Origin of the sequence: Bradyrhizobium genosp. SA-3 (assembly GCF_004212635.1) — a bacterium.
In the GTDB taxonomy this organism is placed as follows: domain Bacteria; phylum Pseudomonadota; class Alphaproteobacteria; order Rhizobiales; family Xanthobacteraceae; genus Bradyrhizobium.
Genome location: NZ_PSRT01000045.1, coordinates 1 through 56,379, shown reverse-complemented (window position 1 = coordinate 56,379; position 56,379 = coordinate 1). Strand labels below are relative to the sequence as shown.

The 56,379-nt window shown below is 64.2% G+C and carries 52 protein-coding genes and 1 pseudogene (1 of these 53 only partly in view); 32 read left to right on the top strand and 21 right to left on the bottom strand.

All coding sequences use genetic code 11. The features are described from left to right. Positions 1-438 carry the beginning of a cytochrome P450 gene (locus CWO91_RS17690; RefSeq protein ID WP_130214820.1) on the bottom strand. 795 nt of this gene lie to the left of the window's left edge, so the window shows 438 of its 1,233 coding nt (coding positions 1-438); its start codon is at positions 436-438; its stop codon lies beyond the left edge, outside the window. Between the two features lie 106 nt (positions 439-544). Between CWO91_RS17690 and CWO91_RS17685 the strand changes: the two are divergent. The 9 genes and pseudogenes from CWO91_RS17685 to cnbZ all read left to right on the top strand — a co-directional run bounded on the left by CWO91_RS17685 (position 545) and on the right by cnbZ (position 11,966). Next, positions 545-1,086, top strand: a pseudogene (locus CWO91_RS17685) (phosphonopyruvate decarboxylase). Beyond that, on the top strand, positions 1,083-1,673 hold the full coding sequence (locus CWO91_RS17680; RefSeq protein ID WP_130214818.1) for a thiamine pyrophosphate-dependent enzyme: 591 nt from the start codon (positions 1,083-1,085) through the stop codon (positions 1,671-1,673). The pseudogene CWO91_RS17685 and the gene CWO91_RS17680 overlap by 4 nt, the downstream one beginning before the upstream one ends. A 141-nt stretch (positions 1,674-1,814) precedes the next feature. Further along, positions 1,815-2,501 carry a TetR/AcrR family transcriptional regulator gene (locus tag CWO91_RS17675; protein ID WP_165405519.1) on the top strand — a complete coding sequence of 229 codons (687 nt, stop codon included), beginning with the start codon at positions 1,815-1,817 and terminating at the stop codon, positions 2,499-2,501. Position 2,502: 1 nt separating this feature from the next. Continuing rightward, on the top strand, positions 2,503-3,693 hold the full coding sequence (locus CWO91_RS17670) for an efflux RND transporter periplasmic adaptor subunit (RefSeq protein WP_130214814.1): 1,191 nt from the start codon (positions 2,503-2,505) through the stop codon (positions 3,691-3,693). A gap of 69 nt (positions 3,694-3,762) precedes the next feature. After that, positions 3,763-6,858 (top strand): MexW/MexI family multidrug efflux RND transporter permease subunit, encoded by a 3,096-nt coding sequence (locus CWO91_RS17665; protein WP_130214812.1) that lies wholly within the window; start codon positions 3,763-3,765, stop codon positions 6,856-6,858. A gap of 136 nt (positions 6,859-6,994) precedes the next feature. Next, positions 6,995-9,577: a sensor histidine kinase gene (locus tag CWO91_RS17660; RefSeq protein WP_130214810.1), complete on the top strand. Its 2,583-nt coding sequence runs from the start codon at positions 6,995-6,997 to the stop codon at positions 9,575-9,577. Beyond that, entirely contained in the window at positions 9,574-9,963 is a 390-nt protein-coding gene (locus tag CWO91_RS17655) for a response regulator (RefSeq protein WP_018315558.1), read from the top strand. Before CWO91_RS17660 ends, CWO91_RS17655 begins: the two co-directional genes overlap by 4 nt. After that, positions 9,960-11,210 (top strand): adenylate/guanylate cyclase domain-containing protein, encoded by a 1,251-nt coding sequence (locus tag CWO91_RS17650; protein WP_130214808.1) that lies wholly within the window; start codon positions 9,960-9,962, stop codon positions 11,208-11,210. The genes CWO91_RS17655 and CWO91_RS17650 overlap by 4 nt, the downstream gene beginning before the upstream one ends. 9 nt (positions 11,211-11,219) lie before the next feature. Continuing rightward, positions 11,220-11,966, top strand: a complete 747-nt coding sequence (cnbZ, locus tag CWO91_RS17645) for a 2-amino-5-chloromuconate deaminase CnbZ (protein ID WP_130214806.1) — start codon at positions 11,220-11,222, stop codon at positions 11,964-11,966. Between the two features lie 172 nt (positions 11,967-12,138). On the opposite strand, the gene CWO91_RS17640 is transcribed toward cnbZ, so the two are convergent. The 12 genes from CWO91_RS17640 to CWO91_RS17585 form a co-directional block, all read right to left on the bottom strand. Next, positions 12,139-13,023, bottom strand: coding sequence for an ABC transporter permease (locus CWO91_RS17640; protein WP_130214804.1), 885 nt, complete (start codon positions 13,021-13,023; stop codon positions 12,139-12,141). A 4-nt stretch (positions 13,024-13,027) separates the two neighbouring features. Continuing rightward, positions 13,028-13,969 (bottom strand): ABC transporter permease, encoded by a 942-nt coding sequence (locus CWO91_RS17635; protein WP_130214801.1) that lies wholly within the window; start codon positions 13,967-13,969, stop codon positions 13,028-13,030. A 10-nt stretch (positions 13,970-13,979) separates the two neighbouring features. After that, positions 13,980-15,488: an ABC transporter substrate-binding protein gene (locus CWO91_RS17630; protein WP_130214799.1), complete on the bottom strand. Its 1,509-nt coding sequence runs from the start codon at positions 15,486-15,488 to the stop codon at positions 13,980-13,982. A 22-nt stretch (positions 15,489-15,510) separates the two neighbouring features. Further along, the gene (locus tag CWO91_RS17625; RefSeq protein WP_130214797.1) at positions 15,511-16,620 is read right to left on the bottom strand and encodes an ABC transporter ATP-binding protein; all 1,110 of its coding nucleotides are present in this window, start codon (positions 16,618-16,620) and stop codon (positions 15,511-15,513) included. Between the two features lie 178 nt (positions 16,621-16,798). After that, positions 16,799-17,785 (bottom strand): ABC transporter ATP-binding protein, encoded by a 987-nt coding sequence (locus tag CWO91_RS17620; RefSeq protein WP_130214795.1) that lies wholly within the window; start codon positions 17,783-17,785, stop codon positions 16,799-16,801. Further along, positions 17,782-18,492: a DUF1028 domain-containing protein gene (locus CWO91_RS17615; RefSeq protein ID WP_130214793.1), complete on the bottom strand. Its 711-nt coding sequence runs from the start codon at positions 18,490-18,492 to the stop codon at positions 17,782-17,784. Before CWO91_RS17615 ends, CWO91_RS17620 begins: the two co-directional genes overlap by 4 nt. A 10-nt stretch (positions 18,493-18,502) precedes the next feature. Then, positions 18,503-20,308: a gamma-glutamyltransferase family protein gene (locus CWO91_RS17610; protein ID WP_130214791.1), complete on the bottom strand. Its 1,806-nt coding sequence runs from the start codon at positions 20,306-20,308 to the stop codon at positions 18,503-18,505. A 79-nt stretch (positions 20,309-20,387) separates the two neighbouring features. Continuing rightward, on the bottom strand, positions 20,388-21,377 hold the full coding sequence (locus CWO91_RS17605; protein WP_130214789.1) for an ABC transporter ATP-binding protein: 990 nt from the start codon (positions 21,375-21,377) through the stop codon (positions 20,388-20,390). Beyond that, positions 21,374-22,360, bottom strand: coding sequence for an ABC transporter ATP-binding protein (locus CWO91_RS17600; RefSeq protein ID WP_130214787.1), 987 nt, complete (start codon positions 22,358-22,360; stop codon positions 21,374-21,376). Before CWO91_RS17600 ends, CWO91_RS17605 begins: the two co-directional genes overlap by 4 nt. 13 nt (positions 22,361-22,373) lie before the next feature. Further along, positions 22,374-23,345: an ABC transporter permease gene (locus tag CWO91_RS17595; protein ID WP_130214785.1), complete on the bottom strand. Its 972-nt coding sequence runs from the start codon at positions 23,343-23,345 to the stop codon at positions 22,374-22,376. A 10-nt stretch (positions 23,346-23,355) separates the two neighbouring features. Further along, positions 23,356-24,336: an ABC transporter permease gene (locus CWO91_RS17590; RefSeq protein ID WP_130214783.1), complete on the bottom strand. Its 981-nt coding sequence runs from the start codon at positions 24,334-24,336 to the stop codon at positions 23,356-23,358. 104 nt (positions 24,337-24,440) lie between these two features. After that, complete coding sequence (locus CWO91_RS17585) at positions 24,441-26,036, bottom strand: ABC transporter substrate-binding protein (RefSeq protein ID WP_130214781.1); 1,596 nt, start codon at positions 26,034-26,036, stop codon at positions 24,441-24,443. A gap of 307 nt (positions 26,037-26,343) precedes the next feature. On the opposite strand from CWO91_RS17585, the gene CWO91_RS17580 reads away from it, so the two are divergent. From CWO91_RS17580 to CWO91_RS17555, 6 genes are all read left to right on the top strand, one after another. Then, positions 26,344-26,601: a DUF6489 family protein gene (locus tag CWO91_RS17580; RefSeq protein WP_091891548.1), complete on the top strand. Its 258-nt coding sequence runs from the start codon at positions 26,344-26,346 to the stop codon at positions 26,599-26,601. Next, positions 26,601-27,401 (top strand): alpha/beta fold hydrolase, encoded by an 801-nt coding sequence (locus tag CWO91_RS17575; RefSeq protein ID WP_130214779.1) that lies wholly within the window; start codon positions 26,601-26,603, stop codon positions 27,399-27,401. Before CWO91_RS17580 ends, CWO91_RS17575 begins: the two co-directional genes overlap by 1 nt. Positions 27,402-27,449: 48 nt before the next feature. Beyond that, positions 27,450-29,000, top strand: a complete 1,551-nt coding sequence (locus CWO91_RS17570) for a WS/DGAT/MGAT family O-acyltransferase (RefSeq protein ID WP_130214777.1) — start codon at positions 27,450-27,452, stop codon at positions 28,998-29,000. 10 nt (positions 29,001-29,010) lie between these two features. Further along, entirely contained in the window at positions 29,011-30,006 is a 996-nt protein-coding gene (locus tag CWO91_RS17565) for an alpha/beta fold hydrolase (protein ID WP_165405518.1), read from the top strand. Positions 30,007-30,123: 117 nt separating this feature from the next. After that, positions 30,124-33,360, top strand: coding sequence for a bifunctional cytochrome P450/NADPH--P450 reductase (locus CWO91_RS17560; protein ID WP_130214773.1), 3,237 nt, complete (start codon positions 30,124-30,126; stop codon positions 33,358-33,360). A 152-nt stretch (positions 33,361-33,512) separates the two neighbouring features. Further along, positions 33,513-34,187, top strand: coding sequence for a spermidine synthase (locus CWO91_RS17555; RefSeq protein ID WP_130214771.1), 675 nt, complete (start codon positions 33,513-33,515; stop codon positions 34,185-34,187). 26 nt (positions 34,188-34,213) lie between these two features. On the opposite strand, the gene CWO91_RS17550 is transcribed toward CWO91_RS17555, so the two are convergent. Next, positions 34,214-34,678, bottom strand: coding sequence for a nuclear transport factor 2 family protein (locus CWO91_RS17550; RefSeq protein ID WP_130214769.1), 465 nt, complete (start codon positions 34,676-34,678; stop codon positions 34,214-34,216). 125 nt (positions 34,679-34,803) lie between these two features. Next, positions 34,804-35,718 carry an alpha/beta fold hydrolase gene (locus tag CWO91_RS17545; RefSeq protein ID WP_130214767.1) on the bottom strand — a complete coding sequence of 305 codons (915 nt, stop codon included), beginning with the start codon at positions 35,716-35,718 and terminating at the stop codon, positions 34,804-34,806. Positions 35,719-35,883: 165 nt separating this feature from the next. On the opposite strand from CWO91_RS17545, the gene CWO91_RS17540 reads away from it, so the two are divergent. From CWO91_RS17540 to CWO91_RS17460, 16 genes are all read left to right on the top strand, one after another. Beyond that, a complete protein-coding gene (locus CWO91_RS17540; protein WP_130214765.1) occupies positions 35,884-36,267 on the top strand; it encodes a hypothetical protein in 384 nt (127 codons plus the stop codon). Beyond that, a complete protein-coding gene (locus CWO91_RS17535) occupies positions 36,264-37,346 on the top strand; it encodes a PHA/PHB synthase family protein (protein WP_130214763.1) in 1,083 nt (360 codons plus the stop codon). The genes CWO91_RS17540 and CWO91_RS17535 overlap by 4 nt, the downstream gene beginning before the upstream one ends. Then, positions 37,343-37,936 (top strand): GNAT family N-acetyltransferase, encoded by a 594-nt coding sequence (locus CWO91_RS17530; RefSeq protein ID WP_165405517.1) that lies wholly within the window; start codon positions 37,343-37,345, stop codon positions 37,934-37,936. Before CWO91_RS17535 ends, CWO91_RS17530 begins: the two co-directional genes overlap by 4 nt. A gap of 216 nt (positions 37,937-38,152) precedes the next feature. Continuing rightward, positions 38,153-38,608, top strand: a complete 456-nt coding sequence (locus CWO91_RS17525; RefSeq protein ID WP_130214759.1) for a phasin — start codon at positions 38,153-38,155, stop codon at positions 38,606-38,608. 168 nt (positions 38,609-38,776) lie between these two features. Next, positions 38,777-40,063, top strand: coding sequence for a DUF445 domain-containing protein (locus tag CWO91_RS17515; protein ID WP_130214755.1), 1,287 nt, complete (start codon positions 38,777-38,779; stop codon positions 40,061-40,063). A gap of 200 nt (positions 40,064-40,263) precedes the next feature. After that, positions 40,264-41,034, top strand: coding sequence for a lipase family alpha/beta hydrolase (locus CWO91_RS17510; RefSeq protein WP_165405516.1), 771 nt, complete (start codon positions 40,264-40,266; stop codon positions 41,032-41,034). A gap of 209 nt (positions 41,035-41,243) precedes the next feature. Continuing rightward, entirely contained in the window at positions 41,244-42,110 is an 867-nt protein-coding gene (gene paaX / locus CWO91_RS17505; protein WP_130214751.1) for a phenylacetic acid degradation operon negative regulatory protein PaaX, read from the top strand. Between the two features lie 76 nt (positions 42,111-42,186). Then, positions 42,187-43,179, top strand: coding sequence for a 1,2-phenylacetyl-CoA epoxidase subunit PaaA (gene paaA / locus CWO91_RS17500; RefSeq protein WP_165405515.1), 993 nt, complete (start codon positions 42,187-42,189; stop codon positions 43,177-43,179). 10 nt (positions 43,180-43,189) lie between these two features. Beyond that, positions 43,190-43,477 (top strand): 1,2-phenylacetyl-CoA epoxidase subunit PaaB, encoded by a 288-nt coding sequence (gene paaB, locus CWO91_RS17495; RefSeq protein WP_130214747.1) that lies wholly within the window; start codon positions 43,190-43,192, stop codon positions 43,475-43,477. Further along, entirely contained in the window at positions 43,477-44,253 is a 777-nt protein-coding gene (paaC, locus tag CWO91_RS17490) for a 1,2-phenylacetyl-CoA epoxidase subunit PaaC (protein ID WP_165405514.1), read from the top strand. The genes paaB and paaC overlap by 1 nt, the downstream gene beginning before the upstream one ends. After that, positions 44,247-44,750: a 1,2-phenylacetyl-CoA epoxidase subunit PaaD gene (gene paaD / locus CWO91_RS17485; RefSeq protein WP_130214744.1), complete on the top strand. Its 504-nt coding sequence runs from the start codon at positions 44,247-44,249 to the stop codon at positions 44,748-44,750. Before paaC ends, paaD begins: the two co-directional genes overlap by 7 nt. A gap of 168 nt (positions 44,751-44,918) precedes the next feature. Beyond that, positions 44,919-46,001: a 1,2-phenylacetyl-CoA epoxidase subunit PaaE gene (paaE, locus tag CWO91_RS17480; protein WP_130214742.1), complete on the top strand. Its 1,083-nt coding sequence runs from the start codon at positions 44,919-44,921 to the stop codon at positions 45,999-46,001. Positions 46,002-46,056: 55 nt separating this feature from the next. Then, complete coding sequence (gene paaI, locus CWO91_RS17475; RefSeq protein ID WP_130214740.1) at positions 46,057-46,506, top strand: hydroxyphenylacetyl-CoA thioesterase PaaI; 450 nt, start codon at positions 46,057-46,059, stop codon at positions 46,504-46,506. 42 nt (positions 46,507-46,548) lie between these two features. Next, the gene (gene paaK, locus CWO91_RS17470) at positions 46,549-47,880 is read left to right on the top strand and encodes a phenylacetate--CoA ligase PaaK (RefSeq protein ID WP_130214738.1); all 1,332 of its coding nucleotides are present in this window, start codon (positions 46,549-46,551) and stop codon (positions 47,878-47,880) included. A 64-nt stretch (positions 47,881-47,944) separates the two neighbouring features. Beyond that, positions 47,945-48,949: a quinone oxidoreductase family protein gene (locus CWO91_RS17465; protein WP_130214736.1), complete on the top strand. Its 1,005-nt coding sequence runs from the start codon at positions 47,945-47,947 to the stop codon at positions 48,947-48,949. A gap of 115 nt (positions 48,950-49,064) precedes the next feature. Beyond that, a complete protein-coding gene (locus tag CWO91_RS17460) occupies positions 49,065-50,144 on the top strand; it encodes a YeeE/YedE family protein (RefSeq protein ID WP_130214735.1) in 1,080 nt (359 codons plus the stop codon). Between the two features lies 1 nt (position 50,145). Here CWO91_RS17460 and CWO91_RS17455 read toward each other — a convergent pair whose 3' ends face one another. Genes CWO91_RS17455 through CWO91_RS17435 form a run of 5 tightly spaced genes read right to left on the bottom strand, consistent with a single transcriptional unit; the run spans position 50,146 to position 54,906 of the window. Further along, entirely contained in the window at positions 50,146-51,369 is a 1,224-nt protein-coding gene (locus CWO91_RS17455; protein WP_130214733.1) for a bifunctional alpha/beta hydrolase/OsmC family protein, read from the bottom strand. Between the two features lie 26 nt (positions 51,370-51,395). Next, complete coding sequence (locus CWO91_RS17450) at positions 51,396-52,058, bottom strand: sulfite oxidase-like oxidoreductase (RefSeq protein WP_130214731.1); 663 nt, start codon at positions 52,056-52,058, stop codon at positions 51,396-51,398. A gap of 3 nt (positions 52,059-52,061) precedes the next feature. Continuing rightward, complete coding sequence (locus CWO91_RS17445; RefSeq protein ID WP_130214729.1) at positions 52,062-53,384, bottom strand: MFS transporter; 1,323 nt, start codon at positions 53,382-53,384, stop codon at positions 52,062-52,064. A 33-nt stretch (positions 53,385-53,417) separates the two neighbouring features. After that, a complete protein-coding gene (locus CWO91_RS17440; RefSeq protein ID WP_130214728.1) occupies positions 53,418-54,638 on the bottom strand; it encodes a cytochrome P450 in 1,221 nt (406 codons plus the stop codon). A 58-nt stretch (positions 54,639-54,696) separates the two neighbouring features. Further along, complete coding sequence (locus tag CWO91_RS17435) at positions 54,697-54,906, bottom strand: ferredoxin (protein ID WP_060911080.1); 210 nt, start codon at positions 54,904-54,906, stop codon at positions 54,697-54,699. 132 nt (positions 54,907-55,038) lie between these two features. Here CWO91_RS17435 and CWO91_RS17430 point away from each other — a divergent pair, with 132 nt between their 5' ends. Continuing rightward, positions 55,039-55,686, top strand: a complete 648-nt coding sequence (locus CWO91_RS17430) for a TetR/AcrR family transcriptional regulator (RefSeq protein WP_130214726.1) — start codon at positions 55,039-55,041, stop codon at positions 55,684-55,686. On the opposite strand, the gene CWO91_RS17425 is transcribed toward CWO91_RS17430, so the two are convergent. Then, positions 55,683-56,321 carry an aspartate/glutamate racemase family protein gene (locus tag CWO91_RS17425; protein WP_130214724.1) on the bottom strand — a complete coding sequence of 213 codons (639 nt, stop codon included), beginning with the start codon at positions 56,319-56,321 and terminating at the stop codon, positions 55,683-55,685. The two genes, CWO91_RS17430 and CWO91_RS17425, sit on opposite strands and share 4 nt — an antisense overlap. Positions 56,322-56,379 lie beyond the last annotated feature (58 nt).

The following is a 56,379-nucleotide window of genomic DNA, read 5'->3' as shown; positions in this document are numbered from 1 at the left end:
GGAGGCCGCAAAGTCCTCGATCAGCTCGCAAGACCCTTTGGCAGCAATGGCGTCGAGCAGGCCGTCGACCAGTTTGACGAGGTCGCCCTCCATTCCGGCGATCGCGCGCGGCGACAGCGCGCCCATGATCAGGCGGCGCACGCGGGTATGGGAGGGCGGATCGTTGAAGACGAGGCTCGTGGTGTGATGCTCGTAGAGCAGGCTGTCGCCGTATTTCGGCGCGAACTCGCGCTTCTTGTCCGAGCTGAACGATTTGGTGTTCTTGTAGGTGGTGACGAGATCGTCATAGCGGGTCAGGAACACGGTGCCGTTCGGCAGGCGCTTGACCGGCTCGTTCTCCCGCAGTGCACGATAGGTCGGATAGGGGTTGTCGTAGAACTCAGGCGTCAGCTTCTCGAGATCGAAGCTTGCCGCCAGCTCCTTCGCATCTGCGTTCATCCCGTTATACTCGCCGGTTAAAGCCGATATGCCGTTTTTGTTGTTCTGATCGACGCACGCATGCGTCTACAGTCGCGCCGTCTTTGCTAGCCGACCGGACAGGAAAATGCACGCGCGCGCTGACGCTCCCGACACGGCCCCGAATTGGCCCGACGATATTTTCGCGACATTGCAGCGCTTCGACGTCCGGCAGGTGCCGTACGTGCCCGACGCCGGTCACTCGAAGCTGATCCAGCGCGTGCTGGCCTCCTCCGCGATGCGCGGCATTGCGCTGACGACGGAGGAGGAGGGCGTGGCACTTCTCGCCGGCGCCTGGGCGGGCGGACAGCGCGGCGTGTTGCTGATGCAGTCGAGCGGCGTCGGCAATTGCATCAACATGCTGTCGCTGATCCCGATCCTGCGCTTTCCCTTCCTCACGCTCGTCACCATGCGCGGCGAGTGGGGCGAGTTCAATCCGTGGCAGGTGCCGATGGGATCGACCACGCAGGGCGGTTCGAGCTGTCCGGCGTCAAGGTGCTGCGCGCCTCGAACGCGGCCGAGGTGCCGGCCGTGTTGGAGGCGGCTGCAGCGCAGGCCTACAACGCGCTCACCCCCACCGCCGTCCTGTTGTCGCAGCGCCTGATCGGTGCCAAGGTTTTCACCAAATGAGCAAGGCCAATCTCCTCGACCGCCGCCAGGTGGTGTCCACGCTGCTCGCGGACCGCAAGGACGTCGTTGCGATCGGCGGCTTAGGTGCCTCCACCAACGACATGTGCGCCGCCGGCGACCACGCGCGCAACTTCTATCTCTGGGGCGGCATGGGTGGCGCTGCGATGATCGGGCTTGGGCTCGCACTGGCGCAGCCAAAGCTGCCGGTGCTGGTCATCACAGGCGATGGCGAGATGCTGATGGGCATGGGCAGCCTCGCCACCATCGGCCTGCAAAAGCCGGCCAATCTCTCCATCGTCGTGCTCGACAACGAGGCCTATGGCGAGACCGGCGGCCAGACCAGCCACACCTCCGCGGCCGCCGACCTCGTCGGCATCGCCAGGGCCTGCGGCATCGAGGACAGCCGGGCCGTCACGACCATGGCCGAGGTCGAGGCCTTCGCAAAGGCCGTCCACGACGTCTCCGTGGGCCCCCGCTTTGCCAATGTGAAGATCGACAGCGCCAGCGTCGAGCGGATCTTGCCGACCCGGGATGGGACCTACATCGTCAACCGGATCCGTGGCGACCTGGGTTTCCAGCCGATCTAGGACCAGCCTTGCCCGGCGCCCCGTTCTGCTCGTGCGCCGTGTACTCTAGCCAGTTTCTACTGAATCTAGAGGTTGCGATGCAACATATTGCTTGACTTCTGCGTGGGTGAGTGCTTACTCACTAGCATGAGCTCATTGCGTATGACGAGCGACCTGAGGCGTCAATTGATCCTCGGTGCCGCGAAACGCTGCTTTGCCCGACACGGCTATAACGGCACCACGACCAAGAGCGTGGCGGCCGCCGCTGCCATTTCCGAGGCGCTGCTGTTCAAGCATTTCCCGTCCAAGGCGGCGCTCTACGCCGAGATCCTGAGCGACGAATGCGAGGCCGATCCGGCCCTGATGGAGTTGCTCGAACGGGAGCCATCGACGGCTACCCTGGTCGAGCTGATCCGCGGCATGGTCCAGCATTTCCTCGCGATCGCAGACGGGCCCGACCAGGAAGAGGCGCAGCGCCTGCGGCTGATGGCCACGAGCCATTTGGATGACGGCGAATTCGCCCGTTTGCTATATGCCAAGATCGAGACGCTGATCGGGGCTATCTTCGTCACCTCGCTCGAGCGCGCGATTGCGGCCGGGGACGCGCGGCCGTGCACTGGCGATCTGCTCAACCTGTTCTGGTTCGCGCATCATTCGGCGATGACCGCGGCGCTGACCAGGCTGCCGGCCACGCCCTGTCTCGCCTACGGCAAGGCAAACGATCTGGAGCGGCAGCTCTGTGAGTTTCTCCTGAGGGGTATCGGACTTAACGACGCCGCAATTGCTTCGCATCTGGGCCACAATCAGGCCGCGGGTGCCGGCAAGGCGGCGATTGCAGAAAGTGCATGACATGAACATCGTAGCTGAACACAAGATATCGGGCGAACCGATCGACAAAGCGCCGAAGCGTCCGGTCAGGCCGGTGCGCTGGTTCATCATCGTCGGCACGCTTCTGGCCGTGCTCGTCGGTGGTCTCGTCTGGTTCAATTATTTCCGCGGCCAGATGATCAAGCAGTTCTTCGCCAACAACAAGCCGCCGCCGGTCGCCGTCAGCGCAGCCGAGGCGAAGTCCGAAGTGGTGCCGAACCTGCTCACCGCGGTCGGCGGCCTTGCCGCCGTGCACCAGGTCGACGTCTCCGCCGACGTCAACGGTCGCGTCACCGAGATCAAGTTCGAGCCGGGTACGCGTGTCGAAGCCGGCACGCCGCTGGTGCAGCTGTTCGACACGCCCGAGCAGGGCGATCTCGCCAACTACAAGGCGCAGGCGACCGTCGCCCAACTGTCGCTCGATCGCGCCAAGCAGCTGGCCTCGCGCCAGTTCGGCCCGCAGGCGACCGTCGACCAGGCGCAGGCCGCCTACGATCAGGCGCAGGCGGGCATCGCCAAGACCGAGGCGCTGATCTCGCAGAAGCTGGTGCGCGCGCCGTTCTCCGGCGATCTCGGCATGCGCAAGGTCGAGGTTGGCCAATATCTGACGGCCGGCACCGCCATCGTGTCGCTGACCGATTTGTCGGAGCTGTGGGCCAACTTCACGGTGACGGAAAAGGATTCCGGCAGCCTCAAGGTTGGACAGGTCGTGCGGTTGAAGGTCGACGCCTATCCGGGCCGCACCTTCGAGGGCAAGATCACCACGATCGAGCCGCAAATCTCGACCGACACCCGCAACATCCGCGTGCAGGCGACGATTGCCAATCCGGAGAGGATCCTGAAGCCGGGCATGTTCGTGACCACCACGGTGGTGCTGCCAGACAAGCCGGCCGTGATCACCGTGCCGGAGACGGCGGTCGACTACACGCTGTACGGCGACTCGGTGTTCGTGATCACCGAGAAGAAGGAAGAGGACGGCAAGACCAGCCTCTCCGCGGTGCGCACCTTCGTGCAGACCGGCAACCGGGTCGAAGGTCGCGTCGAGATCGTCAAGGGCCTGAAGCCGGGCGACAAGGTCGTCGCCGTCGGCCAGCTCAAGCTGCAATCGGGCGCGCCGGTGTCGATCTCGACCGACCCGGCCCCGGCAATCCCGGCGCAGACGCCGCGCTACTGACAAATACATTCACGTGATCCGGCTCGGCCGGATCACGCCTCTTGAGACATAGAAATCGAGATCGCCGCGATGGCCTTTACCGACATTTTCATCAAGCGACCGGTCCTGTCGGTCGTTGTCAGCCTGCTGATCCTGCTGATCGGCTTGCGCGCGGCGATGGTGCTGCCGATCCGGCAATATCCCAAGCTGTCGAACACGGTCATTAACATCACGACCGTCTATCCCGGCGCATCCGCGGACCTGATCCAGGGCTTCATCACCACGCCGATCGAGCAGGCGGTCGCTTCCGCCGAGGGCGTCGACTACATCACCTCGTCCTCGGTGCTCGGCACCTCGACGATCCAGGTCTACATCAAGCTGAACTTCGATCCGAATCAGGCGCTCACTGAGGTGCTGGCCAAGACCAACTCGGTCAAATACCTGATCCCGAAGGAGTCCAACGACCCGATCGTCACCAAGACCACGGGCCAGACCACGGCAGTGATGTATCTCGGCTTCTCGTCCGAGGAGCTATCGGGCTCGGCGATCTCGGATTATCTGACGCGCGTGGTGCAGCCGGTGCTGTCGACCGTCGACGGCGTGGCCTCGGCCGACATTTTGGGCGGCCAGACCTTCGCGATGCGGCTGTGGCTTGATCCCGTGAAGATGGCCGGCCGCAACGTGTCGCCGGCCGATGTCGCCGCCGCGATCACCGCCAACAACTTCCAATCCGCGGCGGGCCAGACCAAGGGCTATCTCATCGTCTCGAACGTCTCGACGAATACGGGCCTGACCGACGTCAACCAGTTCAAGAAGATGATCGTCAAGGCCAAGGACGGCGGCTTCGTGCGGATGGAGGACATCGCCACCGTCGAACTTGCGGCCCAAAGCACCGATGCGAGTGTTGCCTTCAATGGCGAGCACGCGATCTTCATCGGCGTGCAGGCGACGCCACAGGGCAATCCGCTGACGCTGGTCAAGGGTGTGCGCGCGCTGTTCCCCGAGCTCGAACGCAATCTGCCACCGTCGATGAAGATGAAGGTCGCCTACGACTCGACCAAGTTCATCCAATCCTCAATCGACGAGGTCGAGAAGACGTTGGGCGAAGCCGTGATCATCGTGATCGTGGTAATCTTCCTGTTCCTCGCCTCGCTCCGCTCGGTCATCATTCCCGTCGTCACGATTCCGCTGTCGATGATCGGCGTCTGCACGCTGATGCTGGCGCTGGGCTTCAGCTTCAACCTCCTGACCTTGCTCGCGATGGTGCTCGCGATCGGCCTTGTGGTCGACGACGCCATCGTCGTGGTGGAGAACATCCATCGCCACCTTGAGGAGGGCAAGACGCCGGTACAGGCGTCGCTGCAAGGCGCGCGCGAAATTGTCGGCCCCGTCATCTCCATGACCATCACGCTCGCCGCCGTGTACGCGCCGATCGGCTTCCTTGGCGGTCTTACCGGTTCGCTGTTCCGCGAATTCGCGTTCACCCTCGCGGGCTCGGTGATCGTGTCGGGCGTGATCGCGCTGACGCTGTCGCCGATGATGTGCTCGGTGCTGCTGAAGAACACCGAAGAGGGCCGCTTCGCCAAGCTCGTGAACCGGGTGTTCGGCGCGATCACGCGGTGGTACGGGCGCAAGCTCGACCGCTCGTTGGATTACAAGGCGATCACCGGTCTGTTCGCGGTGACGATCCTCGGCCTGGTCGGCTTCCTCTACATGCACACCTCGAAGGAGCTGGCGCCGGAGGAAGACCAGGGCATCGTGTTCGCGGTGACCAAGGCGCCGAAATACGCCAACATCGACTATGTCGATTTCTATGGCGAGAAGCTCGACAAGGAATTCCAGAAATTCCCCGAGACCGATCTGCGTTTCGTGCTGAACGGCATCAATGGCCCGCAGGGCGGCATCGCCGGCATGCTCTTGAAGCCCTGGGACGAGCGCAAGCGCTCGTCGATCCAGCTGAAGCCGCTGGTGCAGGCCGAACTGTCCAAGATCGAGGGCGTGCAGGCCTTCGCCTTCAACCTGCCGCCACTGCCGGGCGGACCGGGCGGTCTCCCGATCCAGATGGTGATCAACTCCACCGCCGGCTTCCAAACTGTCTATGAGCAGATGGAGAAACTGAAGGACGCCGCACGCAAGAGCGGCATGTTCATCGTCTCCGACAGCGACCTCGCCTACAACCAGCCGAACGTGAAGGTCACGATCGACCGTACCAAGGCGCAGGACCTCGGCGTCAACATGCAGAACCTCGGTTCTACGCTCGCGGTGCTGCTCGGCGGCAACTACATCAACCGCTTCAACCTCGAGGGCCGTTCCTATCAGGTGATCCCCCAGGTGCCACGCGGCAAGCGTCTGTCGCCGGAATCGCTCGGCGGCTACTATGTGACGACCAACACCGGCCAGCAGCTCCCGCTGTCGACGGTGGTGTCGATCGAGACCAAGACCGACCCGAATTCGCTGACGCACTATAATCAGTTGAACTCGGCGACGTTCTCGGCCGTGCCGATGCTCGGCGTGACCGTTGGTGCGGCGGTCGACTTCCTCGAAGGCGAGGCCAAGAAGCTGCCGCAAGGTTTCAGCCACGACTATCTGGCCGATAGCAGGCAATACGTTCAGGAGGGCAACCAGCTCGCCATCACCTTCGGCTTCGCGCTGATCATCATCTTCCTGGTGCTGGCGGCGCAATTCGAGAGTCTGCGCGACCCGCTGGTGATCATGATCTCGGTGCCGATGGCGATCGTCGGTGCGCTGATCCCGCTGTTCTTCGGCGCGGCGACGATGAACATCTACACCCAGGTCGGCCTGCTCACCCTGGTCGGCCTGATCACCAAGCACGGTATCCTGATGGTGGAGTTCGCCAACGAGCTCCAGGTCAACGAGCGGCTCGACCGCCGCTCGGCCATCGAGATGTCGGCCCGTATTCGTCTGCGCCCAATCCTGATGACCACGGCCGCGATGGTGACGGGCCTGATCCCGCTCCTGACCGCGACCGGCGCCGGCGCGGCCAGCCGCTTCTCGATCGGTCTGGTCGTCGTGGCCGGCATGTCGATCGGCACGCTGTTCACGCTGTTCGTGCTGCCGGCGGTCTATGTGGTGCTGGCGACCGACCATCGTGCGGCGGCCGATTCGGAGCGGAACAAGCAGGTCAACGAGCTCGACCTTGGCACCAAGGCGCTGCGGACGACCTGAGGCCGCCAGGCAAGCAAGTTCAAGGGCGGCAGCGGCCAACCCGTTGCCGCCCCTTTTCGTTTTCCCGCGCCGATACGGCTGCTCTATCCCGCGCTAGCGAGAGACAAGGTCCGGTCTTCTTGCTAGGTTCCGAGGGATGAGCCTTTCCCTCCATCCCGACACCCCGCAAGCCAGGACGCTGCCGAGCGCGGCGCCGGGGGAGGGCGCGTCCGGCGAAGCGGTGGGCCGCGGGATCAGGACCCGGCTGTTCACCAAATATGTCGCGCTGTTCGTGGCAGTGGTCGCCGTCGCGCTGCTCGCCAACGGCCTGTTCGAGGTCTTCTTCTATTATCGTGAGCACAAGGCCTCGCTGATCCGGGTCCAGCACGAGCAGGCCGAGGCGGCCGCGGCCAAGATCGGCCAGTTCGTCAAGGAGATCGAGAGCCAGCTCGGCTGGACCACGCAACTGCCCTGGTCTGGGGGCTCGATCGAGCAGCGCCGCTTCGACGCGCTGCGGCTGCTGCGCCAAGTGCCTGCCGTCACCGAGCTCGCCCAGGTGGATTCGACCGGCAGGGAGCGGTTGCGGGTCTCGCGACTGGCGATGAACTCTGTCGACAGCGGGATCGACCTATCGAGCGATCCGAAATTCACCGAAGCGGTCGCGCACAAGGTCTATTACGGAGCCGTCTATTTCCGCCGGGAGTCCGAGCCCTACATGACGCTGGCGCTGGCCGGTCCGCGCAAGGATGCCGGCGTCAGCATCGCCGAGGTCAACCTCAAGCTGATCTGGGACGTGGTCTCGCAAATCAAGGTCGGCGAGCACGGGCATGCCTATGTGGTCGGACCGGAAGGGCGCCTGATCGCGCATCCCGATATCAGCCTGGTCCTACGCAACACCGACATGTCTGGTCTCGCGCAAGTGCGCGCCGCGCAGGCCGGCAGTGGCACCACCTCCGAAGCGCTTCCCGAAGCGCGCAATATCCAGGGGCAGAAGGTGTTGACCGCATCGGCCCCTATCGCGCCGCTGGGCTGGACCATGTTCGTAGAGCTTCCTGTCGAGGAGGCCTATGCCGCGCTTTATGCCTCGTTGCAGCGGCTCGCGATCGTGCTGCTGGCGGCTTCGATCTTCGCGGTGCTTGCGGGGATCTTTCTCGCGCGCCGCATGGTCGGACCGATCCAGGCGCTGCGCAGCGGCGCCGAGCGGATCGGCGGCGGCGACTTCTCCCAGCGCATCTCGATCAAAACCGGCGACGAACTCGAAGGTCTCGCCAACCAGTTCAACGAGATGGGCGCGCGCTTGCAGGAATCCTATGCCGACCTCGAGAACAAGGTCGAACGGCGCACAGCGGAATTGAGCGCGTCCCTGCAGCAGCAGACTGCGACCGCCGACGTGTTGAAAGTCATCAGCCGTTCGGCGTTCGACCTGCAAGCCGTGCTGAACACGCTTGTTGGCTCGGCAGCTCGCTTGTGTGACGCGGACGAGGGGACGATCTTCCGGCCCAGCGATGGCGTTTTCTATTTGGCGGCAAGCTGCGGGCTTGACGCGGAGCAGGAAAACAAGCTTCGGACATTCGCGTCCGTACCTGAACGGGGAAGTGTGGTCGGCCGCACGCTGCTCGATGGCAAGACGGTTCATGTCCCGGATGTGCAGGCCGACCCGGAATATGCGCCCTCGTCCGCCCGAAGGCGCGCCAACGTGCGTACGATGCTGGGTGTACCCCTGCTTCGAGAGGGGACGCCGATCGGGGTGTTCGTTCTGACACGACACGAGGTGCGGCCGTTTAGCGCGAAGCAGATCGAACTCGCCACGACCTTCGCAGACCAGGCCCTTATCGCGATCGAGAATGTCCGATTGTTCGAGGAAGTCCAGGAACGTACCAGAGAGTTGTCGCAGTCGCTCGACGACCTGCGCGCCGCCCAGGATCGCCTGATCCAGACCGAGAAGCTCGCGTCCCTCGGCCAGCTCACGGCGGGCATCGCCCACGAGATCAAGAACCCGCTCAATTTCGTCAACAACTTCTCCGCGGTGTCGACGGAGCTGATCGACGAGCTCAAGGAGACCCTGCGGTCGGCCGCGCTCGATGGCAAGACGAAGGAGGAGGTCGACGAACTGACCGGCATGCTCAGGGGCAATCTCGAGAAGGTGGTGCAGCACGGCAAACGCGCCGATTCCATCGTCAGGAATATGCTGCTGCATTCGCGCGAGGGCTCCGGCGAGCATCGCGCCGTCGACATCAATGCAGTCGTGGAGGAGAGCCTCAATCTGGCCTACCACGGCGCGCGCGCCGAAAGACCGGCCTTCAACGTCACGCTCCAGCGCGAGCTCGATCCGGCCGCCGGTATGGTCGATATCTATCCGCAGGAGATCACGCGCGTCTTCCTCAACCTGATCTCCAACGGCTTCTATGCCACTGCCAAGCGCAAGGAGAGCGCGGGCGAGGCCTTCGAGCCGACCTTGCGCACGGCAACGAAGAACCTCGGCGATAGAGTCGAAATCCGGATCCGCGACAACGGCACCGGGATTCCGCCCGAGGTGAAGCAGAAGATGTTCAATCCCTTCTTCACCACCAAGCCAGCCGGCGAAGGCACCGGGCTCGGCCTTTCCATGAGCCACGACATCGTCGTGAAGCAGCACGGCGGCACGATCGACGTGAACACCGAGCCCGGTGTATTCACCGAATTCACCATCACGCTGCCGCGCACGATGGCGGCAGGCGAAACTACTGGAGACAAGACTTGAACGTTTACATCCTGGTCGTCGATGACGAGCCCGACGTCGAGGCGCTGTTCCGGCAGCAATTCCGGCGCGAGCTGCGCGCGGGACGCTTTCAGATGGAATTTGCGTCCTCTGCGCCCGATGCGCTCAAGCGCGCCGCCGAGGTTCGCGATCCCTCGCTGATCCTGATTCTCTCGGACATCAACATGCCCGGCATGAGCGGGCTCGACATGTTGCCGAAGGTGCGTGCCGCGCATCCGGACGTTCCCGTCATCATGATCACGGCCTATGGCGACGCGGAGACGCGCCGGAAAGCGATCGAGCGCGGCGCCGTCGGGCTCCTGACCAAGCCGATCGACTTTGCGCTGCTGCGGCAGGAGATCGACACGAGGCTCGAGCAAGCTGCATGACTGCGACCATCCTCTTCGTCGATGACGAGCCGGACCTCGAGGCGCTGATCCTGCAAAAATTCCGCAGGCAGATCCGGGAGGGGCTCATCGACATCATGTTCGCGCGCGACGGCCTCGAGGCGCTGCAATCGCTCGAGCAGAATCCGCATGTCGACATGGTGGTCTCCGACATCAACATGCCGAGGATGGACGGACTGTCGCTGCTCGCGAAGCTCCAGGAGGCCGAGGACAAGAAGTCGACCATCATCGTCTCCGCCTATGGCGACATGAGCAACATCCGCACCGCCATGAACCGCGGTGCGTTCGACTTCTTGACCAAGCCGATCGATTTCGCCGATCTGGAAGCCACGATCGATAAAACCATTCGCCATGTCGAGATGCTGCGCGAGGTGCGGCGGCGCCAGATGGAGGCCGAGCGCGCCCACGCCTCGCTGTCGCGGTTCTTCTCGCCGGAGATCGCCAGACGCCTGGCGGCGGATGTCGCCGGCGACGGCATGGAGGTGCAGTGGCGCGAGGTCGCGACCATCTTCACCGACATCACCGGCTTCACGTCGCTGGTGGAGAGCGCGGCGCCCCAGATGCTCGGCGAGCTCCTCAATGAATATGTCGGCGGCATGACCGAGATCGTCTTCGCGCATGAGGGGACGGTCACGAAAATCATCGGCGATGCGATCCAGGTGCTCTTCAACGCGCCGGGGGACCAGCCGGATTATGCGACGCGCGCGGTCGCCTGCGCCCATGATCTCGACGCCTGGGCGGAGGACTTCTCGGCGCGTTGGCGGGGAAGAGGCGTGAATTTCGGGACCACGCGGATCGGCGTGCATGCGGGCCCGGCGCTGGTCGGCAATTTCGGCGGCAATCGCTTCTTCGACTACACCGCCTACGGCGACACCATCAATATCGCGGCGCGGCTGGAGGCTGCCAACAAGCATCTGGGAACGCGCATTTGCGTCAGCGCCAGCGTCGCCAAGTCGGCCGAAAATTTTCAAGGCCGCCCCATAGGCGAGCTGATGCTGCGCGGACGCAGCGAGCCGCTGCGCGCATTCGAACCGCTGCCGCAGGCCAAATTCGAAGCGCCGGAGACGGCGCTATATTCCGAGGCTTTTGCCAAGATGGAGGCCGGCGACGCCGCCGCCATGCCGGCCTTTGCCGCGCTGGTCGGCATGCACGCCGATGATCCCCTGGCCGGCTTTCACCTGAAGCGCCTGCTCAACGGCGCCAAGGGCATTCGCATGCAACTGGAATAGGAGTCCGTCATGATTCGTGAGTTCTCTGCCGGCAATTATCGTTTCATTCCGTCCGTGTTTCAGTATTCGGCGGGCGCTGCTGCAGATGACGGCTACGAGATCGAGCGCGTCCGGTTCGACCGCCTGGTGCCGCTTGCGGAAGGATTTGCGCTGGCTGCAAAGTTCATCCAGGAAGCAGGGCGGCCGCTGACGGCATTCTGTGCCTGCGAATTGCGCTCGCCGGCGGCTTTCAGCGAGGAAGGCTTTCGGGCGTTCAACCTGCACTATGTGAAGACGCTATCGGAATGGGGCATCTTCGACGGCACCACCAATCCAGTGGCACGCAGCAATGTCTGTCCCGAGATCGATCCGCCCTCCGAGCCGTCATTTTATGCGTTCTCCTTCACGCGCCCGACGACGGCGAAAGCGCCGAGCTTCGTGATCGCCGGCGGCGCCGAGGCACGCGAGGGCAGCGGCACCTATGTCGAGCGCACGGTGCGCTACCGCGATCTCAGCCCGGAAGGGCTGCGGGAGAAGGTGCGCTTCACCACGACCTCGCAGATGGAGAACCGCATGGCGGCCTTCGGCTTCGGCTGGAAGGACACCACCGGCGTGCAGGCCTATTCGGTGCACGACTTCCACCACGCGCTGGTCGACGAGCTGGTCCGTCGCGGCGCGCTGCGCTCCGGCCTGACCTGGCATTTCGCCCGGCCTCCCGTGGTCGATCTCGAATATGAGATGGATTGCCGCCGCGTGATGCGCGAGGTGGTGATTTGATACGTCGACGGTCGATCTTCACCTCTCCCAAGGGGAGAGGTCGGCGCGTAGCGCCGGGTGAGGGGTTATGTTCCCTCGATGGAGCTGATCCCCTCACCCGAATTGCTTCGCAATTCGACCTCTCCCTCCGGGAGAGGTGAACGAACCTCGCCGTCAGCTTTTTTCCGTCGCTTCAGCGCTGGCGCGGGTCGAGTGCGTCGCGCAGGCCGTCGCCGAGCAGGTTCAGCGACAGCACCACCAGGAAGATCGCGAGCCCCGGCCAGATCGCCATCCAGGGCGCCTGGGTCAGGAAGCGCTGTGCGGCATTGAGCATGCTGCCCCATGACGGTGCCGGCGGCTGCTGGCCGAGGCCGAGGAAGGACAAGGCGGCTTCGGCGATGATCGCGGCGGCGATCGATAGCGTCGCCTGCACCAGCAGTGCCGGCAGGATGTTCGGCAGGATATGCGAGAACGCGATGCGCCACGGCGGATTGCCGAGCGCGCGCGCAGCCTCGACATAGTCTTCGGCCTTGACGCTGAGCACTTGGCCGCGGGTCAGGCGGATGAAGATCGGCGTTGCCGAGATGCCGATCGCGATCATGGCATTGCCGAGGCTCGGACCGAGGAATGCCGCCAGCGCAATCGCCAGGATCAGGAACGGGCAGGCGAGCATTGCGTCGGTGATCCGGCTGATCAGCGCATCGGTGAAGCCGCCGCGATAGCCGGCGACGAGGCCCAGCGGCAGGCCAATGCTGAGCGCGATGGCGACCGAGATCAAGCCAGCGAGCAGCGAGGCTCGCGCGCCGTAGATCACGCGGCTCAGGATGTCGCGGCCGAGCTCGTCGGTGCCGAACCAGTGCGCGGCGGTCGGCGGCTTGCGCACCAGGCTCCAGCTCGTCGCGACGGGATCGTAGGGAACGACGATCGGTGCAAGCACCGCAAGAAGGATGAACGCGATGATCACGATGAGGCCAAACACAGCGGCCTTGCGCTTGAACAGACGCCGCCGCGCGCGGCGTGCCGGGCTGTCCGGCTCGTGAGCTTGCGTGACGGAACTGGCGAGCGCTGTGTCGGTCATGGCACTAGCCCCGTAGCCGCGGATTGACGAGGATATAAGCGACGTCCGCAACGAGATTCAGCGTGATGTAGACCGTGGCCGTCACCAGCACCACGCCCTGCACGACCGCATAGTCGCGGTTGAACACGGCATCCACGATCAGCTTGCCGAAGCCGGGGATGGAGAAGATCTGCTCGGTCAGCACCGCGCCCGACAGCAGCGTGCCGAGCTCGAGCGCGCCGAGCGTGATGATAGGCGTCAGCGCGTTGCGCATCGCGTGCTTGAGGATGACCGAGCGTTCCGACAGTCCCTTGGCGCGCGCCGTGCGGACATAGTCGCTCTCCAGCACCTGGAGCATGGCGCTGCGGGTATGCCGCATCAGGATCGCGGCAATCGCATTGCCGAGCACGAAGGCGGGCATGATGGTGGCCGCCAGACTCGCGCGCCAGTTTTCGGTGAGCGGCACATAGCCCGAGGCCGGCAGCCAGCCGAGCTCGATCGAGAACAGGAAGATCAACATGATGCCGAGCCAGAAATTCGGCGTGGAGATACCCCACAGCGCGAAGAAATTGGCGCCGTAGTCCCAGGCGGTGCCTTTCTTCACGGCCGCGACGATGCCGGCGGGAATGCCGATGCAGAACGCGATCAGGATCGCCATCGAGCCGAGCTGCAGCGTCACCGGCAGCTTCTGTGCGATCAGCTCGCGCACCGGCATCTTGTTGCGCAGCGACTCGCCAAAGTCGCCCGACAGGACGCCCTTGATCCAGTAGGCATACTGCACGGGAACCGGCTGATCGAGCCGGTACTGATGCCGGATCTGCTCGATCACCGCAGGATCGCGCTCTTCGCCCGCCATCACCAGCGCGGGATCGCCCGGCAGCAATTGTTGCAGCGAGAAGATCAGCACCGACACGAAGAACAGCGTCGGCACGATCTGCACAAGGCGGCGGGCGAGGAAGTTCAGCATCCCTTCGGCGTCACTTCAGCTTGAGACCGACCACGCGCACGAGGCCGTCGGGCATCTGCCTGTAACCTTCGAGCTTGGTCGTGTGCGCGATGATGATGCGGCGATGGTAGAGGTAAAGGAGGGGCTCTTCCTCCTGGACCAGTTTCGCCAGAGCTTCGTAACTGCCTTTGCGCTTGGCGGGATCGGTCACCGCTCGCGCATCCTCCAGCGCCTTGTCGGCCTGTGCATTGTTCCACGCGCCGTAGTTCTGCGGCGCGCCGCTGTGCAGGAAGACGTAGGTGTTGCCGTCGGGATCGACGCGGCCGCTCCAGGCGAGCATGTAGGCCTGGTAGTCTCCGGCCTCGGCCTGCTTCAGTCCGGTCGCGAATTCGGTGAGGCGGATCTTCATGTCGAAGCCGGCTTCGGCCGCCATCGACTGGATCACCTGCGCCGGCGTCTCCGTCTCCGCGCCCTTTGGCACCAGGAAGTCGACGCTGACTGGCGGCGTCCCGCCGGCTTCCTTCAGCAGCGCCTTGGCTTTCTCGACGTTGCGGGGACGGACCGTAAGGGATTTCTGATAATAGGGATGATCAGGATTGACCCATTGATTGCCAACCTGGAACTCGCCGTTGAACACGACCTGGTTGATCGCCTCGCGGTCGATGGCGAGATCGAGCGCCTGTCGCACCTTGGCGGACTGGCTGAGCGGCCCCTTGGCCTTGTCCTTGCCGATGTTGAGGGTGACCCCCTGATAGCCCAGCTCGATGGCGGTCGCGACCTTCAGCCGTGAATCCCCGCGGACCTCCTTGAGGTCGGTGGCGAGCACGCGCTCGATCAGGTCGAGCCCGCCGGATTTCAAGTTGGCGAGCCGCACCGTGGCGTCGACGATCGGTTGGAATACGATACGGTCGATGAAGACGTTGTCCTTGTTCCAGTAGTCGGAAAACTTCTCGAATACGATGCGGTCCTGCTGCACGCGCTCGACGAATTTGTAGGGGCCGGCGCAGACCGGACGCAGGCCGAATTTGTCGCCGGCTTCCTTCGCCGCCTTCGGCGACATCATCATGCCGGCACGATCGGTGAGCTGCGCGAGCAATGGCGAGAACGGCGACTTCAGCACAAGCTTGATTGTGAGGGGGTCGACGATATCGATGTGGTCGACTGAGGCCAGCTCCGGCTTGCGGAAGGAGCCCGGGAAGGTCAGGTGGCGCTCCAGCGAGAACTTTGCGGCCTCGGCATCGAACGGCTCGCCGTCGTGGAATTTCACGCCGGGGCGGAGCTTGATGACGAGCGCCTTGCCGTCGTCGGCCGTTTCGCTGGACAGCGCGAGCTGCGGCACGATGTTGAGCTTCTCGTCGATGTCGAACAGCTTGTCGCAGAACGCGGAGAACACGATGCGGCCGACATAGGTGCGCGCCATCGAGGGATCGAGGATGTCGGGATCCTCGGCAAGACCGATGCGCAGCGTGGTTTGGGCTTGCGCTGTTACGACCGACAGCAGGAAGGCGGTGGCCGTTGCGGCCAGGCGAAACATCTTCATCGGACAATCCCCATTGCTTCGGCTACGTCGTTGTGGGCGCGGTGCCTTGTATACCAACCCCGGAGACGGCCGCGCCTTCCGTCTTTCGGCTGAAGGCCGCGATCAATCTTGCAAGTGCCGGCGAAAACCCGCCGGCGGCCGGCAGGATGGCGTCGGCAGGCGGCAGCTCGCTCACGCGGTGACAGGCGGCGGCGTGGCCCGCGCGGTCGGCCACGAGCTCCGGCGCCTCGGTGCGACAGCGCGCGATAACGAAGGGGCAGCGGGTGTGGAAGCGGCAGCCGGCCGGCGGGTTGAGCGCGCTCGGGATCTCGCCCGTCAATAGGACCGTCGTTCGCTTCGCTTTCGGCTGTGGCAGGGGAATCGCGGACAAAAGCGCCCGGCTATAGGGATGGCGCGGTGCTGCGAAGAGCGCGTCGGCCTCCGCGGTCTCGACGATCTGGCCGAGATTCATCACCGCCACGTGGTCGGCGATGTGCTTGACCACGGCCAGATCATGCGAGACGAAGATGTAGGCGAGGCCGAGCCGGTCCTGGAGCTCGCGCAGGAGGTTGAGAATCTGTGAGCGGATCGAGACGTCCAGCGCCGAGACCGGCTCGTCGCAGATGATCAGCTTCGGCTCGACCGCGAGCGCGCGGGCGATGGCAATGCGCTGGCGCTGACCGCCGGAGAATTCGTGCGGATAGCGCTGCGCCAGCCGCGGCTCCAGCCCGACCAGCCGCAACAGCTCCGCGACCCGCTCGTGCCGTTGTTTCGGCCGTACCAGATCGTGGAGCGCCAGCGGCTCGGTCAGGATCTGGCCAACGGTCGTGCGTGGGTTGAGCGAGGCGTAGGGGTCCTGGAAGATGATCTGGGCTTCACGGCGGAAGGCGCGGAGCGCATTGGCGTCCAGGGAGAGAAGATCGCGGCCGTCAAAGCGCACCGTGCCCGCATCCGGCTCGATCAGCCGCAGCACCAGGCGGCTGACGGTGGATTTGCCGCAACCGGACTCGCCGACCAGGGCCAGCGTCTTGCCGGCTTTGAGCGAGAAGGAGACGCCATCGACAGCTTTGACATGCGCCAGCGCCCGGCCGAACAGCGAGCGTTCGGCGACGAAATGCTTGACCAGGCCTTGGACCTCGAGCAGTGCGGTCATCGCCTCTGCTCCTCGCGAACACCGATCTCGTGTCCCGGGCGCGGCGCAGCACAAGGTGTTGCGCCGCTGAACCGGGACCCAGTGTGCCGCCATATGGGCCTCGGTTCAGCAGCGCACCACGGCGCTTCGCTTGTGCTGCGCTGCACCCGGGGCACGAGAGGGGAGAGCTGCGCCATTATCACACCAGGAGTTCCAAGGGCGCGCGGATGCAGCGCGAGAGGTGACTGGGGCTGACTTCGATCAATGGCGGCGGCGCCTTGGTGCAGGCATCCAGCACGAACGGGCAGCGCGCGGCGAAGCGGCAGCCGACGGGCGGCTGCGCCATGTTCGGCACCATGCCTTCGATTGTGGCGAGTTGCTCGGCGCGATGGTCGAGGCGCGGGATCGAGCCGAGCAAGCCGACGGTGTAGGGATGCTGCGGTGCCGAGAACAATTCGTCCACCGGCGCGCGCTCGACGATCTCACCGGCATACATCACCGCGACCTCGTCGCAGACCTCGGCGACGACGCCGAGATCATGCGTGATCAGGATGATGGCGGCACCGCTCGCCGCCTTCAACTCCCGCATCAGCTCCAGAATTTGGGCCTGCAAGGTGACGTCGAGCGCCGTGGTCGGCTCGTCAGCAATCAAGAGGCGCGGATCGCAGGCAAGCGCCATCGCGATCATCACGCGCTGGCGCATGCCGCCGGAAAGCTTGTGCGGGAATTCGTCGATCCGTCGCTCGGGTGAGGGAATGTGGACGCGGCGCAGGAGCTCGATCGCCCGCTCGCGCGCATTGCGCCGCGAACCGCCGCGATGGCGCAGGATCGTCTCGATGATCTGGTCGCCGATGGTCAGGCTCGGGTTGAGCGAGGTCATCGGTTCCTGGAAGATCATCGCCAGACGGTTGCCACGGAGGTCGCGCAGGGTTTGGTCAGGGGTGCTCAGCAGGTCGAACCCCTCGAAGCGGATCGCGCCCGATATCTCCGCGCTTTGCTTCGGCAGCAGACCCATGATCGCCAGCGACGTCACGCTCTTGCCGCAGCCGGATTCGCCGACGAGGCCGAGCGTGGCGCCATTGGCGACGCTGAGATCGACGCTGTCGACCGCATGGGTGATACGGCCATCGTCGCCGTGGAAGCGGATGCGCAAATCCTCGATCTCGATGAGGGGACTGGCGTTCATGGCTGTCTTGCGCGGGCTGCTTTGATGCTGGCGTCGATGACGCTGCGATCGGTGTTGCCGGTCGGGTTCTGCCGCGTCGGCATGGAGGCGCGGAAGTGCACCCAGAGCTCGTGGCTGACCCGCTCGAGCCGTTCGAGCTCCCCGAGCGGATCGGGATGATCGTCGGCGCGAATGTCCAACGCCGGCCATTCCTCTTCGCCATGGATCAGCAGCGCCGCCGACTGCTTGCCGCGCTTGTCACCGCCGGCGGCTTCGCCTGCGCGCATGGCCGCGAGCAGACGGCGCGGGAAGGGCAGGCTATCATTGGTGATGTAGGTTTTTGCGGTCTCGTCGAGCACGTCGGCGCCCGCAAGCATGTTGCCGGCGATGGAGAAGCCGCTGCCCGCGATGTGCCCGCACCAGTCGATACAATCGCGCCCGGTATGTACTGCGATCTCGCCGCTCGCATCCATGATGTGGATCTGGCGGCTCTCGCGACCGTCGTCGGCAGCGAGCAGCGCGGCAAGGACGTCGTGTGCATTGAGGCCTTCGCGCAGCAGCTTGACGCCGTCGATGCCGTAATAGGGATCGACCAAGGCCTGCGTGGCGATTGCCCCGAGTCCAGCGGCAATGTACGGGACATGCGCGCCCACGGCGAAGAATCGGGTCGCGACGGTAATGCCGAATTGGCCGGTGGCAGGATCTCGCGCGATGATCGACCAGGTCATTTTCTGCCCATCAGCGTCCTACGGCGTAGCCCTGCATGCCGCGGGGATTTGCGGCAGCGCGCCGGCGCACGCCGACGCGCGAGGCCGCGGTGAGGCGGCCTTCCGACCAGTCGGGACCGACCTCGACGATGTGCCCGCGCTCGCGAAGGTTCTCGATCGTGGCCTTCGGCACGCGGTTCTCGACCACGAGCACGCCCGGGCGCGCGGTGCGCGGCCAGAACGAGATCGGGAAGTGTTCGGAGTGCCAGGCCGGCGCGTCGATCGCCTCCTGGAGATTGAGGTTGCAATGGACGTGGCGCAGGAAGAACTGCGTGATCCATTGGTCCTGCTGATCGCCGCCGGGCGAGCCCCAGGCCAGATAGGGCTCGCCATCGCGCAGCGCCATGGTCGGCGACAGCGTGGTACGCGGCCGCTTGCCCGGCGCGAGCGCGGCGGGATGGTCCTCCTCGAGCCAGAACATCTGCGCACGGCTGCCGAGGCAGAAGCCGAGCTCCGGAATGATGGGCGAGGATTGCAGCCAGCCGCCCGATGGTGTCGAGGACACCATGTTGCCGGCTTTGTCGATGATGTCGAAATGCACGGTGTCGCCGCGCACCTCGCCGAAGCGGCCCACGGTCGGCTCGCCGGCACCGAGTGCGCCGACCGCCTCGCGTTGGCCCTCGGCACGGCGAAGCTTGACCACGCCACCAAAACCTTCGACCGAGCCGGGCACGAAGTCGAGCGAGGCCTTGTCGGTGACGAGCTTGCGGCGCTCGTGGTTATAGGCATCCGACAGCAACGTCGTGATCGGGATCTCGTTGAATTTGGGATCGCCGTAGAACTTTTCGCGGTCGGCGAATGCTAGCTTGGCGCATTCGATCTGAAGATGGATGAACTCCGGCCCGGTCGGATCGAGCCCGTCGAGTGCAAAGCCCTTCAACAGAGCGAGCTGCTGGAGCGTCACCGGGCCCTGGCTCCAGACGCCGGCCTTGCAGACGGTGTAGCGGCCATAATCGTAGGTGAGCGGCGCCTCGATCGTCGGTTGCCAGCGCGCCATGTCGTCCGCAGAGAGCACTCCGCGATGCGGTGAGCCGCTGACGTCCATGACCTCCTGGGTGCGGCAGAATTTGTCGATGGCTTCTGCGACAAAGCCTTGCGACCAGGCTTTTCGCGCGCGCTCGATCTCGGCGTCGCGGCCGCCGCCGCCGCTCTCGGCTTCGCTGAGAATGCGGGAGTAGGTCGCAGCCAGCGTCTTGTTGGTGAACAGCGTTCCGGGCTTCGGCACCTCGCCATTCGGCAGGTACACGGCCGCCGAGGTCGGCCAGTGCGTGCGGAATAGCTGCTCGACGGTCTGGATCGTGGCGCAGGCGCGCTCGACCAGCGGATAGCCGTCACGCGCATAGGAGATCGCGGGCTCCAGCACGTCCCGCACGCGCATCGTGCCGTAGTCGCGCAGCAGCATCATCCAGGATTCGAAGGTCCCGGGAACGCAGGCGGCGAGCAGGCCGGTGCCGGGCACCATGTCGAGGCCTTCGCTCTTATAGTGCGCGATGGTGGCGCGCGCCGGTGCCGGGCCTTGACCGCAGATCACTTCGGTGCGGCCGCGCTTGACGTCATGGACGATGACAGGCACGTCGCCGCCGGGGCCGTTCAGATGCGGCTCGACCACCTGGAGCGTGAAGGCAGTGGCGACACCGGCGTCGAAGGCGTTGCCGCCCTTCTCCAGGATGGCCATGCCGACGGCGGTTGCGATCCAGTGCGTGGTGGCGATGACCCCGAAGGTGCCTTCGATCTCCGGCCTCGTCGTGAATGGATCGGGATTGATCTTGCTGGCCATGGACTACCTCATTTGCGGCGCGCAATTGATCACAGGCGATGTCGCGCCGCCAATGCGCAGGCCGCATGGCACGCGCGCGTCACGCCGGGACCGGGGCGGTGTTGACCGCGTGGCAGGCGACGCCGTCGATTAGTTCCGGGGTCTCCTTGCGGCAGAGATCGAACGCCAGCGGACAGCGCGGGTTGAAGGCGCAGCCGGAGGGGGGATGGATCGGGTTCGGGATCTCGCCCTTCACCGGAATGCGCTGGCGACCGCTCATGGCAAGATCAGGCACGGCACCTAGCAGCATCTTGGTGTAGGGCATGCGCGGGCGGGCGAACAGCTCGCGTCCTTCCGCGATCTCGACGATGCGGCCGAGATACATCACGCCGACGCGGCTCGCCATGTGGCGGACCACGGCGAGGTTGTGGCTGATGAACATGTAGGTCAGGCCGAACTTGTCCTGGAGATCGCGCATCAGGTTCAGGATCTGCGCCTGCACGGAGACGTCGAGCGCCGAGGTCGGCTCGTCGCAGACGATGAACTCGGCGTCCGATGCCAGCGCGCGCGCGATCGCGATGCGCTGGCGCTGGCCGCCGGAGAATTCGTGCGGAAATTTCAGCCGGTCGTCTGGATGCAGGCCGACGAGGCTGAGCAGTTCGCCGACGCGGGCCTGGATGTCACGCTCGCCCTGGATCAGGTCGAAGGCGCGGATCGGCTCAGAGATGATGGCGTCGACCCTGAAGCGCGGGTTCAGGCTCGCATAGGGGTCCTGGAAGATCATCTGGATGCGGCGGCGCAGCTTTCGCCGCGCCGACGCCTGTCGCGGATCGGTCATCGACACGCCGTCGATCAGCACATCGCCGGAGCTCGGCGGCAACAGGCCGACGACCATGCGCGCCACCGTGGTCTTGCCGGAACCGGATTCGCCGACCAGGGCGAACGTCTCGCCCTTCCTGATCTCGAAGCTAACGTGATCGACCGCCTTGAGGTATTCGAGATGCCCGCCTTCGAGCACGCGGTTGAGCCATGGCTTCGAGACGTCGAAGACGCGGCGCAGATTGGTGGCCTGGATGAAGGGAGCGCTCATGCCGCGCTCTCCGCCGGCACGTTGTCATAGAGGTGGCAGGCGACCGACTGAGCGCCACGTGGGAGCGGCTCCGGCCGTTCCACCCGGCAGCGGTCGAAGGCAAAGGCACAGCGCGGATTGAACGAGCAACCCGGCGGAATCGCCGACAGGCGCGGCATGGAGCCGGGTATCTGCACGAGACGCTTGTCGTCTCCGGCCAGCGTCGGGATCGCGCCCATCAGGCCCCTGGCGTAGGGGTGCAGCGGGTTCTTCACGACGTCCTGCACCGGACCGATCTCGGCGATGCGGCCGGCATACATCACCGCGACCCGGTCCGACGTCTCCGCGATCACGCCCATGTCGTGGGTCACCAGCATCACGGCGGTGCCGTGGTCGCGCCCGAGCCGTTTGATCAGCGAGATGATCTGCGCCTGCACGGAGACATCGAGCGCGGTGGTCGGCTCGTCTGCGATGATCAGTTCCGGCTCGGCGCAGATCGCCAGCGCAATCACCACGCGCTGGCGCATGCCGCCGGAGAATTCGTGGGGATAGCCGTCGATGCGCTTTTCCGGCGCGGGAATGCCGACTTCGGCCAAGAGGTCGATGGCGCGGCGGCGCGCCGCTTGTTCGGAGAGATTGAGGTGGGTCCGGATCGTCTCCACGATCTGGTCGCCGACCCGGTAGAGCGGATTGAGCGAAGTGAGGGGATCCTGGAAGATCATACCGATGCGCTTGCCCCGGATGCGGCGCATCTCCTCCGGCGGCAGATTGTCGATGCGCAGGCCCGCGAGATGGATCTCGCCGCCGGAGATGCGGCCGGGTGGATCGATCAGGCCGATCACCGAGAGGCCGGTGACGGATTTGCCGGCGCCGGATTCGCCGACGACGCCGAGCACCTCGCCCTTGGCGATGTCGAACGACACGCCGTCGATGGCGCGCAGCGTGCCGCGGCGGGAGGCGAACTCCACATGAAGATTGCGCACGGAGAGGACAGGTTCGGTCATGGGCGAGCCGTACTCATCTGAGCTTCGGGTTCAGCGCGTCGCGCAGCCAGTCGCCGAGCAGATTGATCGAGAGGATCAGCGCTGCCAGCGCAAGCCCGGGGAAGGCGACAATCCACCATTCGCCGGCGAACAGGTAGTTGTTGCCGATCCGGATCAGCGTCCCGAGCGAGGGCATGGTGTCGGGCAGGCCGACACCGAGGAAGGACAGCGTCGCCTCGGTGATGATGGCCAGCGCGAGGTTGATGGTGGCGATGACCAGGATCGGGCCCATCGTGTTCGGCAGCACATGCCGCAGCATGATCTTTGGCGCGGGCAGGCCGATCAGCTGCGCGGCGGCGACATAGTCCTTGTTCTTTTCGACCATGACGGAACCGCGCACCGTTCGGGCGTACCCCACCCAGAAGCTCAGTCCGATCGAGATCACCAGCACGACCAGCATGCTGTTGGCATCCAGGCGGTTGCCCAGGATGGATTTCGCGATGCCATTGACCAGCAGCGCGATCAGGATGGCGGGGAAGGTGAGCTGCACGTCGGCGATCCGCATGATTACGCCATCAACCGCGCCCCCGAAATAGCCGGCGATCAGGCCGAGCGCGATGCCGAGGGCGCCGGCGAAGATCACGCCGGCCACGCCGACGGCGAGCGAGATGCGCATCCCGTAGAGAATGGCGGAGAACACGTCGCGGCCCTGCTCGTCGGTGCCGAGCAGGAATGGGCTCTGGCCGTCCGCGGTCCACAGCGGTGAAATCCGCGAATTCATCAATTGCAGTTGGGCCGGATCGAAGGGGTTCTGCACCGCGAGCCAGGAGGCAAAGATCGCGAGCAGGAAGAACAAGACCGTGATGGCGGCCGCCACCATGGTCAGCTTGGAGCGTCGGAACGAATAGAAGAGGTCGCTGTCGAGCGCGCGGCTGAACCAGCTGTGGGCGGCATGCGTCGGCTGCGCGCTCGGCTTGTCGGAATTGGAAGCGACTGCGTCGGACATGCAGGCTGCCTTATGCGGCGCGACCGACGGTCGCGCGCAAGCGCGGATCGACCACGGTGTAGAGGATGTCGACCACCAGATTGATGGTGACGAAAATCAGCGAAACCATCAGCAGGTAGGCGGCCATGATCGGGATATCGACGTTTTGCACGGCCTGCACGAACAGAAGTCCCATGCCCGGCCATTGGAACACGGTTTCGGTGATGATCGAAAATGCAATAACCGAGCCAAACTGAAGTCCGGCGACCGTGATCACGGGTATCAGCGTGTTCTTCAGCGCGTGGCCGAAATGAATGGCACGGGTGGTCAGCCCCCTCGCGCGGGCGAAGCGGATATAGTCGGTCCGCAGCACTTCCAGCATCTCCGCGCGAACCAGTCGCATGATCAGGGTCATCTGGAACAGGCCGAGCGTGATCGACGGCATGATCAGCGCCTTCAGGCCCGACAGCGTGAGCAGGCCCGTGGTCCACCAGCCGAGCTTGACCACCTCGCCGCGGCCGAACGAGGGCAGCCAGCCCAATGTCACCGCGAACAGATAGATCAGAAGAATGCCGATCAGGAAAGTCGGCAGCGAGATGCCGATCAGCGAAACCGCCTGGAATAATTTGGCGAGCACGGTGTCTCGCTTGAGCGCAGAATAGACGCCCATCAGGATGCCGAGCACCATTGCAAAGACGGTCGCGCAGATCGCAAGTTCCAGCGTCGCGGGCATGCGCTCGCTCAACAGCGTCGAGACCGGCTGGCGGAACTGATAGGAGACACCAAACTTGAACTGCGCGGCATCGGCGAAATAGCGCACGAATTGCAGCGGCACGGGATCGTCCAGGCCGAGCGACTTGCGCACGACCTCGCGTTCGGCCGCCGACGTGTCGATCGAGACGATCTGGTTGACGGGGTCGCCGGCGAAGCGGAACATCGAGAAGGCGATGATGCCGACGGCGAACATGACGCCGATGGCCTGAACGGCGCGGCGAAGCGTGAAAGCGAGCATGCCTTCCACTTTCCTTGGGTGTGCGTACGGCCGACGTCTTTGTCAGCCGGAAAAGGAAAGGTCCCGGAAGTCTGACGCTGCCGGGACCTTGTGTTCAAGTGACGCTATTCCTTCTTGGTTGCCCAGTGGAACATGACGAGATTGTCGGCGCGCTGCGGCAGGTTGACCTTTTTCGATACGCCCCAGGCCAGCGCTTGCTGGTGCAACGGGATGTAGGCCCAGTCCTTGTTGGCGATCTCGTAGGCTTGCTTGATCAGCTGGTTGCGCTTGGCGGTGTCGGTCTCAACTAGCACCTTGTCGGTGATGGCGTCGAACTCCTTGTTGCAGTAACCGCCGAGATTGGCCTCACCGCGCGAGGATTTCGCATCGTCGCGGCAGCCCATGATGTCATAGAGCACGTTGTGGGAATCCATCGTGCTCGGCGTCCAGCCCAAGAGGTAGAACGAGGTCTGGTAGCCGCCTTGCTTGAGCACCTTGGCGAAGTATTGCGCCTTCGGCTGCGCCAGGAGATTGATCTTGACGCCGATGCGGGCGAGCATGCCGACGACGGCCTGGCAGATCGCGGCATCGTTGACGTAACGATCGTTCGGGCAATCCATGGTGACCTCGAAGCCGTCGGGGTAACCGGCCTCGGTCAGGAGCTTCTTGGCGCCATCAGGGTCGAATTTCGGCCGCGTGAACTCCTTGGACAGCGCGAACAATTCCGGCGCGATCATCAGAGCTGACGGCGTCGACAGTCCACGCATCACGCGCGTCTTGATCAGCTCGATATCAATCGCCTTGTAGAAGGCCTCGCGGACACGGACGTCCTTGAACGGGCTCTTGCCCTTGATGTTGGAGTAGAGCAGCTCGTCGCGGGTCTGGTCGAAGCCGATGAAGATGGTGCGCAGCTCCGGCCCTTTCAGCACCTGTGCATTCGGACTGGAATCGACGCGGGAGATGTCCTGGATCGGCACCGGCTCGATGACATCGACTTCGCCCGAGAGCAGCGCGGCGACGCGGGTGGCATCGGAGGCGATCGGGGTGAAGATGATCTCCTTCAGGTTACCTTCCATCTTGCCCCAGTAGTTGGGGTTGGCCTTGAACACCGTCTTCACGCCGGGCTGATGGCTTTCGATGATGAAGGGACCGGTGCCGTTCTCGTGGAGCGAGGCGTAGCTCGGCGTGGTCGCCGCCACCGGCGTCGGATCGACGACGTTGTTCTCCTCGGCCCATTTCTTGTCCATGATGTACCAGACATCCCACGACGAATGCAGGATGGGATTGGGCGAGGGCAGGACGAAATCGACGGTGTAGTCGTCGACCTTCAGGACCTTGACGTCGGCCGCAAGGCGGGTCTGCATATTGGACCCCTTCTTGCGGACGCGATCGGCGGAGAACAGCACATCGTCGGCGGTGAAAGGATCGCCGTTGTGGAATTTCACGCCCTTGCGCAAATGGAAGCGCCAGCGGGTCGGCTCCGGAGTTTCCCAGCTTTCCGCCAGCGCCGGAATGATCTTGAGATCCTTGTCCCGCGCGGTCAGGCCTTGATAGACGTGACCGAGATGGGCGTGGGTGGTGCTCTCGTTGAGGGTATAGGGGTCGAGCGACTTCAGGTCGCCCTGGTTGGCATAGCGCAACGTCTGGCTCAACGCCGGCGAGACCGTCAACGCAACCGTACCGGCGAGCGCCGCCGCAAACAGACTTCGACCTACTGACATTCTTGACCCTCTCCACACCGCCGTGCCGGTGATTTTTGATTTGTTCGGCCGGCCGATCAATCCATGTTGCCCAGAGTTCTCGACCCGTGCAAGCGTCATTCCAGCAAGGAACGCGCCAACTTGCACCGCTGTGCAGCAATGCTGACCAGCATTGGCAGGCGGATGGACGCCGGTGCGAGCAATTTGATTGACCGTACCCGCCGATCGCGGAAGCCGGCGTCCGGCCGCCGACATCAGGTCGCTTGCGTCGCACCACAACTCGCGGCGATACTGGCGGCAGGCCGCTCGAATCTCATCCGGAGGGGATATGAAAGTTAACATCGAAATCGACTGCACCCCCCTCGAGGCCCGCCAGTTCTTTGGATTGCCCGACGTGTCGCCGATGCAGACGGCGGTGATGGACAAGCTACAGCAGCAGGTCTTGAGCAACATCGACAAGGTCTCGCCCGAATCGTTGGTCCAGAGCTGGTTTACGTACGATCCCAAGCTCGCCGAGCGGTTTCAGGATATGTTCGTCGCAATGGCCGGCCTCGGTGGCACGCGCAGCAGCGACAAGAAGAAATAGTGTCGTCAGGGCCGGACGGGACGCTGGATTCAGGCCGGCTTCGTCCGCCGGGTGTCGGACTGCTGCTTGCCGAGGCTCGGGGCCTGTTCGAACTCAATGCGAGCCTGCTGCTGTCGCCGCTCCTGATGCGCGCGCCGAGGGGCGACGGCCATCCGGTGCTGGCGCTGCCGGGCTTCCTCGCCAGCGACCTGTCGATGATACCGATGCGGCGCTATCTCAGCGAGCTCGGTTACGAGGCACATGCCTGGCGGATGGGCCGCAATCTCGGCGGGCTCGGGCGGATGCGGGACGCTTTGCGCGTTCGGCTCGGAGCAATCCATGCCGCCTCCGGACGCAAGGTCAGCCTGGTCGGATGGAGCCTCGGCGGTGTGTATGCCCGTGATCTCGCACTTCAGGCGCCGGAAATGGTCCGCTATGTCGTCACGCTCGGCAGCCCTTTTGCCAACGATGTGCGGGCGACCAACGCCACGCGGCTGTACGAGGCGCTGTCCGGCGAGCGGGTTGAGGATTTTGCCGAACAGCGCGAGGCGATCGCGGGCGATCTGCCGGTGCCCACGAGCTCGATCTATTCGCGCGCCGACGGTGTCGTGAACTGGCGGACCTGTCTGCTCCGTCCCTCCGACCGTGCCGAGAACATCGAGGTGCACCTGGCGAGCCATATCGGGCTCGGGGTCAATCCCGCGGCGCTGTGGGCCGTGGCGGACCGCCTGGCGCAACCGGAGGGAGAATTCTGGCCATTTGACCGGGCCGGGCCGTTTGCCATTGCATATGCCCCGCCGGAACAGGCAGTATCGGCCTGACGAGAAGCGCAGACCAAGGCGCCCGTCAAAATCCTGCGGGAGGGAACTATGGCTGACGGGAAGAAGCTGTCGTCGCTGGACGCGTCGTTTCTCTATCTGGAAACGCCGGAAATGCCGATGCATGTCGGCAGCATGGCGATCTTTCGCCTGCCCGACGATTACAGGGGCGACTTCTTCGAAGACTTCAAGGCGATGATCGTCTCGCGCCTGCACATCGCGCCGATCCTGAAGGCGCGGCTGGAGAAGGCGCCGCTCGACATCGACCATCCCTCCTGGGTCGAGGACGACCAGTTCGACATCGACCGTCACATTTTCCGCGCCAGCCTGCCGCAGCCGCGCGACCGCGCCACGCTCGAACGCATCGTCGGCTGGATGCATGCCAAGCTCCTGAACCGGGCTCGTCCGCTCTGGGAATTCTACGTGTTCGAGGGCATGAAGGACAACGAGGTCGGGCTTTATTCCAAGATGCATCATGCCGCCATCGACGGCGGCGCCGGTGCGGCCCTGACCAGCATGATCTACGACATCTCGCCGATTCCGCGAAAGGTCGATCCGCCGATGGGCGGTTCGAAGCCCGGACAAGAGCCGCGCGACATCGCCGCCAACCTGCTCGATTCCTATCAGCAGCTCTTCAGCCAGCCGCTCGACGCGTCGGCGGCCGCGAAGAACCTGCAATTGCCGCGCACCGGCAAGAGCGACATCGGCTCGATCCTGTTCGACAATGCGATGTACCAGATCGAGAGCGCGGTGCGCTTTGCCGGTAACATCCCGACCGTGCTCAAGAGCGTCTCCGACGTGCTTGGCAAGGTCGCAGATCCGAAGTCGCGCGAGAGCCTCGCCAGCATGGTGTCGCCGCCGACCATGCTCAACAAGACCATCTCGTCGGAGCGCAGCTTCGCCGGCGTGTCGATTTCCCTCTCGCGGGCGAAGGCGCTGGCCAAGCAGGCCGGCGGCAAGCTCAACGACGTGGTGCTGGCGCTCGCCTCCGGCGTGGTCCGCCGCTATCTGCAGCAATATGGCACGCTGCCGGCGAAATCCTTGACCGCCGCCGTGCCGATCTCGCTGCGCGAGGAGGGCAACACCGAGGCCAACAACCAGGTGTTCGGCATGATCTGCTCGATCGCGACCAACATCGCAGATCCAAAGGCGCGGCTCGAAGCCATCATCGCGCAATCGACCAAGTCCAAGGAGATGTCGCATCCGCTGCGGGCGCTGATGCCTCAGGTCTCCAATATCTCGATGCTGGGCGCACCGATCATGGTGCAGATCCTGGCGCTGCTCTACAGCCGCTCGAACCTGTCGGACGTGCTGCCGCCGGCCGCCAACATCACGGTGTCCAACGTGCCGGGACCGCGGCAGACACTCTATGCCGCAGGGGCCGAGCTTCTGCACCTCTTCCCGGTGTCGATCGCGACGCATGGGCAGGCGCTCAACATCACCGTGCAGAGCTATCGGGACCAGCTCGATTTCGGCTTCATCGTCGGCGCCAACATCATTCCGCATGTGCAGGTGATGTGCGACATGCTGCCGGAAGAGTTCGCCGCACTGGAGGCAGCCTATGCGCCGCCCGCGGCCGACATCAAGGGCGCTGCGGAGTAGGAAGTTCGCCATGATCGAAATGCCACCGCTCAAGTTCGCGACGACGAACGGAATCCGTATGGGCTATTACGAGGCTGGCCCGGCCGATGACAAGCCACCGGTCGTGCTGTGCCACGGCTGGCCCGAGCTCGCCTTCTCCTGGCGGCACCAGATCAAGGCGTTGAGCGAGGCCGGCATCCGCGTGATCGCGCCGGACCAGCGCGGCTACGGTGCGACCGACCGGCCCGAGCCGGTCGAGGCCTACGACATCGAGCACCTGATCGGGGATCTCGTCGGACTGCTTGATCACCTGCAGATCGACAAGGCGATCTTCGCCGGTCACGACTGGGGCGGCTTCATCGTCTGGCAGATGCCGTTGCGGCACATCGACCGGGTCGCCGGCGTGGTCGGCATCAACACGCCCCACACCAATCGCGCCTGGGCCGATCCGATCGAGCTGTTGCGCGCACGCTTCGGCGACAAGATGTACATCGTGCAGTTCCAGGATCCGGCGCGCGAGCCGGACAGGATTTTCGGCAGCCGTGTCGAACAGACCTTCGATGCGTTCATGCGTAAGCCGGTGCCGCGCCCGGCCGACGCGCCGCCGGAGGAGGTGGTCGCCGGTGTCGGTGCTTCGCCGCGGCTCAATCTGGCATTTCCGCAGATGATTGCCGCCTATGACGCGAAGCACGATCCGCGTACGCCGATCCTATCGCCGGAAGAGAAGAAAGTCTTCGTCGATGCCTTCACCAGAACCGGCTTCACCGGCGGCATCAACTGGTACCGCAACATGTCGCGCAATTGGACGCGCTCCGCAGGGCTCGATCATACGGTCCGGGTGCCGTCGCTGATGATCATGGCCGAGAACGACGCGGTGCTGCCGCCATCCTCCGCTGATGGCATGGACAAATTGATTCCCGATCTCGAGAAGTATCTCGTGAAGGATAGCGGCCATTGGACGCAGCAGGAGAAGCCGGAGGAGGTCAGCGCCAAGCTGATCGAGTGGCGTAGAAGGCGGTTTGGCTAGGTCGTCATTGCGAGCGAAGCGAAGCAATCCAGGAATGTATCCGCGGAGGTAATCTGGATTGCTTCGTCGCAAGAGCTCCTCGCAATGACGAGGGTTACTGAGGGGGAAGCACTTTTAATGTCAACCAAGAACCGACTGGACCCGATCCCGCATCCGCCGACCAAGCCGGTGGTCGGCAATATGTTGTCGCTGGACTCGGCCGCCCCCGTGCAGCACCTGACGCGGCTTGCCAAGGAGCTCGGTCCGATCTTCTGGCTCGACATGATGGGCTCGCCGATCGTCGTCGTCTCCGGCCACGATCTCGTCGACGAGCTCTCCAACGAGAAGCGCTTCGACAAGACGGTGCGCGGCGCGCTGCGGCGTGTGCGCGCGGTCGGCGGCGACGGCCTGTTCACGGCCGATACCAAGGAGCCGAACTGGAGCAAGGCGCACAACATCCTGCTCCAGCCGTTCGGCAACCGCGCCATGCAGTCCTATCATCCGAGCATGGTCGATATCGCCGAGCAGCTCGTCCACAAATGGGAGCGGCTCAATGCCGACGACGAGATCGACGTCGTCCACGACATGACTGCATTGACGCTTGACACGATCGGCCTGTGCGGTTTCGACTACCGCTTCAATTCGTTCTACCGCCGCGACTACCACCCCTTCGTCGAGTCGCTGGTGCGCTCGCTCGAAACCATCATGATGACGCGCGGCTTGCCGTTCGAGCAGCTCTGGATGCAGAAGCGGCGCAAGACCTTGGCCGAAGACGTCGCCTTCATGAACAAGATGGTCGACGAGATCATCGCCGAGCGCCGCAAGAGTGCGGACGGGATCGACGACAAGAAGGACATGCTGGCCGCGATGATGACCGGCGTCGACCGCGCGACCGGCGAGCAGCTCGATGACGTCAACATCCGCTACCAGATCAACACCTTCCTGATCGCGGGTCACGAGACCACCAGCGGCCTGTTGTCCTACACGCTCTATGCACTGCTCAAGCATCCGGACATTCTCAAGAAGGCCTATGACGAGGTCGACCGCGTCTTCGGCCCCGACGTCAATGCGAAGCCGACCTATCAGCAGGTGACCCAGCTCACCTACATCACGCAGATCCTGAAAGAGGCGCTGCGGCTGTGGCCGCCGGCGCCGGCCTACGGCATCTCGCCGCTCAACGACGAGACCATCGGCGGCGGCAAGTACAAGCTCAGGAAGGGCACCTTCACCACCATCCTGGTGACGGCGCTGCATCGCGATCCCGGCGTCTGGGGACCAAACCCGGACGCGTTCGATCCCGAGAATTTCAGCCGCGAGGCCGAAGCCAAGCGGCCGATCAATGCCTGGAAGCCGTTCGGCAACGGCCAGCGCGCTTGCATCGGCCGGGGCTTTGCCATGCACGAGGCTGCGCTTGCGCTCGGCATGATCCTCCAGCGCTTCAAGCTGATCGATCACCAGCGCTATCAGATGCATCTGAAGGAAACGCTGACGATGAAGCCGGAAGGCTTCAAGATCAAGGTGCGTCCGCGCGCCGACCGCGAGCGCGCTGCCTATGGCGGGCCCATCGCGGCTGTGGCTTCGGCAGCGAGGGCGCCACGCCAGCCGACCGCGCGGCCGGGCCACAACACGCCGATGCTGGTGCTGTACGGCTCCAATCTCGGCACCGCCGAGGAACTGGCGACGCGCATGGCCGATCTCGCCGAGATCAACGGTTTCGCCGTTCACCTTGGCCCGCTCGACGATTACGTCGGCAAACTGCCGCCGGAAGGTGGCGTGCTCATCATCTGCGCCTCCTATAACGGCGCAGCGCCTGACAATGCGACGCAGTTCGTCAAATGGCTCGGCAGCGACTTGCCGAACGATGCGTTTGCCAATGTGCGCTACGCCGTGTTCGGCTGCGGCAACAGCGACTGGGCGGCGACTTATCAATCGGTACCGCGCTTCATTGACGAACAATTGTCGAAGCATGGTGCGCGCGCGGTCTATCCGCGCGGCGAAGGCGATGCGCGCAGCGACCTCGACGGCCAGTTCCAGAAATGGTTCCCGGCGGCTGCCCAGGTTGCGACCAAGGAATTCGGCATCGACTGGAATTTCACCCGGACCGCGGAAGACGATCCGCTTTACGCGATCGAGCCCGTGGCGGTAACCGCCGTCAACACCATCGTCGCCCAGGGCGGTGCAGTGGCGATGAAGGTGCTGGTCAATGACGAGCTTCAAAACAAGAGCGCGGCCAATCCGTCGGAGCGTTCGACACGCCACATCGAGGTGCAACTGCCGTCCAACGTCTGCTATCGCGTCGGCGATCACTTGAGCGTTGTTCCGCGCAACGACCCGACGCTGGTGGATTCGGTCGCCCGCCGCTTCGGCTTCCTGCCGGCTGATCAGATCAGGCTTCAGGTGGCCGAAGGCCGCCGTGCGCAATTGCCGGTCGGCGAGGCCGTGTCGGTCGGCCGTCTGCTCAGCGAGTTCGTCGAGCTGCAGCAGATCGCGACACGCAAGCAGATCCAGATCATGGCCGAGCACACCCGCTGCCCGGTCACCAAGCCGAAATTGCTGGCGTTCGTTGGCGAGGAGCCTGAAACGCTCGAGCGCTACCGCACCGAGATCTTGGCCAGGCGCAAATCGGTGTTCGACCTGCTGCTCGAATATCCGGCCTGCGAACTGCCCTTCCACGTCTATCTGGAAATGCTCTCGCTGCTGGCGCCGCGCTACTACTCGATCTCGTCCTCGCCGTCGGTCGACCCGGCGCGATGCAGCGTCACCGTCGGCGTGGTCGAAGGTCCGGCAGCCTCCGGCAGCGGCACCTACAAAGGCATCTGCTCGAACTATCTCGCCAACCGTCGCGCGGGCGATGCGATCTATGCGACCGTGCGCGAGACCAAGGCCGGTTTCCGGCTTCCCGATGATTCATCCGTGCCGATCATCATGATCGGGCCGGGCACGGGACTTGCCCCATTCCGCGGCTTCCTTCAAGAGCGCGCTGCGCGCAAGGCGAAAGGGGCCGCCCTCGGTCCGGCTATGCTGTTCTTCGGCTGTCGCCATCCCGACCAGGACTTTCTTTATGCGGACGAGCTGAAGGCGCTTGCCGCAAGCGGCATCGCCGAGCTCTTCACGGCGTTCTCGCGCGCGGATGGACCCAGGACCTATGTGCAGCACGTACTTGCCGCGCAGAAGGACAAGGTCTGGCCCCTGATCGGGCAGGGCGCCATCATCTATGTCTGCGGCGACGGCGGTAAGATGGAGCCCGACGTGAAGGCAGCGCTCGTCGCGATCCACCGCGAGAAGAGCGGCAGCGATGCCGCGGCCAGCGCACGCTGGATCGAGGAGATGGGCGCGAAGAACCGCTATGTGCTGGACGTCTGGGCGGGCGGATAGGGCGAGATTGTAGGGTGGGTTAGCCTTGCGAACGCGCGAAGCGCAGTTCGCTGGGTGTAACCCACCAAGGTCTCTTACCGCGGATACAGAAGTGGTGGGTTACGCCTTCGGCTAACCCACCCTACGATTCCCGATCGTGCTAAAGCTCTCCCATGATTCCCTGGGAAAAGATCGACACCGCGCAAATCCCTGGTTCCGACGGTGAGCTGCGCCTGATGCGGCGCGGCAACGAGTTCTCCATCAAGCTCGGCAGCAACGAGCTGATGAACAGCCGCTTGTCGGGCTCCGAGGTCGCGCTCGCGACGCTGGCGGCAAAGCAGATCGAGAATGTCGTAAAGCCCGTCGTCCTCATCGGCGGCCTCGGCATGGGCTTTACGCTGCGTGCGGCGCTTGCCGTGCACGGAAGCAACGCGAAGATCGTGGTCGCCGAACTCGTGCCTGCGGTGGTCGCCTGGGCACGCGGCCCGATGGCGCAGGTCTTCGGCAACAGCCTCGAAGATCCCAGGGTGAGCATCCGGGAGACCGACGTTGGCGAGATCATCCGGGCACAGCGGTCCGCCTTCGACGCCATTCTCCTCGACGTCGACAACGGGCCGGAAGGGCTGACCCGGAAGGGCAATGATGCGCTCTACGATGCGAGCGGGCTCACGGCGGCGAAGACGGCGCTGCGGCCGGGCGGCGTGCTCGCCGTTTGGTCATCGGGGCCCAACTCAGCTTTCACCAAGCGCCTCGGCCGTGCCGGCTTCGACGTCAACGAAGTCAATGTCCGTGCCACCGGCAGAGGCGGTGGCGCGCGCCACGTGATCTGGATCGCGCGGAAGCGCTAGGCCGTTTCCCAGCGCGGTTCTATCCGTCAGAACATCGTGTTGCCGTTTGCGGGATTTTCAGGAATGTCCTGAACGACGTCCCAGTGTTCGACGATCTTGCCGTTTTCCAGCTTGAAGATATCCACGATCGCGCGCCCCTTGCTGCCGGGCTCGCGAACGGAGTGAACGTGTAGTATCACAAAGTCGCCATCCACGAAGCTGCGCTTGATCTCGCTATGCGAGTTCGGAAACTTTTCGCGCAGGAAGCCGATGAATTTTCGGAAGCCGTCCGGTCCATCGGCCGCGTTTGGATTGTGCTGGACGTAGCGGTCGCCGACATCGGTGAGGGCCGCATCAGCGTCCTTCTGATTGAGCCCCTTCTCGTAGAAGGCCAGCACGGTTTTGCGATTGGCTTCTTCTTGCGCGCTACCGGCAATCGCGGCGCCGCCTGCAAGGGAGAGCGTGAGAACTGACATGGTGACGATAGCGGCCGACCGAACGCTGAGATGCATGTGAACTCCGAGAGGCCGCAGCCCGTTCTTGCGATTGAGGGGCATGTATAGCTTTCGCGCCGGCTCGCGTTAAGACGGTAACCGGTAGCTCACATGGTCACCATCAGGAGACCGATCGCGCCAGCCTACGCAGCCTGCGCCGCCGCCCCATGCGCGTGCTTGTCGATGGCGCCGATGATCTCCGGCCAGAACCGCATCGGCAGCGCGTGGCCCATGCCCTCGATCATCAATAGCTTGGCGCCTGGAATTGACGCTGCCGTGTCCTTGCCGCCTTCGGGATGGACCAGGGGATCGACGGTGCCGTGGATGACCAGCGTCGGCGTCTTCACCCCATGCAGCCGCTCCTTGCGGCTGCCGGAGGCGAGCACGGCGCGGAGTTGCCGGCCAACGCCGGCCGGATTGAGCCCGCGCGCGAACACGCGCTCGGCACGACCAGGATCGAGCGCTTCCTCTTCCGGAAAGGAGCCGGCGCGCAGCACCTTCCAGGTCTGGCCGTAGCGGACGATGAACTCTTCCCTGCTGCGCGGCGGCGGCGCCATCAGCATGGCGGCCGCCTCGCGTGTCGGCGGCGGCACGCGCGGATTGCCTGTCGTTGACATGATCGAGGTCAGCGAACGCACGCGCTCGGGGAACGACAGCGTCACTTCCTGCGCGATCATGCCGCCCATCGAGGCGCCGACCAGATGCGCCGACTTGATGCGGAGCGCATCCATCAGCCCGACCGTGTCCCTGGCCATGTCGATCAGCTTGTAGGTGGCGGCCACGGGAATCCTGAGGAAGCGCAGCTTCAGCAGCTCGAGCGGCGTCAAGCGTTTTCCGCCCGTCAGATGGCTCGACTTCCCGATATCGCGATTGTCGAAGCGGATCACGCGAAAGCCGCGCGCGGCGAGCTGTTCGCAGAACGCATCGTCCCAATGGATCATCTGTGCCCCGAGCCCCATGATCAGCAGCAGCGGCTCGGCGTTGTCGTTGCCGAAAACCTCGTAACAGATGTCGATGCCGTTGGCGCGGACGGTCTGGGGCGGCTGATGGACGTTCACGGTCGCGATCCCTTGCTGCTGACCAATGCTGTATTGCACGGTTTCCCGCGGCAAAGAAGCCGCGTGTGTGCGCACCGGGCCGCTTGCCGGTTGACCGGCCCTTCGCAACGGTGTGGTATGGCCAAAAAGAAGGGCGTCGAAGCTCTCGATAGCAGGAGGACGCCGATGACCGACAAGACCAACGACCCCGTCGCCATGTGGCAGAAGATGGTGGGCGAGATGGAGAAGGGGTTCAACGCCTTCGCCAACCAGGCCATGTCGTCGCCTGAGTTTTCACAGGCGATGAACCGTGCGGGAGGAGTTGCTGCAGGTGCTCAGAAGCAGCTCGGCGAGCTCATGGAGAAATACTTTGTTGCAATGAACCTGCCGAGCCGGGAGCAGGTGACAGGTCTTGCGGAGCGGCTCCAGTCCATCGAAGCCCAGCTCGGCGAGATGAAGTCGATGCTGAGCCAGATGGCGGCAAGTTCGGGCATCTCGCGAGACTCCGATGGGACGCCACGGCCGCCGCGGACGAAGCGTCCGCCCTCCGAAACCGGAGAGCAGAAATGAACGCGCCGACGGGACTTGATTTCGCATCTATCCCGGAGCGCATCCAGACCGAGGTGCAGCGCGCGATTCAGCGCAGTATCAAAGGCGTCGAATATTTCTCGACCTCCGGCCCCACGCTCGGCTCGACACCGAAGGACGTGCTGCATTCGCGCGGCACGATGAGCCTCTATCACTACCGACCAATGTCGGACGAGATCTACCGCGTGCCGGTGCTGATCGTGATGGCGACCACCAACCGCGGCTACATCCTCGACCTCGTGCCCGGCCAGAGTTTTATCGAGTTCCTGCTCAAGCGCGGTTACGACGTTTACATGCTCGATTGGACCGCACCGCGGCCAGAGGAAAAGAACCTGCGGATGGAGGACTATGTCCTCGATTTCATCCCGGACTGCGTCCGCCGCGTGCAAGCTGATTCCGGCGAGCAGGACGTTTCCATCATCGGCTATTGCTTCGGTGGCGTGCTGTCGCTGCTCTACGGTTCGATCCACAAGGATGGGCCGATGAAGAATCTGATCTGCTTCACCACGCCGATCGATTTCCGCGAGATGAAGCTGTTTTCGAATTTCTCCGACCGCCGCTATTTCGACGTCGATCATCTCGTCGATAGCGTCGGCAACGTGCCGCCGGAGATGATCTTGTCTTCGTTCGAGATGCTGCGTCCGGCCTCGCGCCCGGTGAGCCAGATCCAGCTCTGGGAAAACATCTGGAATGACGAGTTCGTCAAGTCTTACCGCATGTTCGACCGTTGGGCGACCGACACGCTGCCGCTGGCGGGCGAGTATTTCCGCGCCATCACCAAGGACCTGATGTGGGACAACAAGCTGTACAACGACACCATGTCGGTCGGCGGCCGTGCGGCGAAGCTCGAAAACATCAAGGTGCCGATCCTGCATGCGGTCGCGGAGCACGATCACATCGTGCCGTATGACGCCGCAAAGCACCTGATCGCGAAGATCGGGTCCGAGGACAAGGAAGAGGTGATGTTGAAGGGCGGCCACGTCTCGCTGGTCGCCGGTGCCAACGCGGTGAAGCGGCTGTGGCCGAAACTGGACTCCTGGCTGGGAAAGAGATCGACATGAGTGAGCAGCGTTCCTATCCGCGTCACATCAAGACCGATGCGGGTGATATCGAGATCCGCCGGATGGCGCCCGGAGACGAAGCCGCGGTGCTCGCCTTCGGCCAAGGTCTTCCATCCCACGATCTGTTGTTCCTGCCACGCAATATCAGCGAGCCGAAGGTGCTTTCCGCCTGGGTCAAGGAGATCGAGCGCGGCGCCATTCAGAGCCTGCTCGCGGTGAGGGACGGCAATGTCGTCGGCTGCGGCACGCTGGTGCGCGATCCGCATTCCTGGTCGCCCCATGTCGGCGAGATCCGCATGGTGGTCTCGTCCGACGTGCGCGGGCAGGGTGTGGGGAAGGCGCTCTCACAGGAGACCTTTGCACTTGCGCTCGGTGCTGGCCTGGAAAAGCTCTCGGTGCAGATGACAGTCGACCAGCGGGCGGCGATCGCCCTGTTCGAAGGCCTCGGCTTCAAGGCCGAGGCGCTGCTGCGCGACCACGTGCGGGATATCGGCGGCAAGACCCATGACATCGTGGTGCTTGGGCACAACATCGCGCAGGTTCAGGCTCAGATGGAGGCCTATGGATTGCCAGGCGCGGTCCAGCATTAAGGCGAAGATCGGGCCGGTACGGACCTAATTCGTCCGAGACGGCCTCTAACTAGGGCAGTGTGGCGCCTCTTGTTAAGGCTGTTCACGATTTCGTGATATCGCAATGCAATATGAATATTGCATCGCACAATTAACGATGCCATATAAGCCGTGCCCCGGGCCAATTGCGGACGGGGTGAGCCCATAGCTCAGACCAATGAGGATGGAGAGAACCCCATGACCACTGAAACCAACACCGCCTTCGAGGGCTTCAAGGACGCTTTCAAGAACATCCAGAATCTGGAAGTTCCCGAGGCTGCCCGCGAGTTCGTCAAGAAGACCGCCAACACCGCCAAGGACCGTGCTGCCGAAGCTTTCGCCGGCTCCGAGCGGGTGACCGCCGCCGTCGAGAACGCGGTGACCGAATCCGTCGCCGAGGCCGGCAAGATCAGCCGCAACATCCAGCAGGCGATCTATGAGGACGCCGAGGCGTTCTTCTCGGGCATCGACAAGCTCGCGTCCGCCAAGTCGATCAGCGAGGCCGTCGAGATCCAGTCGAGCCTGCTCCGCGCCCGCGGTGAAGTGTTCGTCTCGCGTGCCAAGGCGACCGCCGACTATTTCGGCAAGCTCGCCGCCAACGGCGCGAAGTCCGCTCAGGACAATTTCGCCAAGGTCTACAACAAGACCGCGTGATACGGCGCCCGACGACAAACTGAATTTGAGGCCCGCTTCGGCGGGCCTTTGTTTTTTGCGCCGCCCTCATTGCGAGGAGCCCTTGCGACGAAGCAATCCAGAGTCTCTCCGCGGAAAGATTCTGGATTGCTTCGCTTCGCTCGCAATGACGGGTAGGGTGATGCAGTCATGGGTTCATCAGGCACCTATCTCTTCGATACCCGCGGTGACGCCGAACGCGCGGCGGAGCTGCGGCGCGTGAAAGCGCTCGCGACCCTGGTGTTGGCCTCGACACTCGCTCTGTTCACTGTCGCAAAACTCCTGCTGAACGTGCATCCCGTGTTCGGCTTCATCGCAGCCTTCGCGGAAGCCGCCACCATTGGCGGGCTCGCCGACTGGTATGCCGTGGTCGCGCTCTTCAAACGGCCGCTCGGCCTGCCGATCCCGCATACCGCGATCATCCAGAGCAACCAGGCCCGCATCGCCGACAAGCTCGGCGAGTTCATCCAGGTGCATTTCCTCGAGGCAGGTCCCGTCGAGGCCAAGCTGAAGGAAATCGATTTCGGCTCCTTCGTCGCCGACTGGCTGCGTGATCGCAAGCGCAGCGACGATCTCGCGCGCTTTGCGCTGCGCCTGCTGCCGGAGGCGTTCTCAGCGACGGAAAGTTCGGGCCTGATGGCCTTCATCATCCGCCGCATGTCCTCCCAGCTCCAGGCGATCAACCTTGCGCCGCTCGCCGCGGGCACGCTGCGCGGCTTCGTGGCGGAAGGGCGGCACCAGATTCTGTTCGACGATCTCCTGCGCGTGATGCACGACACGCTGAATCAGAAGGAGACGATGGCGATGATCCGCGAGAAGGTGCGCGCGGAATTGCCGACGTTGCTGCGGCTCTATCGCGCCGACAAGTTTTTGGTGAACAAGATCGTGGCGTCCGCCACCGCTTTCTTCAATGAAGTGCGCAGCGACCCCAAACATCCGTTCCGCGGCGAGTTCGATCGGATGGTGTTGAACTTCGTCGACCAACTCGGCACCGACCGGGCCTATATCGACCGCATCGACGGCCTGAAGCGCGATCTGCTGGCGCGGCCCGAGCTTGCCGATCTCGCCCGCACCGTCTGGGCCAACACGCGCTCCTTCATCGAGCGCAGCGCAAGCGGCGAGACGCAAGTGCTCCAGCATCATCTCGCCGGCATGTTCGTCGCCGCGGGCGAAGCGCTCGCCGGCGATGCCGAACTGCGCGGGGAGATCAACAAGGGTCTGGTGACCGTGCTGCGCAGCGTCGTCGCCGATCAGAAGGGCGGTGTTTCGACTTTCATCTCCGACCAGGTCAAGGCGTGGAATATGACGCAGTTGATTTCGCTGATCGAGATCAACATCGGACGCGACCTGCAATACATCCGCTTCAACGGTTCGCTGATCGGCGGCCTCGCGGGACTTGCGCTCTACTCCGTAGAATTCCTGCTCCGATTGTTGTGACTTTTGCGTCACGGCCGTTAGCATTAACGCGCGGGCCTATTGTCGGCCCGCAGCTCTCCCGCTTGAATGTCGAGAACCGGCCGCCTAGCTGATTCATGCTGCGCTGCGGAACGTTCAAGAAGCCGGCGTATTGGAATTCATGCCCATTTGCCGGCATCGCAGCCGGCGGCCTTTCCAGGATTCTCCCAGGGGAAACATTGATGACCGCTACTGCCCAGACGCTGCGTCCGCCGTCCCGCACCCTGATGTTTCTGGAGGGGCGCGCGATCCATGAGTTCGGCGCATTCCTCGGCGCGCTGCCGCTGCTGAGCCTCGCGCCCCGCGGCGATGGGCATCCGGTGCTGGTGCTGCCGGGCCTCGTGGCCTCCGATGCGTCCACGCGCGCGCTGCGCGCGTTTCTGACCAGCAAGGGCTATGCGGTGAGCGGCTGGCGCCAGGGTCGCAACTACGGCCTGCGTCCCGGCGTCCAGCACGCGATGGTCGATCTGGTTCAGGAGCTCAGCGACAGCCATGGCCGCAAGATCAGCCTGGTCGGCTGGAGCCTCGGCGGCCTCTATGCGCGCCAGCTCGCCAAGATGATGCCGGAGCGCATACGCCAGGTGATCACGCTCGGCAGCCCCTTTGCCGGCAATCCGAGCTCGACCAATGCCTGGCGCGTCTATGAATGGGCGAGCGGGCGCAAGGCCGACGAGGTCGATCCGCATTTCGGCGGCGAACTCGCCGTCCCGCCGCCGGTGCCGACCACAGCCATCTTCAGCCGTACCGACGGCGTCTGCGCCTGGCAGGGCTGCATGGAGAAATCGGGAGCGCAGACCGAGAGCATCGAGGTCGAAAGCAGCCATTGCGGCATGGGTCATCATCCCGCCGTGGTCTATGCGGTCGCCGACCGCCTCGCGCAGAAAGAAGGCCAGTGGCGGCCGTTCGACCGCAGCGGCTGGCGCAGCCTGGCCTATCCCGATCCGCACAGGTAGCTCGCTTCCTTCGCCTCTCCCCGCTTGCGGGGAGAGGTCGGATCGAAGATGCGATCCGGGTGAGGGGGATTCTCCGCAAGTCCAACTCTCACTGACCTTGCGGAAACTCCCCCTCATCCCGACCTTCTCCCCGCAAGCGGGGAGAAGGAGAAGAGGCCTCGTCGCTCCGTCCATTGTCGCGCCCGCACCAAACGCGCTATGCCTCGCGCATGGCGCATCCGTTGTCCCGCATCATCGACCAGCTCAAGCGCGAGCCGTCGCGCACCGGCTCCATCGTCATCACCGTGTTCGGTGACGCCATCGTGCCGCGCGGCGGTGTGGTGTGGCTCGGCACGCTGTTGGAATTTTTCGAAAGCCTCGACATCGACAGCGGCGTGGTGCGCACCGCGATGTCGCGCCTCGCGGCGGACGGCTGGCTGTCGCGCGAAAAGGTCGGTCGCAACAGCTTCTATCGGCTGGCCGAAAAGGGACGCCAGACTTTCGAGTCCGCGACGCGCCACATCTACGATCCGCCGCCGTCCGACTGGACCGGGCGCTTCGAGCTGCTCCTGATCGGCAACGGCGAGGACCGCGACGCCTCGCGCGAGGCGCTTCGCAATGCCGGCTTCGGTACTCCGCTGCCGGGCGTATGGGTCGCGCCGTCGGGCGTACCGGTGCCCGACGAGGCCGTGGGCGCGATCCGTCTTGAAGTCTCGGCGGAGGATGACAGCGGCCGCCGCCTGCTCAGCGCGAGCTGGCCGCTGGACCGCACTGCGGATGCCTATCTGAAATTCATGAAGACGTTCGAGCCGCTCCGTGCCGCGATCGCGCGCGGCACAGACCTATCCGAGACTGACGCCTTCACCGCGCGCATCCTCCTGATCCACTATTACCGCCGCGTCGTGCTGCGCGATCCGCTGTTGCCCGAAAGCCTGCTGCCGGCGGATTGGCCGGGCAGGGCAGCGCGTGCGCTTTGCGGCGAGATCTATCGCGCACTGCTGGCTCCGTCGGAGCAATGGCTCGACAGCCATGGAACCAACGAGAGGGGACCCTTGCCGGCGGCGCGGAAGCTTCTGGAACGGAGGTTCGGCGCCTGATCTATATGTTACAGAAATATCTTGCATGAAATAAATTCTGTTATATATTTCCTCCCAACAAATCGGGAGGATGCGCATGTACACTCAGGCGCTGAACACGGCCGAGACCGACGATCGCGGTCTTGAGGACGCGGCCAGGGCTGCGCAATTCCAGGCCCGCATCGATGCCGAGGAGCGTATCGAGCCGAACGACTGGATGCCGGCGGCCTACCGCAAGACGCTCACCCGCCAGATCTCCCAGCACGCCCATTCCGAGATCGTCGGCATGCTGCCGGAGGGCAACTGGATCACCCGCGCGCCGACGCTGCGCCGCAAGGCCGCGCTGCTCGCCAAGGTGCAGGACGAATGCGGCCACGGGCTCTATCTCTATGCCGCCGCCGAGACGTTAGGGACCTCGCGCGAAGAGCTGGTCGACGCCATGCTCGCGGGGAAAGCCAAATACTCCTCGATCTTCAATTATCCGACGCTGACCTGGGCCGACATCGGCACCATCGGCTGGCTGGTCGACGGCGCCGCGATCATGAACCAGATCCCGCTGTGCCGCTGCTCCTACGGCCCCTATGCGCGCGCGATGATCCGCGTCTGCAAGGAGGAGTCCTTTCACCAGCGCCAGGGTTACGAGATCATGCTGACGCTGTGCCGCGGCTCGGAGGCGCAGAAGGCAATGGCGCAGGATGCGTTGGACCGCTGGTGGTGGCCGGTGCTGATGATGTTCGGCCCGCCGGATGCCACGAGCCAGCACAGCGACACCTCGACGAAGTGGAAGATCAAGCGCTTCTCCAATGACGAGCTGCGCCAGAAATTCGTCGATGCCACCGTGCCGCAGGCGCAATATCTCGGCCTCACCATTCCCGATCCTGCCATGACCCAGGATGCGGACGGGCACTGGCGGTACAGCGAGATCGATTGGACCGAATTCAAGCAGGTGCTCGCCGGCAACGGCCCCTGCAATCGCGACCGCATGTCCGCGCGCCGCAAAGCGCACGAGGAGGGCACCTGGGTGCGCGAGGCGGCAGCCGCTTACGCGGCAAAGCGCGCGCAGCGTCACACCGCACAAGCCGCGGAATAGGGAGATCACGATGGCCACGCCGAACACGCCGCTGTGGGAAGTCTTCATTCGCAGCCGCAACGGGCTTGCGCACAAGCATGTCGGATCGCTGCATGCGGGCGACGCGACGATGGCGCTGCAGGCTGCCCGCGACATCTACACCCGTCGCGGCGAGGGCCTGTCGATCTGGGTCGTGCCGTCCACCGCGATCACCGCGAGCGATCCGGCCGACAAGGGTATGATGTTCGAGCCGGCGGAGTCGAAGATCTACCGGCACCCGACATTCTACGAGGTGCCCGAAGAAGTGGGGCACATGTGATGCCCTTCGCCAACATCCAGGTCTCCGAAACGCCGCTGGTGCTCTATGCGCTGCGCCGCGCCGATGATGCGCTGATCCTCGGCCACCGGTTGTCGGAATGGTGCGGGCACGCGCCGATGCTGGAAGAGGACATGGCGCTGTCCAACATCGCGCTCGACCTCATCGGCCAGGCGCGCGAGCTCTACACTTACGCCGCCAAGGTCGAAGGCACGGACAACGACGAGGACAAACTCGCTTATCTGCGCGACGTCAGGCAATACCGTAACCTGCTGCTGGTCGAGCAACCGAACGGCGATTTCGCCCAGACGCTGGTGCGGCAGTTCTTCTATTCCGCCTTCGCCGACCTCTATTGGCGCGCGATGATGACCTCGCGCGATACGACGCTTGCCGCCATTGCGGCCAAGTCGGAGAAAGAGAGCGCCTATCATCTGCGCCATGCCTCCGAGTGGATCATCCGGCTCGGCGACGGTACGGACGAAAGCCACGGCCGGGCGCAGGCCGCGATCGATCATCTCTGGGCTTTTACCGGCGAGATGTTTGCCGTGGACGAGGGCGAGCGCGCCCTGATCCATGCCGAGATCGCCATCGATCCGGCGAGCTTGCGCGGTCGTTGGTTGACGACGTTGTCTGATATCGTCAGCGAGGCGACACTTGTCCTGCCTCAGAACGACTGGATGCAGCAGGGTGGCCGCTCTGGCCGGCACAGCGAGCATCTCGGTCATCTCCTGTCCGAGCTGCAATCGATGCAGCGCACCTTCCCGGGGTTGACATGGTGACGGTGCTGGAACGCGATAGTGAGCTGCGCCGGCGGGCCTGGGATGTCGCGGCGAGCGTGGTCGATCCCGAGATTCCGGTGCTGACCATCGCCGATCTCGGCGTGCTCCGTGACGTCGTTCTGGATGGCGATCGCGTCGAGGTTGCGATCACGCCGACCTATTCGGGCTGCCCGGCCATGAACATGATTGCACTCGAAATCGAGCTCGCGCTGGAACGCGCCGGCTTCCGTCGTCCGGAGGTGCGCACGGTGTTGTCGCCGGCCTGGACCACGGATTGGATGAGCGAGGAGGGCCGCCGGAAGCTGCGCGCCTACGGCATCGCGCCGCCGCAGGCCTCAAGCTCGCGCCGCGCGCTATTCGGCGGACAGGCCGTCGCGTGTCCACAATGCGGCTCTGACAAGACCGAGCTCTTGTCCGAGTTCGGCTCGACCTCTTGCAAGGCGCTCTGGCGCTGCAAGGCCTGCCGTGAACCCTTCGACTATTTCAAGTGTCATTGAGAAACGTGCGATGCCAACCCCATCGTCATTGCGAGCGAAGCGAAGCAATCCAGACTATCTCCGCGGAAATAATCTGGATTGCTTCGTCGCATCTGCGCAAGATTGCTTCGCAATTTTGTCGCGAGCTCCTCGCAATGACGGTGGTGAGACCAGTGTAGGGTATCTCTGATGTCAGCAGTCGCACCGCGCTTCCATCGCTTGGCCGTCAACGACCTCCGCCGCGAGGCCTCCGACGCCATCTCGATAACCTTCGCCATTCCCGGTGAACTCGCCAGCGATTACGCCTTCACGCCCGGCCAGTACCTGACGCTCCGCACCACACTGGATGGCGAAGAGGTGCGCCGTTCCTATTCGATCTGTTCCGGACCTGACGACGGCGAGATCCGGATTGCCGTGAAGAAGGTCGACGGCGGCGCGTTTTCGAGCTGGGCGGCGGACGAGCTGAAATGCGGCGACGAGCTCGACGTGATGACGCCGACGGGGCGCTTCGGCCTGATCCCGTCAGCGGAGACCGGCCGCATCCATGTCGGTTTTGCCGCGGGCTCCGGCATCACGCCCATTCTCTCGATCGTGAAGGGCACGCTCGTGCGCGAGCCTGACAGCCGCTTCTTTCTGTTCTACGGCAACCGCGCCACCGACAACATCATGTTTCTCGAAGAGTTGGAGGAGCTGAAGGACCGCTTCATCGACCGCCTCTCGATCTTCCACGTCATCTCCGGCGAGGAACAGGATATCCCGATCCTGCATGGTCGGCTCGACGGCGACAAGGTGAGGGTGCTCTTGCGTTCACTGGTGCCGGCGGAAAGCGTCGATCATGTCTTCATCTGCGGTCCATCGGGCATGAGCGAAGACATCGAGGCGACCTGCCGCGACCTCGGGATCGCGGAAGCGCGTATCCATGTCGAGCGCTTCGTCTCCGAATTCGGCGGCAAGCCGCGGCCGAAGAAGGCCGTTGCGCCCGACGCGCCGCCGAAGGCGGTCGCGTCCCTCATCATCGACGGCAAGCGCCGCGACGTGCCTGTTGCCGAGGACGAGGCGATTCTCGATGCCGCGCTGCGCGCCGGCGTCGATCTGCCCTTCGCCTGCAAGGGCGGCATGTGCTCGACCTGCCGCGCCAAGCTGGTCGAGGGCGAGGCGCCGATGGACATCAACTACTCGCTGGAACCCTGGGAGCTGAAGGCCGGCTTTATCCTGACCTGTCAGGCGAAGCCGTCGTCGGAGCGGGTCGTGGTCGATTACGACCACGTTTGACAGTTTTGGCCAAGCAGCAGAGCATGATGGATAGACATTTGCCCGGGAGAAGCGCGTGAACGTCAAAGCCGCCCTGTCGTCTGAGGATATTGCCCGCGCCTGCGCCGATGCAATGTGGGCGGAGGACGATGCCTCCAAGGGACTCGGCATGGAGATCGTCGAGATCGGCCCCGGCTTTGCGACGCTGGCGATGTTGGTGCGGCCGGACATGGTCAACGGCCAGCGCATCGCCCATGGCGGCTTCATCTTCACGCTCGCCGATTCCGCCTTCGCATTTGCCTGCAACTCGCACAATGAGCGCGTCGTTGCGGCGCAGGGGCAGATCTCGTTCATCAGGCCAGGCAAGCTCGGCGACCGCCTGATTGCGAAGGCAAGAGAGATCACCCGTGGCGGCCGCTCCGGCATCTACGACGTGCGTGTCACTGTAGGTGATACCGTCATCGCGGAATTCCGCGGGCATTCGCGTGTCATTCCCGGCACGTGGCTGCCGGCGCAGGATCAATAAGAGACCAAAGAAAAGAACAAACCACAATGTGGGGAAACGAGGATGGCTCTGACGAGACGCAAGGAAGGTGGCAACACCTATAGCGCCGAGATGGACGCGCAGGAGCGCGCCTCGCGCGACGAGATCATAGCGCTGCAAGAGCAGCGGCTGACCTGGTCGCTGAAGCACGCCTATGACAACGTCGCGCATTACCGCAACGCCTTCGACAAGGCCGGCGTGCATCCGTCCGATTTTCGCGAGCTCGCGGATCTCGCAAAATTCCCGTTCACCGTGAAGACGGACCTCCGCGACAATTATCCTTTCAACATGTTCGCCGTGCCGCGTGAAAAACTGGTGCGCGTGCATGCCTCCTCCGGCACGACGGGTAAGCCGATCGTCGTGGGCTATACGCAGGCCGACATCGACACGTGGTCCAACGTGATGGCGCGCTCGATCCGTGCCGCCGGTGGTCGCACCGGCATGATCATTCACAATGCCTACGGCTATGGTCTCTTCACCGGCGGCCTCGGTGTCCACTACGGCGCCGAGAAGCTCGGCTGCACCGTGGTGCCGATCTCCGGCGGCATGACCGAGCGGCAGGTGCAGCTCATCAACGATTTCCGGCCCGACATCATCACGGTGACGCCGAGCTACATGCTGGCGATCCTCGACGAGTTCAAGCGTCAGAAGCTCGATCCGCGCCAATGCTCGCTCAAGGTCGGCATCTTCGGCGCCGAGCCCTGGACCAACGCCATGCGCGGCGAGATCGAGGACGCCTTCGACATGGATGCGACCGACATCTATGGTCTCTCCGAGGTGATCGGCCCCGGCGTGGCGCAGGAATGCATCGAGACCAAGGACGGGCTCCATATTTGGGAGGATCATTTCTACCCTGAAGTGATCGACCCCGAGACCGGCGCAGTGCTGCCCGACGGCGAGAAGGGCGAATTGGTCTTCACCTCGCTGACCAAAGAGGCGTTTCCGGTGATCCGCTATCGCACCCGCGACCTGACGCGGCTGTTGCCGGGCACGGCGCGGCCGGGCATGCGGCGCATGGAGAAGGTAACGGGGCGCTCGGATGACATGATCATCCTGCGCGGGGTCAATCTGTTCCCGACCCAGATCGAGGAGGTGTTGCTCGCGACCGATTGGTGCGGCGGCCACTTCATCCTGGAACTCACCCGCGAAGGCCGCATGGACGAGCTGACCATCATCGCCGAAGCGCGACCCGAAAGCTGGGACGGCCGCGGGCTTGTCGATCACGCCGACAGGGTATCGACCCACATCAAGAACACGATCGGGATCAGCTCCAAGGTTCGGGTGGTCGCGCCGGCCACGCTGGAGCGCTCGCTCGGAAAGGCCAAGCGGCTCTACGACAAGCGGCCCAAGGACTGACTTGACGGATTGACTTGACCGGCCCCAAAGGCGACAAGGCCGGCAAGAAATCACGGGTCTTTCGATGTCGCCAGCCGATACCAAAACCGTCGAAGCGCGCTGCGTCCGCCTCAATGCCAAGGCCGAGAACGCCGCGGCACTTGCGCCGGTGGTCGAGCCTCAGACGCTCACGCCTGGCCCGAACGATCTCCTGATCGAGGTGAAAGCTGCCGCGGTCAATCCATCCGACGTCAAGGCCTCAACGGGGTTGATGCCTTATGCCGTCTTCCCGCGTACGCCCGGCCGTGACTACGCCGGCGTGGTGATCGACGGGCCGGCCGGGACGATCGGGCGCGAGGTGTTCGGCTCCTCCGGCGATCTCGGCATCCGCCGCGACGGCACCCACGCAACCCATCTCGTCGTCGAGGCCGATGCGGTGGTGGAGAAGCCGAAGACGGTGTCCTGGGAGGAAGCTGCCGGCATCGGCGTGCCCTTCGTCACGGCCATGGAAGGCTTTCGCCGCGCCGGCGTGCCGAAACCCGGCGAGACCGTTCTGGTCTTCGGTGTCAACGGTAAGGTCGGCCAGGCCGCGGTGCAGATCGCGACTTGGCAGGGCGCGCGCGTGATCGGCGTGGTGCGCAAAGCGGAGGCCTATGAAGGCCACACCAACGCGCCGGTCGAGCTGATCGATGCTTCCACGATCGATGTCGCCACGCGCGTGCGCGATTTGACTGGCGGCAAAGGCGCGGACATCGTCTTCAACACGGTCGGCGATCCCTATTTCCCGGCGGCGCACAAGTCACTTGCCCTGCGCGGCCGCCAGATCCTGATCGCCGCGATCGACCGCATCGTCCAGTTCAACATTCTCGAGTTCTACCGGGGCCAGCATACCTATGTCGGTATCGACACGCTCGGCCTTTCGTCGGCGGCGACCGGTGCGGTGCTTCGTGATCTCGGTCCGGGCTTTGCAAACGGGCATCTGAAACCGTTCCCGATCAAGGCGAGCGCCGTCTACCCGCTGGAGCGCGCCAGGGATGCTTATGTCGCTGTCGCTGGCTCGTCGCGCGACCGGGTGATCCTGAAGCCGTAACACACCGTCATTGCGAGCGCAGCGAAGCAATCCAGAAATGCACCCGCGGAGACAGACTAGATTGCTTCGCTGGGCTCGCAATGACGGAGATTGGCGAGAGTTCTGAGAACAACCGATGGAATCCACGCAACTCGTCATCCTCGCCGGCCTCGTCATTGGCCTGATCTACGGCGCCGTCGGCCTGCACAGCGGCTTTTGCCTGATGAGCAGCATGCGTGGTTTTCTGGACAAGGGCGACGGGCGGCTGGTGCGCACCTATGCGCTGGCGATTGCCGTTGCAGTGGCCGGCAGCCAGTTGCTGGCGGGCAGCGGCACGGTCGATCTCGGCAAGTCGATCTATCTGCAACAGGCGTTTTCGGTGCCGGCGCTGTTCCTCGGCGGCCTGCTGTTCGGTTACGGCATGGTGCTATCGAACGGCTGTGGCTCGCGGGCGCTGGTGCTGCTCGGCCGCGGCAATCTCCGTTCCTTCGTCGTCGTGATCGTGCTTGCGATTGCCGCCCAGGTGACGCTCAAGGGCCTGATTGCACCGGCGCGTATCGCACTGGTTCAGGCTTCGCAAACCACCGTCAACGCCAATTCGCTGCCGGCGCTGTTGGCAACGCTTGGCCCGGCTGAAGCTCTTTCGCGCGCGCTGGCCGCTGCCGTGCTCGTCGTCGGGCTGATCCTGTTTGCATTCGCGCATCCGGCATTTCGTCGCTCGCCGGGCCAGATCGCCGCGGGCGTCGTCGTCGGCCTGCTCGTCGCCGCCGGCTGGTTCGTCACCGGCTCTCTCGGCGCCGACGACTTCAATCCGGTGCCGGTGACTTCGCTCACCTTCATCGCGCCGATCGCCGATAGCCTGCAATACGCCATGCTCTCAACCGGCCTGACACTCAATTTCGGCATCGCGACGGTCGCCGGCGTTTTTGCCGGAAGCCTGGTCACGGCGCTCGCCACGGGCCGCTTCAAGCTCGAAGGCTATTCCTCGCCCCGACACATGCTGCGTTCGGCCGGCGGCGCCGCGTTGATGGGGATCGGTGGCGTGATGGCGTTCGGCTGCTCGATCGGGCAGGGGCTCACCGGCATGTCGACGCTGGCCCTGGGCTCATTCGTCGCGGTCACCGGCATCCTGCTCGGTACGGCGGCGGGCCTGCGCGGTGCGTTGCGCGTTCAACCCTTCGAGGCGGCAACCGGGGCAGGTTCGCCGGCCGCTTGAATTACTCCACGGCCTTCGTCACGATGCGAATCTCCGATGTCAGCGTCCGGTGCACCGGGCACTTGTCGGCGATCTCCATCAATTTCTTGCGCTGCTCGGCATCGAGCGCGCCTTCCATCGCAATGTCGCGCTCGATCTGATCGAGCATGCCCTCGCGCGTTTCGCACTCGGCACAATCCTTGGCATAGATCTTGGAATGCTTCAGCGTGACGGTGACGCGGTCGAGCGGCAACGATTTGCGGTCGGCATAGAGGCGCATGGTCATCGAGGTGCAGGCACCGAGGCCTGCGAGCAGGAAATCATAGGGCCCGGGACCGGCATCCTCGCCACCGGCAGCCACAGGCTCGTCCGCCACCAGACGGTGCGGACCAACCGAGATGATCTGGTTGAACTTGCTCTTGCGGGTCTCCTGCACCACGACTTGGCGCGGCGTCTCGGGGAGATCCATCGCCTTCGCGGGCTTTGCGGTGTCGATGTAGCGGCTGGCCCAGGCCGCGATCACATCGGCCGCGTAGAGAGCGTCGGCAGGCTTCGTCAGCAGATGGTCGGCGTGGTCGAGGGAGACGAAGCTCTTGGGATGCCTGGCAGCAACGAAGATCTTCGTCGCATTGTCGATGCCGACGGTGTCGTCGACCGGCGAGTGCATCACCAGCAGCGCCTTGTGCAACCCCGTGATGTCCTTCATCAGTTCGTGCTCGACGATGTCGTCGAGGAACTCGCGCCTGATCCGGAACGGGCGTCCCACGAGCGAAACTTCCACCTCGCCCTGCGCGCGGATGTTATTGATGTGCTCTTTGAACAGTCCGGTGACGTGGGCGGGATCGGAGGGCGCCGCGATGGTCGCGACCGCCTTGGCTTCGGGAATCTGTCCTGCTGCCGCGAGGACCGCGGCCCCGCCGAGGCTGTGGCCGATCAGGATGGACGGCGCCTTGCGCGTTGCGCGCAGATGATCGGCGGCGCGCACCAGATCGGTCACATTGGACGAAAAGGTGGAATTGGCGAAATCGCCCTCGCTGGAGCCGAGCCCGGTGAAGTCGAACCGCAGCACTGCAATGCCCTTGGCCGCGAGCGCAACCGAGATGCGCTTGGCCGCCAGCGCATCCTTGCCGCAGGTGAAGCAATGCGCGAACAGCGCGAAAGCTGCGGGCTCACCGTCCGGCAGTTCCAGCGCGGCCGAAAGCTGATGGCCGCCTTCACCGGTGAATTGAAAGCGTTCCGTCGGCATAGGCTTTCCCCCGTTCTTGCTCGAACCTAATCGTCTGAATAGCGCTGCTCGGCCCAGGGATCGCCGCGGTTATGATAGCCGCGGACTTCCCAGAAGCCCGGCGCGTCCTCAGTCAGGAATTCGATGGCCTGGAGCCATTTGGCACTCTTCCAAAAGTACAGATGCGGCACGACCAGCCGCACTGGTCCGCCATGCTCGGCCGACAGCGGCTGACCCGACCAGCTATGGGCGAGCAGAGCGTCCTCGGCGGCGAAGTCCTCCAGTGCGAGATTGGTGGTGTAACCGTCAGAGGAATGCAGCAGGACGAAGCGCGCATCCTCGCGCGGCTGGCAGGCCGCGAGCAGCTCGCGCGTCGCGAGCCCTTCCCACTCATTGTCGTAGCGCGACCAGGTCGTCACGCAGTGGATATCGGAGGTGAACCGCGCCTGCCTCTGCGCGATAAACTCGTCGAAGGTCCAGAACACGGGGGCATCGACCGCGCCATAGACGTCGAGCCGCCAGCGCTCGCGCGATACCGGCGGCACGACCCCGAGATCGAGCACTGGCCAATCCTTGGTGAGGTGCTGGCCGGGCGGCAGCCTTTGGTCCTCCGCCCGCGTGATCTTCCCCGTGAGGAAGCGGCCCTCGCGCGCCCATTTCTCCTTGGTGCGCGTCAGCTTGCTGTCGGGCGGCTCGTTGTCGTCAGCCATGGCCTACTCATGCCGATGCATTGCGGAGGCGTGCTTGGTGTCGCGCATGGTAGCATAGATGATCAGAGACAGGCAGATGATGCCGGCAAGATAGAAATAGAACCATTCCTCGTGCCCAATGCTCTTGAAATAGAGCGCGATCGCCGGCGCGGTGCCGCCGAAGATCGAGACCGTAATGGCGTAGGGCAGGCCGACGCCGAGCGCGCGGACATTGGTCGGGAACAGCTCGGCCTTCACTACCGCATTGATCGAGGTGTAGCCGGCGACGAACAGCCAGGCGGCGCAGATCAGGATGAACGCGACGAAGGGCGACTTGGTCTCCTTCAGCGTCATCAGCAGCGGCACGGTCGCGAGCGTGCCGGCGACGCCGAAGAAGATCAGCAGCGGCTTGCGTCCGATCCTGTCGGAGATCGCGCCGTAGATCGGCTGGAGGATGGTCGCAAAAATCAACGTGCCGAAGATCACGAAAGTGGTCTGGTCCTCGGTCAGCCCGACCGAAAGCTTGACGAAGGTCTGCATGTAGGTGGTGAATGTATAGAAAGCGGCGGTGCCGCCGGCGGTGAGGCCGACCACCAGCAAGAGCTCGCGCGGATATCGCAGCAGGTTGGTGATCGATCCGGTCGGCTTCACCACCTTCTTGGCCTCCTCGAACGCCTCGGTCTCGTGCAGGCCGCGCCGCATCACCGCGGCGAAGATCGCAAGCGCCGCGCCGATCGCGAAGGGGATACGCCAACCCCAGTCCTTCAGCTCACCCGGCGTGAGGAAGACCTTTTGCAGGAGCAGCAGCACGATGATTGCGGTGAGCTGGCCACCGATCAGCGTCACGTACTGAAAGCTGGAATAGAAGCCGCGGTGCTTGGGGTCGGCGACTTCGCTGAGGTAAGTGGCGCTGGCGCCATATTCGCCGCCGAGGCTCAAGCCCTCGATCACGCGGGCGAGCGCCAGGATTACCGGTGCCGCAAAGCCGATCGTGGCATAGGTCGGCGTCAGCGCGATGATCAGCGAGCCGAAGCACATGAACACGACGGACAGCGTCAGCGAGATGCGGCGGCCGAAATGGTCGGCGATATAGCCGAAGAACCAGCCGCCCAGGGGCCGCATCAGGAAGGTCGCCGCGAATACGACGGCGACGTTCAATTGCTGGACGACGGGGTCGTTACCGGGGAAGAACGCGGGAGCGAAGTAGAGCGCAAACGCCGTATAGGCGTAGAAATCGTACCACTCGACGAGATTGCCGATCGAGCCGATGAAGATCGCCTTGATCCGCCGCTCGGCGTCGGCGAGGTCAAAATACGCAGAGGCCGGGTTGGTTGCTTGCTCTGTCACGTCCGGCCTCTCCGTATCGTTGTTTGGAGAGGCCTACATCGCCTTTCCAAGCAGAAATGGCAACTGGCGGGGACCTCTCACCGTGCCTTGCGACCAGGTTACGGTGCCTGCCGGGTCGAGAGCGAAATCCGGAATCCGCTTCAGCCATTCCTCCAGCGCAACCTGCATTTCCATGCGCGCAAGGTTGGAACCGACGCAGCGATGGATGCCGAGGCCGAAGGCAGCGTGGCGGTTCTCGCGGCGATCGATCACGACTTTGTCAGCGTCCGGAAACATTTTGGGATCGCGGTTCGCGGCAGGGAAGGACAGCAGCACCATGTTGCCCGTCTTCACCGGGCAGCCCGAAATAGATGTGTCCTTGACCACCTCGCGCGCCATCGTCACCGGGGAATAGGCGCGCAGCAGCTCTTCCACCGCGGTTGGAATCAACCCGGGCTCGGCGATCAGCCGTCCGCGATCGGTCGGCGTTTTCGCAAGATGCCAGAGCGAGGAACCGATCGCGCTCCAAGTGGTGTCGATGCCGGCGATCAGGAGCAGGCGCAGCGAGCCCAGCACGTGGGAATCCTCGAGCGGATTGCCGTCCTTGTCCCTGGCGTTCATCAGGTAGGAGATCAGGTCATCGGTCTGCTTCGTCTTGCGCGCCTCGATGTGGCCACTGAAATAGGCGCTCATCTCCTGCACGGCCTGGAGCAGCTTGGTCTCGTCCTTGATGCCGAGCTCCAGGATCATGTGGATCCAGTTGACGAAAAGATCGCTGTCGCTTTCGGGAATGCCGAGCATGTGCGCGATCGCGCGCACCGGAATGTGCTTCGTGTAGCGCGCCGCGGCGTCCACGCTCTTCTCGGTGATGAAGTCGTCGATCAGCTCGTTGCAGATGGCGCGGACCCTCGGCTCCAGCTTCTTCATCGCGTCCGGCGTGAACGGCGGCAGCAGCAATTGCTTGGCCGGCTTGTGCACGGGCGGATCGGAGGTGATCGGCGGGGCCGCATTCCTGGCGATCTCCGGGCGCACGTCGCGGACGATGATGCGGCGGGAGGAGAAATGCTCGGTGTCGTTGGCGATCTCGCGCACGGCTGCATAGGTCGTCGGCAGATAGCAGCCGAGGAAGCGTTCTGTGTGCACGACCGGGCTTGCGGCGCGCAATTCGTCCCAGATCGGGAAGGGGTCGTCCGTCCATTGCGGATCGGTGTGGTCGAAATCATGGACCCAGTCGGTCACGGGCGGATGAGCGGCGGGTTGGCTGACGTCGGACATCTCGGAATCCCCAGGGGCTCGTGTTCGCTGAAGGCACGCACAACGCGCGGAAACCGCGCTACTCCTCGATCACGTCGATTGCGATCTCCGGACAATTGGACTTGGCAAGCCAGGCCTTATCTTCCAGTCCCGGCGGAACGGTGCCGTCTCCGGCTTCATGAGCGTTGCCGTATTCGTCGAGCTCGAACAGTTCCGGCGCGAGCGCCTTGCAGCGGGCATGGCCCTGGCATTTGTCGGGATCGACGTGAACCTTCAGTCGCTCTGTCATTGCGGCTTCCTCGGTCGTGTGCGCGCAGGACCCGAAGGCGGCGCGTTTCCTCATCTGAGTTCTTAAGTTATATCCTATTACATTCGCGGCAGGCTTCCCCTGTCAAGTGCAAACTTATAGGCTCGCCGTGATATGCGCTCACAACTCGCTCGCAAACCCGAGAAGACCTATCACCATGGCGATCTTCGCGATGCCTTGATCAAGGCCGCGCTGCGCGAAGCGGAACGCGGCGGCGCCGAGGCGATCAGCATCAAGGGTTTGGCCAAGCAGCTCGGCGTCTCGCAGCCGGCGCCATACCGGCATTTTGCCGACCGCGAGGCCTTGCTCGCGGCGGTGACAGCCGAGGCGTTCCGGCAGCTCAGTGCAACCTTTCGGGCGGCGATGGCGAAACCGTCAGAGCAGTCGAAGCTGTCGCGGCTGGCGCAGGCAATGCTCGACTTCGGATTGCGCCGCAACGGCATCTATCGCCTGATGTTCGCGTCCCGCACGGTGTCCTGCGCCGCCAAGGGCAGCGAGCTGCATGAGGCCACGCGCGAGACGTTTGCGCTTGTCATCGAGGCCCTGGAGGTGCCTGCCGTCGGCTATTTGCGCGAACGGCAGGCCCTCAAGATCTGGGCGGCGCTTCACGGCGTGGTGATGCTGGCCGAGCAGGGCCTGTTCACCGGCGAGGCCGCACATGCCACGCGCGAGGATCTCGTCCAGGATTTCGTGAGCGAAACCAAGGCCGCGCTCGCGGTCGCGATCAAGGACGCGGGGCGCCGGAAGAAGGCCGGCGCCTAAGTCTTCATCGCGAGCAGCCTCATCAGCTTGTCGACGGCGCTGTCCGGTGTGGTGACGACAGGGCGGCCGGTGGTCTCGGCGACCAGCGGCGCCGTCGCCGCGATGCTGAACTGGGCCAGCGCGATGACATCGCAATCGCGCAAATCGTGCGATGCTTCTGCGATCAGGCGATCGTGCGTGGCACGGTCGCCGCGGTCGAGAGCGGCCAGCGCGCCCTCGGCAAGTTTCGGCACGATTTGGACGGAAGCAGGAAATTCCGGCGGCATCGAGACCAGGGTGGGCGGGAAGGTCGAGAGCAGGCCGATCCGCTTACCCATGGTCACCGCACGCTCGATCATCGCCTCGTTCGGCTTCAGCACCGGCATCGGCGCATGCGCCCGCGCGACCGCATCGATGCAGGGACCGAAGGCCGAACAGGTGAACAAGATCCCGTCCGCCCCTGTTGCCGCCGCGTAATCGCCGAGCGCCAGGAAACGCTCGGTCATGGCATCGGTGAGCGCGCCGTCGCGCGCCAGATCCGCGGATAGGCTGTCGTCGAGCAGGTTCATCAGCCGCGCCTCGGGCCACGCCTGCGCGAACGCCGCCTCGATCGGGGCGATGGAGTGCTTGAGGGCGTGGATGAGGGCGATGCGCATGGGATGTCTCGTCTCCCTCGCCCCGCTTGCGGGGAGAGGGTGGGGTGAGGGGGGAGTC

Excerpts from the sequence above, each read along its gene's own strand:
- CWO91_RS17680 (WP_130214818.1), top strand. The coding sequence starts at position 1,083 with ATGAGCAAGGCCAATCTCCTCGACCGCCGCCAGGTGGTGTCCACGCTG.
- CWO91_RS17675 (WP_165405519.1), top strand. The coding sequence starts at position 1,815 with ATGACGAGCGACCTGAGGCGTCAATTGATCCTCGGTGCCGCGAAACGC.
- CWO91_RS17670 (WP_130214814.1), top strand. The coding sequence starts at position 2,503 with ATGAACATCGTAGCTGAACACAAGATATCGGGCGAACCGATCGACAAA.
- CWO91_RS17665 (WP_130214812.1), top strand. The coding sequence starts at position 3,763 with ATGGCCTTTACCGACATTTTCATCAAGCGACCGGTCCTGTCGGTCGTT.
- CWO91_RS17660 (WP_130214810.1), top strand. The coding sequence starts at position 6,995 with ATGAGCCTTTCCCTCCATCCCGACACCCCGCAAGCCAGGACGCTGCCG.
- CWO91_RS17650 (WP_130214808.1), top strand. The coding sequence starts at position 9,960 with ATGACTGCGACCATCCTCTTCGTCGATGACGAGCCGGACCTCGAGGCG.
- cnbZ (WP_130214806.1), top strand. The coding sequence starts at position 11,220 with ATGATTCGTGAGTTCTCTGCCGGCAATTATCGTTTCATTCCGTCCGTG.
- CWO91_RS17640 (WP_130214804.1), bottom strand. The coding sequence starts at position 13,023 with ATGACCGACACAGCGCTCGCCAGTTCCGTCACGCAAGCTCACGAGCCG.
- CWO91_RS17635 (WP_130214801.1), bottom strand. The coding sequence starts at position 13,969 with ATGCTGAACTTCCTCGCCCGCCGCCTTGTGCAGATCGTGCCGACGCTG.
- CWO91_RS17630 (WP_130214799.1), bottom strand. The coding sequence starts at position 15,488 with ATGAAGATGTTTCGCCTGGCCGCAACGGCCACCGCCTTCCTGCTGTCG.
- CWO91_RS17625 (WP_130214797.1), bottom strand. The coding sequence starts at position 16,620 with ATGACCGCACTGCTCGAGGTCCAAGGCCTGGTCAAGCATTTCGTCGCC.
- CWO91_RS17620 (WP_130214795.1), bottom strand. The coding sequence starts at position 17,785 with ATGAACGCCAGTCCCCTCATCGAGATCGAGGATTTGCGCATCCGCTTC.
- CWO91_RS17615 (WP_130214793.1), bottom strand. The coding sequence starts at position 18,492 with ATGACCTGGTCGATCATCGCGCGAGATCCTGCCACCGGCCAATTCGGC.
- CWO91_RS17610 (WP_130214791.1), bottom strand. The coding sequence starts at position 20,308 with ATGGCCAGCAAGATCAATCCCGATCCATTCACGACGAGGCCGGAGATC.
- CWO91_RS17605 (WP_130214789.1), bottom strand. The coding sequence starts at position 21,377 with ATGAGCGCTCCCTTCATCCAGGCCACCAATCTGCGCCGCGTCTTCGAC.
- CWO91_RS17600 (WP_130214787.1), bottom strand. The coding sequence starts at position 22,360 with ATGACCGAACCTGTCCTCTCCGTGCGCAATCTTCATGTGGAGTTCGCC.
- CWO91_RS17595 (WP_130214785.1), bottom strand. The coding sequence starts at position 23,345 with ATGTCCGACGCAGTCGCTTCCAATTCCGACAAGCCGAGCGCGCAGCCG.
- CWO91_RS17590 (WP_130214783.1), bottom strand. The coding sequence starts at position 24,336 with ATGCTCGCTTTCACGCTTCGCCGCGCCGTTCAGGCCATCGGCGTCATG.
- CWO91_RS17585 (WP_130214781.1), bottom strand. The coding sequence starts at position 26,036 with ATGTCAGTAGGTCGAAGTCTGTTTGCGGCGGCGCTCGCCGGTACGGTT.
- CWO91_RS17580 (WP_091891548.1), top strand. The coding sequence starts at position 26,344 with ATGAAAGTTAACATCGAAATCGACTGCACCCCCCTCGAGGCCCGCCAG.
- CWO91_RS17570 (WP_130214777.1), top strand. The coding sequence starts at position 27,450 with ATGGCTGACGGGAAGAAGCTGTCGTCGCTGGACGCGTCGTTTCTCTAT.
- CWO91_RS17565 (WP_165405518.1), top strand. The coding sequence starts at position 29,011 with ATGATCGAAATGCCACCGCTCAAGTTCGCGACGACGAACGGAATCCGT.
- CWO91_RS17560 (WP_130214773.1), top strand. The coding sequence starts at position 30,124 with ATGTCAACCAAGAACCGACTGGACCCGATCCCGCATCCGCCGACCAAG.
- CWO91_RS17555 (WP_130214771.1), top strand. The coding sequence starts at position 33,513 with ATGATTCCCTGGGAAAAGATCGACACCGCGCAAATCCCTGGTTCCGAC.
- CWO91_RS17550 (WP_130214769.1), bottom strand. The coding sequence starts at position 34,678 with ATGCATCTCAGCGTTCGGTCGGCCGCTATCGTCACCATGTCAGTTCTC.
- CWO91_RS17540 (WP_130214765.1), top strand. The coding sequence starts at position 35,884 with ATGACCGACAAGACCAACGACCCCGTCGCCATGTGGCAGAAGATGGTG.
- CWO91_RS17535 (WP_130214763.1), top strand. The coding sequence starts at position 36,264 with ATGAACGCGCCGACGGGACTTGATTTCGCATCTATCCCGGAGCGCATC.
- CWO91_RS17530 (WP_165405517.1), top strand. The coding sequence starts at position 37,343 with ATGAGTGAGCAGCGTTCCTATCCGCGTCACATCAAGACCGATGCGGGT.
- CWO91_RS17525 (WP_130214759.1), top strand. The coding sequence starts at position 38,153 with ATGACCACTGAAACCAACACCGCCTTCGAGGGCTTCAAGGACGCTTTC.
- CWO91_RS17515 (WP_130214755.1), top strand. The coding sequence starts at position 38,777 with ATGGGTTCATCAGGCACCTATCTCTTCGATACCCGCGGTGACGCCGAA.
- CWO91_RS17510 (WP_165405516.1), top strand. The coding sequence starts at position 40,264 with ATGACCGCTACTGCCCAGACGCTGCGTCCGCCGTCCCGCACCCTGATG.
- paaX (WP_130214751.1), top strand. The coding sequence starts at position 41,244 with ATGGCGCATCCGTTGTCCCGCATCATCGACCAGCTCAAGCGCGAGCCG.
- paaA (WP_165405515.1), top strand. The coding sequence starts at position 42,187 with ATGTACACTCAGGCGCTGAACACGGCCGAGACCGACGATCGCGGTCTT.
- paaB (WP_130214747.1), top strand. The coding sequence starts at position 43,190 with ATGGCCACGCCGAACACGCCGCTGTGGGAAGTCTTCATTCGCAGCCGC.
- paaC (WP_165405514.1), top strand. The coding sequence starts at position 43,477 with ATGCCCTTCGCCAACATCCAGGTCTCCGAAACGCCGCTGGTGCTCTAT.
- paaD (WP_130214744.1), top strand. The coding sequence starts at position 44,247 with ATGGTGACGGTGCTGGAACGCGATAGTGAGCTGCGCCGGCGGGCCTGG.
- paaE (WP_130214742.1), top strand. The coding sequence starts at position 44,919 with ATGTCAGCAGTCGCACCGCGCTTCCATCGCTTGGCCGTCAACGACCTC.
- paaK (WP_130214738.1), top strand. The coding sequence starts at position 46,549 with ATGGCTCTGACGAGACGCAAGGAAGGTGGCAACACCTATAGCGCCGAG.
- CWO91_RS17465 (WP_130214736.1), top strand. The coding sequence starts at position 47,945 with ATGTCGCCAGCCGATACCAAAACCGTCGAAGCGCGCTGCGTCCGCCTC.
- CWO91_RS17460 (WP_130214735.1), top strand. The coding sequence starts at position 49,065 with ATGGAATCCACGCAACTCGTCATCCTCGCCGGCCTCGTCATTGGCCTG.
- CWO91_RS17455 (WP_130214733.1), bottom strand. The coding sequence starts at position 51,369 with ATGCCGACGGAACGCTTTCAATTCACCGGTGAAGGCGGCCATCAGCTT.
- CWO91_RS17450 (WP_130214731.1), bottom strand. The coding sequence starts at position 52,058 with ATGGCTGACGACAACGAGCCGCCCGACAGCAAGCTGACGCGCACCAAG.
- CWO91_RS17440 (WP_130214728.1), bottom strand. The coding sequence starts at position 54,638 with ATGTCCGACGTCAGCCAACCCGCCGCTCATCCGCCCGTGACCGACTGG.
- CWO91_RS17435 (WP_060911080.1), bottom strand. The coding sequence starts at position 54,906 with ATGACAGAGCGACTGAAGGTTCACGTCGATCCCGACAAATGCCAGGGC.
- CWO91_RS17430 (WP_130214726.1), top strand. The coding sequence starts at position 55,039 with ATGCGCTCACAACTCGCTCGCAAACCCGAGAAGACCTATCACCATGGC.
- CWO91_RS17425 (WP_130214724.1), bottom strand. The coding sequence starts at position 56,321 with ATGCGCATCGCCCTCATCCACGCCCTCAAGCACTCCATCGCCCCGATC.